This window comes from Glaciecola siphonariae (assembly GCF_042652645.1).
GTDB lineage: Bacteria > Pseudomonadota > Gammaproteobacteria > Enterobacterales > Alteromonadaceae > Glaciecola > Glaciecola siphonariae.
In genome coordinates, this window is record NZ_JBHSGU010000005.1 from 173,015 (window position 1) to 230,071 (window position 57,057).

The following is a 57,057-nucleotide window of genomic DNA, read 5'->3' on the forward strand; positions in this document are numbered from 1 at the left end:
GCGGTCAACTCAATCGCTCTGCTGAAATCGCCGACGCGTTTTTTGAACAGTTCAGCAGCAGTGACGACAACATCGCACGAGCAGCCTTGAGTGCTTGGTTTAATTGGGAAGGGGCCATTTCAAAACTCATCCCCGATAAACAACCCTCAAGCGAAATTGCGTCTAATCAGCAGGTTAAGAGTTTAGCCTTGCTTGAGTGTCATTACTTAAAGCATCACTGTTTTATCAGCGAAAACTACATCCTCAACCACGCCCATATTATTAAACGCATCCCTACTTACATCGTGCACGGCCGTTATGACATGGTGTGCCAAGTATCGGCAGCTTACCACCTGCATAAAGCCCTATCGCATAGCGCACTGCATATTATTGACAATGCAGGTCATAGTGCGTCTGAACCGGCCATCAAGAGTACGCTGAAATCGATTATGGATGAGCTGGCGCTAAACTACAGGGCGCAGGCGTGATTGGTCTGATTCAGCGGGTCGCAGGCGCTAGCGTAACGGTAGGCAACAAAACCGTTGGGCAAATCGATAAAGGCATATTGCTGCTGCTCGGTATAGAAAAAGAAGATGGCAGCAACGAAGTTGAAAAATTAGCGCGTAAAGTCATGAACTACCGTATTTTTGCAGATGAGCAGGGTAAGATGAATTTGAGCCTGCTAGATGTAGGTGCCAAACTCCTAGTTGTATCGCAATTTACGCTTGTAGCGCAAACTGATAAAGGCAATCGACCTGGATTTTCGTTAGGGGCAAGCCCTGAACACGGTGAGCGCATTTACAATCAATTTGTGCAGCATGTGCGCGAGCAGTACGGCCACTGCGAAACGGGTATCTTTGGCGCCGATATGCAAGTTGCCTTAGTTAACGATGGTCCGGTGACTTTTCAATTCAAGGTATAGTGCTGGGCATAACTTTGGTTTATTGTATAAGAGCCAAGCATTTATATGGATGAGCGAAGACCTTGTTTACAATAGAAAAACCTACGAGCGATCAAGATATTAACGCTTATTTTGCCTTTCGCTGGCTATGGCTGCGCGAGCCTTGGGGCTACCCAAAAGGCTCTGAAAAAGACGAGTACGAGGGCGTGAGTGAACATCGCATGGTTAAAAACGCCAAAGGCGAGATTGTTGCTTGCGGTCGTGTACATCTTAATACCACCGAAGAGGCACAAATTCGCCATATTGCAGTGGCAAAAGAATATCGGCGAAAAGGGGTTGGCCAAATAATTTTGTCGGCGCTTGAGCAGGTGGCTCGAGACATAGGCGCAGAAAGAGCAGTCACTAACTCACGCGAGTCCTCCATTGAGTTTTTCCATAGCAATGGCTTTGAGATTATTGACGAAGCGCCCAATGAACTCGGTAAACTCAAGCGCAAACAAATGCGCAAGCAGCTGTTTGATAACAACAAAATGGTGCTTCACCCTCAATGGTGCCGGGAACTGCAGCGCACGTGGCATGACGAAATTCCCATTTCTGAGCACATGGGCATTAAGCTGTATCAATACACTGAACGCACCATAGAAACCCGTGCCTCTCTAAACAAGAATATTAATTTACACGGCAGCATGTTTGCTGGCAGCATTTACTCGCTGGCCACCCTCACAGGCTGGGGCATGATATTTTTACAAATGAAGCAAAAAAAGTTGAAGGGCGAAATAGTGTTGGGCGATGCATCTATTCATTATCACAAGCCCATTACCATGAAACCGCGGGCGCTGTGCAATATTGAATCGCTTAATGCTAAATTTGACATGTTAGAGCGAGGAAAAAAATGCCCGGTCTCTTTGCAAGTCAATATTCTGGATGAACACAAGCAGGTGGCCGAGTTTTCAGGCCAATATTGGGTATTGCCGCCTAAAAGCTAAGCCTAAGACAAGAAAAAACCCCGCTTGTGCGGGGTTTTTTGTGCATATGTGATTTGGATGCTTTTTATTTAAGTTATCGATTTAGATCATCGCTGCCTGAAGTTTCTTCATGGCGTTCTTTTCGATTTGACGAACGCGCTCCGCAGATACTTCATATTCGTCTGCAAGGTCTTGCAGCGTCATCTTTTCATCGGCTAACCAGCGCGTCTCAATAATGTGCTGACTACGCTCATCAAGCGTTTTAATCGCTGCATATAAACGCTTGCTTGCCGCAGCGTCCATATCGTTGTTAATAACGGTGCTCTCTACATCTGCCGACTTGTCTTCTAAATACTGGGCCGGACTAAATGTGGCTGAGTCGTCATCGTCATTGCCTAAGTCAAAGGCTTGGTCTTGGCTGCTCATACGAGCTTCCATCTGCAGCACCTCTTTGGTACTTACGCCCAACTCTTCTGCGACTTTTTGCACCTCTGCATGGGTAAACCAGCCCAAACGCTTTTTAGCTTTGCGAAGGTTAAAAAATAACTTTCGCTGGGCTTTGGTTGTCGCTACTTTAACGATGCGCCAGTTTTTAAGCACAAACTCGTGTATTTCCGCTTTTATCCAGTGAACAGCAAACGACACCAAGCGCACGCCCACATGTGGGTCAAAACGTTTAACCGCTTTCATCAAGCCAATGTTGCCTTCTTGAATCAGGTCTGCCTGCGGCAAGCCGTAGCCAGCGTAAGACTTTGCAATGTGCACAACAAAACGCAAGTGCGACATAACTAGTTTACGTGCAGCTTCTAAATCGCCCTGCTCAAACAAACGCAAGCCCAAAGATTTCTCTTCTTCGGCCGATAGCATGCTAATGCCGGATACCGCTTGAATATAACTTTCAATGCTTCCGCTTTGGGGTACCGCTAGCGCGAGTGATTGCATTTTATCTTTCATCGTTACCTCATTCATTTTGTAACAGCCCTATGACTGTTCAAATGACCGATAGTTCGCCTAAATAATTTCGAGATCAGTCCGATAAATATAAGGATAGATTTCAAAAACTCAAGTGTTTGTTTATATCTTTTATTACTGTATACGCATATATGTAAAAAAGTATGCAAAAAAAGCGCCGATTATCAATCGTTCTGTGTTGTATGCGCTCATATAAAAGAGATAAACAAATCGTTAAAACCTCGCTGAGTCAGCCAGGTTACTGGTTACTTTAAGGACAATTATGTTTGCTTATGTAGCACGCCAAGCCATATACGACACAGAAAAACGCGTTTTCGCTTATGAACTTTTATTTAGAGACGGCGTGAGTAATTGCTTTCCCGATATCTCGCCCGACGAAGCCACCAGCTCAATGCTGGCGGAAAGCCATTTGTCGGTAGGCGTTGAAAATATCAGCTTTAATAAACCATCGTTTATTAATTTTCATCAAGACACTATTTTATACCGCTTTCCATCAACACTCGACCCTTTAAACGTGGTTATTGAAATTGTTGAAACCGTTGATGTTGATTCTGAATTTTTGAAAGCCTGCGAACATATTAAAAATATGGGCTATAAACTAGCATTAGACGATTATGATTTTGCTCCGCACTGGGACGCCATGCTGCCCTTGGTGCGCTATATTAAAATTGAATCTGAACTGCTTGATTTAGAAAATCCTCACATCGCCCGCAAGATACAAGAGCTAAAAGACCTCGACAAAATCTTAATTGCTGAAAAAGTCGAAACCATGGAAGAATTTGAACGCTTTAAGGCCGCTGGCTTTGAATATTTTCAGGGTTACTTTTTGTCAAAACCCGAAGTGGTTAAACACAAGAATGTAGAGGTCTCCACCACCTCGATTATTGAGCTCGTAGGTATTAGCTCGGCGCAAGATTTTGATTTTGAAAAAACCACTGCCGTTTGCGAAAAAGACGTTGGCCTTACCTATAAACTAATGCGCTTTATAAACAATCCGATGTTTAATAAGCGCCAAAGAATCGATTCGCTGCATCATGCTTTGCGTTATTTAGGCGCTGTAGAGCTGAAAAAATTTATCGCCCTGCTCGCGATTGCAAACTTAAAAGGCAATAAGCCTGCCGACCTGATTGTGTCGAGTCTGGCGCGTGCGCATTTTTGTAAGCTGATGTCTCAAGCCATGAAGCTGAAAGAAAATCCGCCAAGCAGCTATATCTTGGGCCTATTTTCGCATATGGACGCACTGCTCGACATGCCCATGATTGATATTATGAAGTCACTGCCATTTTCTGATGAGGTCAAAACCGCGCTTTGCGAGACCCATACCGACAGCAAGCTGGCGCTACAGCTGCGTATTTGTATGGCGTTTGAACGTGCAGACTGGGCGGTTATTTTTGAGCTTAGCCAAAAAGCCGATATCAAAGAGCCTGAACTGTTTGAAATGTACTATAGCGCAGTTAAATGGGCAGACGACATGAAGTCAATTTTGTTGGACGACAAAGGCTAGTGATTGTATTTGCTCGCGAACCGATATTCGACCTGCAGCAACGCTTATTTGCCTATCAACTTGTTTTCAGAGACGGTGAGCAGGGGGCCCTGCCTGAAGACTTCAGTACCGCTCACATCGATACTGAAGGTAACACTGAGCTAATTAGCAACACCGAAAAACGTGAACAAGCACGCGATGCAGATACCCCAAGTGCCGGCAGCATCGGTCTAAACGAGCTGCTAAGCGGCTTTACTTCAGTAGTAAGCGTATCGAAGCACTCCATTGAACAGGGGCTACCTGAAGATTTTACGCCGCAAGACACCATCTTAGAAATAGACAACTTTGACGAGAGCGACCTTGATTTTATTAGCACCCTAAAAAGCTTGCGCTCAGCAGGTTTTAGAATTGCTCTGCATAATCGCCAAAGCTTGTCATTGGTGAGTTTGACTCTTGCCGATTACTTAAAAATAGACACCAATAAAATTTCCCTTAAAGAATTTGAGCGGCTTAGGCTAACTGCCGCCGAGCACAATATACAAACCATTGCCACCAAAATCAGTGATGCTGATCAGTATCGTCGATGCGTTAACGCGGGCTTTCATTATTTTCAAGGCTATTTCTTTCTGCGCCGGGCGCACAATAACAGCGATGACCTCCCCGCAAATAAGCTCAGCTTGCTACAACTGCTTGCTCAAACTGCCGACGACAGCATTGATATGGATGCCATTCGCACCACCTTCGAACACGACGCCACATTGTCGTATTTGTTAATGCGCTTTATAAACAACCCGCTGATAAACAAATCACATAAAATTACCTCGATAAAACATGCGCTGACCTATTTAGGGGAAGTGATGCTGCGCAAGTTTGCCGCCATAATATCCATTGCGCAGCTTAACCAAGATAACGTGAACGAGCTGCTGCAGGTATCGTTAGTACGCGCAAAATATTGTGAAATACTGCAAGGTGACAGTGACAACAAGCAAGACGCTATGTCGGCGTTTATGACCGGTTTGTTCTCGCTAATTGACGTGATTCTTGATAGAGATATGGAAAGCTTACTGACGCAAATTCAAATTTCGTCAGACATTCAACAGGCTCTCGTTGCCCGCGAGGGACGATTTTTTCCGATGATCGGCAGTATACGCGCTTTAGAGTCGAGCTCATGGCTGCAATTTAAGGCTTTTGCTAAAGACTTATCGCTCGAAGAAGAAACGCTGCAAAGCTACTACGTTGAGGCGGTAAAATGGAACAATGCCTTGCAGCAAGGCGACTCAGATATGTTTCCGCGAGCAAAACCAAAGGGGTGAGGCAGGTATCCAATAAATTTAGCTAGGCATAGGCCAATGCAGTGTTTATTCGGGCTCAATCTCACTAACATGGCGCTTAACCGACAGCATTGACCCAAGCAGCCCCAAAACAACTGATAACAACAGCATGATAAACAGCGCTTTTGCGTCGAGTCCGGTAATGTCTAACTGCACTTGATACAGCGTCATAAAAGATTCCAAGCTCCAGCCAATCCACCAGAGTATGATTGATACTGTTATCCACGCCATAATGCCGCCGAGCAGTCCAAACCAAAATCCGGTGTATAAAAACGGGCGCTGAATAAAGGCGTCGGTCGCCCCTACCAGCTTCATCACTAAGATTTCGTCACGCCTGTTTAAAATATTTAATCGAATGGTGTTGCCAATAATCAGCACAACCGCAAAAAACAGCAGCAGGGCCAGCAACAGCGCAAGCTCTTTAGCTATGTCGAGTAAGGCATATAAACGCTCTAGCCATTCAATATCGAGTTTGCCAATTTCTACTTCGCGCTCTTTTCGCAGTTTGTCGAGCAGTATGGCCGCGGCTGTGGGCGTAGCATGTTTAGACGTTGGTACCACCAATACCACGTCGGGCAAGGGGTTTTGGTTTAGGTATTTAATCGCATCGCCCAAGCCCGACACTTCTTGAAATTCTTCTAGCGCGTCATCCGCACTAACATACGAGACACTGTCTATTTCGTCCCACACAGACAGTCTTGTTACGAGCTGCTGCGCGTTGGCTTCGCTCACATTATCATTTAAAAACAGGGAGATTTCGCTCGCCTGCTGCCACTGCTCTGATATTTGCTCGGTATTTTTTACCATGATGTAGAGCGTGCTTGGTAGGGTAAGGCTAAAACCCAGCACGCCAATAGTCATAAGTGACGCAAACGGTGTGCGGTAGAGCTCACCTAGGCTGTTGACTGCCTGACGCGCGTGGTCAATAAAGAACATTAGGATGCGCTGCAGCGGCCCAACTGAGCCGGATGATGCGCCCTGAGGGCGACCTTTAAACAAAATGCTCATCGTAACCGTTCCTCTTCGTCTTGGTCGAGGCCGTCGGTGATCATCTTGCCTTGCTTGAGTGTGAGCGTGCGATATTTCATACGCGCAATCAAGCCGAGGTCGTGCGTGGCAATAAATACAGATACACCCGCTTGATTAAAATCTTCAAATAAGCGAATGATTTCCATTGATAATTTTGGGTCTAGGTTACCGGTGGGCTCGTCGGCCAAAAGCAATGGCGGGCGATTAACCACCGCGCGAGCAATCCCCACTCGCTGCTGCTCCCCGCCCGATAACATAATTGGCAAATGACGAGCTTTATCTTTAAGGCCAACCATCTCAAGCGCGGCATCAACGCGTTTAGCGATCGTTTTGCGAGTATGCCCTTCAATCACCAACGGCAGTGAAACATTGTCGAACACCGACTTGTCCATGAGCAGTTGGTGACTTTGAAAAATCATTCCAATGTCGCGGCGTATGTAGGCAATTTGATTGCGCGTAATTTTTGATAGATTGTGACCGTTTATGAGCACATTACCGACCGTTGGGCGCTCCATAATGCTGATAAGCTTGAGTAAAGTACTTTTTCCGGCGCCAGAGTGGCCGGTTAAAAAGGCCATTTCACCTTGCTCTAAATGAAAACTCACTTTCGATAGTGCGGTTTGACCACCGGGGTAGGTTTTACTGACTTGCTCAAACTTAATCATCGAAACGTCTCATTGATATTTTTATTATTATCGTGCCTTTCTGCTCGATTCACCGCTGCCCGAATCGTCAAACAGTGCATCGACAAACGCGCCTGCGTCGAAGGGGCGAAGGTCGTCAATGCCCTCACCAATGCCAATGTAGCGCACTGGGATATTAAATTCATCTGCTAACGCAAAAATAACGCCACCTTTGGCAGTGCCGTCGAGTTTGGTTAAATTAATACCGGTGATCCCCACAGCCTCATTAAATATCTTTGTTTGGCTAACCGCGTTTTGCCCGGTGCTGGCGTCGAGGGTGAGCATAATTTCGTGGGGCGCTTCGGGAATTTGTTTTTTCATCACCCTAACGACTTTTTTGAGCTCTTCAATTAAGTTGTCTTTATTTTGTAGGCGTCCTGCGGTATCTGCAATTAATACATCAGCGCCTTTTGCTTTTGCTGAGGCAACCGCATCAAAAATTACCGATGCACTGTCTGAGCCCGTGGGCTGAGCGATTACGCCAATATTGTTGCGCTCGCCCCATACTTGCAGTTGTTCAACCGCTGCGGCTCTGAATGTGTCGCCTGCGGCTAACATGACCTTTTTGCCATCGGCCTGAAACTGCTTAGCTAGCTTACCGATAGTAGTCGTTTTACCGACACCATTTACGCCCACCATCAAAATAACAAACGGGGTTTTATTGCCCTCATCAGAGCTTGGAGCCACTAAATCCAGCGGCACACTAACGCTTGATAAAATATCGCGCATTTGTTGCTTAAGCAGTTCACCAAGGGCATCTCCATCTTTTAACTGTGACAGTTTTGCTTTTTCAGTGAGCTCCTTGATAATTTTAGCGGTGGTTTTAATGCCAACGTCTGCCACCAAAAGCTGCGTCTCGAGCTCTTCATACAGGTCGTCATCTATTGACTTACCTTTTAACAATGCAACAAAACCACTGCCGATATTCTCTTTAGTGCGCGACAGGCTTGACTTCAAGCGCGCAAAAAAGCCTTGTTGTGATGACGCTTTCGCTTGTTCTGGGGCTTTTTCTGGGGCTTGCTCAGGCTCAATCGGAAGCTCAGTTTCAAGCAATGGCTCGGATTCAGGTGCTGGCTCATCGCTTTGTTTTTGCTCTGGTACAGGCACCGCTGACGGCTCTGCCGAGGGTTCAATCTCTTGCTCTAAAAGAGCTTCTGCGGGGGCTTGCTCTAAAATTTGAGCGCCCTCGTTGGTTTGCTCTTGCGCGGCATCTTGCAGACTTTCTTCGCGCAGCTCAGAGGCTTTTTGTTCCAGCGCTTGCGCTTCTTCTGACAATGCGGCCTGTTCAGCGTCCATGTCTTCGGCGGCTTCATTGGTACTCGCCTGACGGGGTGCTTGTTCCTTTTGCTTATCTTGACTTGCTTTTTTGTCTTTGTTTTTAAACCAGTTAAACAACGCCGCTACCTCATTTACTTTTACGCCGATTTATTCCAACTATTGCCCCAAAAGGCCAATTGAGTATCAAACTAGCAGGAATTTCAAGTACACTATAACCCTTAATGATAGCACCATGGTGATACATGACGCCAACTCCAAAAGCCAATAGTCCAAAATCCAGTTGGAAGCGCAAAGCCAGCGTCGGAAAAAACGGCAAAGGTGCTAAAGCGCCCGTGCATGCCAACAGAAGCAAACCTGGCAGCATTCGTATTATTTCAGGGCAACATCGCGGTCGAAAACTACCGGTATTGCTGGCCGAGGGCTTACGCCCAACTACCGACCGAGTAAAAGAAACGCTCTTTAATTGGTTGATGCAAGATATTGCCGGGGCAAAGGTGCTCGATATGTTTGCAGGAGCCGGCAGCTTAGGCTTTGAGGCGCTATCGCGTTTAGCATCAACTGTTGTGATGATTGAAAACAGCCCAGCAAGCGCCACACAGCTTCAGCAAAACATCCTCACCCTAAAGGCGCAAGAACAGGCTAAGCTCATTCAGTCTGATGCCTTTAGCGCATTAAAAACGCTTAACGAAACATTTGATATTGTGTTTATCGACCCGCCGTTTCATAGAGGCATGGCACGCAAGGCGATAGATATGCTAATAAGCAACGAGCTGCTTGCGCAAGACGCCTTGGTGTATATCGAAAGCGAGGTGGATGTTGAGGCGCTAAACGATTTAACATGTTTAGGGCTAACTAAACTGAAAGAGCAGTCAACGCAGCAGGTAAACTATAGGCTATACCGTTTTGACGCTGAGGCTGGTTTGCCGGTGCCCTGAATCTGGTGCGTAGGTCAACGCCTAAACCTCTGAGATATGCTTATCAAATTATGGGATTGTTGCGTGACCGAGGAGTTCGTAGCCTGAGCCACGGCTGCGTTATCGATTCTTGTACTCGATGTTTGTCTTACTCGTACTAAATTTTTATCGTTTCTTGTATTAAAAACCGTCGATTAGAAAGTCTATAGCAGCTTTTATCTCGTCGCGATGTTTACTGAGGCCATAGTCAGGTATGAGTTTTAGTCGACGTTTAGATACAGTAGCAATATCAAGCAGGTCCACGTAGTAGTTATTATTGCCAAGAACACATGATATCTGCAGATTTTTAATCAGTTTTTCGTCATGTTTTTGTTTTATCGGTGCAACTAAAATGCTTTCAACATCGTTAAATACGGTGTTAGTTAGTATCACCATGAGAGAGGATGAATAAGTACAGACTGCAAACTGCTCAATCACCAAACTGCCCTATCTGCTCTGAAAACGTACCGTTTTTACTTATTGACTCGTTGTGCTTACGAATTGCTTCTGCATTTTGCTTAAGCCACCGCTCTTTTTGTTTTTGAGCAACAGCCTTACATAGCGCATCTTCAAACACCTCTGAAAGCCTTATGTTTAATAATTTGGCTTCGTTGAGTAAATGACGGCTTACCGTTGTATTACAAGACACTTTTTGGCGCATGACAATCACCTCACAAAAAAAGACACATAAAGTATGCGCTTAAGATGTGCGCATTACAATAGAGCTTGCTAATGCCATCCGATGAAACAATGTGCTGCCTGTTCATTGATGTCTATGAATTTACGAAGCACGAACGCAAAAAGCCATTCATAAAAGCATACTGCTCTCAACTGCCGGGTTAATACTCAATACCCAAACTGCTTACGCCCTGCTCAATCACTGCTTGACGCAGCGCTTTAATATCATCGGCTTTGAGCTTCTTTTGTTCGCATTCGCTCAGCAGCCACTGCAAGGATTCGAGCTCAAATTGCATCAACGGATGCGCCTTTAGGTCTGCGCCAGTTAGGTCTTCATTCTCTAGCACCCCTATATGGCGCTCTACACAGCCTTGGCTGAGCTTTGACACCATCACCGCACCGTGTGGCTCGTCATTGGAAATAAGCTGTAGCATTGCGCTACACGCCATACAAAAATCGAGCGCTGCATACACACCAACATTATCAAAGTCTTCTACATTGGGCGTGATTTCTTCGAGCTTTTCACCTTGCGCCTCTACGTTTAGCTTCATTGCTTTATTGGTAGACACCTCCCACAGGAGGTTAACGATGTTTTTTGCACTGTCGCCATGCTCAAGCGCCATCATGTCACAAAATAATAAATAATTTGGCAGCATGCGCTGAATGAGTGCGCTCGATAGCACAAGTGCGCGTGCCTTATCTAAACCGCGGATTTGTGCAAAGGTGTTGAGTTTGGTCATAGGAATCTTTTTAAGGTATTAGGCTATGATATGTTTGGCGTAAGAGCTTACACCATTGAGCAACATTTGTATGGCAATCATCACCAAAATCATCCCCATTAAGCGCTCAATTGCACGCAGGCCCTTTTCGCCTAACCAGCGATGGACACGATTCGACATCAGTAAAATGAGGGCACTTGCCAACCATGCTGCAAACAAAGCGAGGCTCCACTGCGTCATTTGCTGCGGCTCTTGATTCGCCAGTAAAATCAGTGCCGCCATGGTTGACGGCCCAGCAATCATGGGCACCGCTAGAGGCACAATAAAAGGTTCTTCACCCGGGGGCAGATTCATCACACCGCCAGGCTTAGGAAAAATCATTTTAAGCGCAATAATAAATAAAATAATACCGCCTGCGATACTTACCGTTTCTTGCTCAATTCTTAAAAAATCGAGCAAAGCCTGACCGCTGTGCAAAAACACCATTAGTATCATGAGCGCTATTAGCAGCTCTCTTAGCACCACTTTGGTTTTGCGTTTAGGCTCTATGCCTTTTAAGACCGACATAAAAATGGGTAAATTACCCAGTGGGTCCATAATTAAAAAAAGCATCGTGGCGGCGGCTAAAATATCGGTCATGGTAGCCCTTAGTTATCCTGTCATATTATTTTTTAACGACTTTTTGCTAATCTTTTGGATAAAACTGTCGTTACATTCTATACCAGAGCACACTTTACCCCGGAGATTACGTATGGCCCTTATGACGGTTGCAGAAGTCGCAGAGTTTTTATCTGTGCAAGACGTTCGTGTACAACGACTAGAGCGAGAAAGCTTGTTAATGTCTGCAGACAAAGATGCCGATGGCAATCCTTTATTTGAGCGAACCGACGTTGAAAAATACAAAGAATTAGCAGAGAGACTTGGCGGCATTTAATCGCAGCGCCAAGCCCTTATGCACCATCAAGGCTAATTAAGCCTAATATCAAACACCAATCGTTTATTTCATCAGCATGGCACAGATACTTCTAATGCCAATGCCTGTGCCTCCATTTGGCATAAGCTCGCTGCCATCTCTGTTGTAGGCAGCCGCCAAATCAATATGCAACCATCCTTTAGCATCGTCGCGCACAAAACGAGATAAAAATCCTGCTGCGTTTGACGCGCCTCCGCCCCCACCGCCTTTTTGTGGGCGACTGTTAGCCGTATCGGCAAACGGCGAAGGGCATTTGTAACGATGCATTGGCGCAAGGGGTAAGGCCCAGTGCGGCTCATTAACTTGCTCACTTAATGTTAAAAACTCTGCTCTGAGCGCGTCATCCATACTAAATACTGCGTTATAATCACGGCCAAGTGCCATGACCGCAGCGCCGGTGAGTGTGGCGGCGTCAATAATAATCTTGGCACCTGACTCGGTTGCAGCCATTAAGCCGTCGGCCAATACCAAGCGACCCTCAGCATCGGTATTGACTATTTCTACCGTAGTGCCGTTTTTATAGGTAATAATATCGCCTAGTTTGTAAGCGTGTCCGCTTATCAGGTTTTCTGCGCAGCACAAATAAAGCTTAATACGTTTATTCACGCCGTTCATGATAGCCAAGCCAAGTGCACCTGTTACGGTAGCCGCGCCGCCCATGTCACACTTCATGTCGAGCATACCTTCACTGCTTTTTATGCTATAGCCACCGCTGTCGAAGGTAATGCCTTTACCCACTAAGGCTATATCGGTTTGGGTTTGCGAGCTGGGGTTGTAATCAATCTCTAGCAGTACTGGCGGTCTTTCACTGCCCCGCCCTACTTCGTAAATACCTTGCCAACCAGCATCGGCAAGTTCTTTTCCGGTCCAGCTTTGCACTGAAATATGCTCAGGTGCCAATGAACTTAACCAGTCTTTAGCCTGTTGAGCAAGCGACTGAGGACTGAGTTGTTCAGGCGTCTGGTTCACAATATTGCGCGCAAAACTAAACGCTTGATAGGTGTTTTCAAGTTGAGCGCTGTCGCTGTTGTCGCACCAAATGGCTCGCGCTTTAGATTTGGGACCGCCAAAACTCGACGCAAAAGCCCACTGTTGCTCAAAGCTCCAGTCACCTTGCAAGCTTGCATCTGTGGTGATCATTGCTGTTAGTCGCCGTGCGCAAATCGATATCGTGCGCAGGCCTTGCTCTTCGCTGCTTTGTTCTTCATTGGGAATATGTATGGTTGCGCTTTGCCCTTCAAAAACTATTGGAGTGGCGGCCTGTATATGGGCAGGCAGGGCAGCTTTACTAAGTTTTACTACAAATGTTGACATCTTTCCTCCAGAATATGGCGCTTTGCCAAGATGCGCAGATCATAACACTCGGGCTGACACAAATGTATCGATTTACTTCAACGTTAATACGCGGACGGCTCATAAAACGATATAAGCGTTTTTTAGCCGATATCACACTCGACAGCGGCGAGACTATCACCGCCCACTGTCCAAACACTGGGGCCATGACCGGATGCGCGCAAGCAGGCGCTGTGGTCTATGTCAGCACGAGCGATAATCCAAAGCGTAAATACGCCCACACCTGGGAATACTCATCAGATGCGCAAGGCAATCTTATTGGCATTAATACTGCGAATGCGAATCGGGCGGTGAAAGCGGCCTTATTAGAAAGGCGTATACCCGAATTTCATCACTACGCCAATGTACTAAGTGAACAAACCCACGGCGACAGCCGCCTTGATTTTTTGCTCACCGAAGACGGCGCGCCCGACGCGTACATAGAGGTAAAATCGGCTACCCTCGCCGAAGGCAATTGCGCCTTTTTTCCAGATACGCAAACCCTGCGTGGGCGCAAACACTGTGAACAATTAGCGTCAATTGCCCAACTTGGTCATGCGGCCTTTTTGTTATTTTGCATACAACGCGAAAACATAACGCACTTTAGTGTTGCCCGCGATATTGACCCAAAGTATGCAGAAGCCCTTGAATACGCGAAAGAAAATGGCGTACAAATATTGGCATATACCTGCAACATGACGCCTTTGGGCATTGAAATTGCTGACCCTGTTCAAATTTCTTAACAAAAAAAGATTGCAATTTTCAAAAAAATGACCATATTACCGTCCTCAATTTTTTGTCGGCTTGGGTTTTAAAACACTTTTATAAGCGTTTTAAGCAAACAGCCTTGTGGACAATACATGTAGTAAAATGAGTTTGATAACTCAGGTGCCAAAACGGACGGCATAAGCGGTATACATGTTTTTGCTTAGGAGAATGGCAAATGCCAGAAAAAATTAAATCTATTGGATTGCTCGCACTAGCTGAGCTGTCGCCTTACGAAGAGAAAAAAGGCGAAGAGTACATGAACGATGCCCAGTTAGGGCATTTTAAGAAGATATTATTTGCATGGCGCGACCAACTCAGAAAAGAAGTCGATCGTACCGTTCACCACATGCAAGACGAAGCCGCGAACTTTCCTGATCCGGTTGACCGGGCGGCACAAGAAGAAGAATTTAGTTTAGAGCTGCGCACCCGTGACCGTGAAAGAAAGCTCATTAAAAAGATAGAAAAAACGCTTAAGCGCATTGAAGAAGACGATTTTGGTTTTTGTGATTCGTGCGGCATCGAGATTGGTATTAAGCGACTTGAAGCTCGCCCTACAGCCGACCTTTGTATCGACTGTAAAACCATGGCCGAGATTAAAGAAAAGCAGCTCCAAGGTTAGCCCACCGGCACAACAAATACTTTATGCTGCGTGACGCTGAGCTTACTGAGCAAAAGAACACAAAAAATGACACAAATCGGCCTTATATAGGTCGGTTTGCCCCATCCCCTTCTGGGCCCCTGCATTTTGGCTCTTTAGTATGTGCGCTTGCTAGCTTTCTTCATGCGAGGCAAGCCTCAGGCACATGGCTAATTAGAATAGAAGACATTGATACACCTCGTATCGACAGTGCATTTAGTCCTATCATTATTGAGTCTCTGGCCGCCCATGGCATGCATTGCGATGATGTTTACCCCAATCTTGCTGATGCTGGCGCTTGTGAGCCAGATGAAAACACTAAACATAAAGCGAATGGATGTATTGTTTATCAAAGCGAACGGCATCACTTATATCAAGATACACTCAACACTCTAGCGGCCAGCAACAGCATTTACGGCTGCGCCTGCAGTCGCAAAGATATACGTTCGAGGGCGTCTTATTACGACCAACACTGCAGAGACCTTGGCCTAAGTTTTGAACAACACGCCGTACGCTGGAAAAACCCTTGCATCAATAGCAGCTTTGAAGACTTACACTTTGGTCATTTAACGGTTGACCCGCGAATGGCAAACGAAGACCCGGTGCTGAAACGTGCCGACGGCATTTATGCCTATCATTTGGCAGTAGTGGCAGACGATATTGCTCAGGGTGTTACGCATATTGTAAGAGGCGCAGACCTTATTGACACAACCGTATTACATATTGAAATGTTCAAAGCCTTAGGCGCACAGCCGCCCACCTACCTGCATATTCCGGTTGCCGTAAGTGAAGCTGGGCAAAAGCTCTCTAAACAGCATCATGCTCCTGCTATTGACGCAAGCCGGGCAAGCGATAATTTAAAAAGCGCACTGATGTTTTTAGGGATGAGCACAGAGCAGCTTTCTCCCATTTCAAACACAAGCGATGTGAGTAAAATAGTGAGCTGGGCAATTGATAACTGGCGGCCAAATATGTTGCCTAAACAAACAGAAATTCTAACTTTTCAAGCAAATAACGTATACTGCGTAAATAATCCGCCGCAGAGCGTTCAATAAGGTAATTTCATAAACATGGCTAGTAGCGATTCTGAGCAAGCACTTAGGCTAGAGGCAAGCGTGATACAACGCGATGACCACACCATGCGCTTAAGTGATTTAAGTCCCAATACGCAAAAAGTCCTGCGCACACTTACCGCTCACAACTACGATGCATACGCCGTTGGCGGATGCGTGAGAGACCGACTTTTAGGGCTAGACCCAAAAGACTTTGATGTGGTCACCAACGCCACCCCTGAGCAAATTAAAGCCTGCTTTCGTAACTGCCGCCTAATAGGACGCAGATTTCGTTTAGCTCATATCACCTTTGGTCGTGAGATTATTGAAGTGGCTACGTTCAGAGGTCATCACGTAGAAGATGCAAAAGACAGCTTAGCCAAACAAAATAGTGACGGTCAGCTCGTGCGCGACAACATTTTTGGCAGCATTGAAGAAGACGCCGCTAGACGAGACTTCACCTTTAACGCCATGTACTTTGACGCCAGCACCGAAAATATTCTAGATTTTGCTGACGGTATAGAGGCCATAAATACTCGCCACATTAAGATGATTGGCGACACAGAAGTCCGCTTCAAAGAAGACCCTGTGAGAATGATCAGAGCCGCGCGCTTCAGCGTTAAGCTGTCAATGGCTATCCCAGACGATATGCAGCAAAGCATCCGAAGCCATGCGCATTTGCTGGCCAATATCCCACCGGCGCGTTTATTTGAAGAAGTCAGCAAACTTTTGCTGTCGGGCAAGGGTGAAGATACCTTTTTGCTGATGCAAAAATTAGGGCTATTCCATATTCTGTTTCCTGCACTGAATGGCATGCTCAACGACCCGAAGGGCAAAGAGTATCAACTCATTACCAAGATGCTGAAAAACACCGACGAACGACTGGCCAGCGGACAGCGCATTACGCCAGCCTTTTTATATGCCACGGTGCTTTGGTATCCCATGGAAGAGCGCACGCAGCAGCTCATGTTTGATACGCAAATGTCGCATCACGACGCAACCAACATTGCCAGCGCCGAAGTAATACACCGACAAGTGCAGCGTATTATGGTGCCCAAGCGTTTTAGCATCCCGGTGCGGGAAATTTGGGTTTTGCAAAGCCGTCTGCAAAAAAGATTTGGTAAGCGCCCCTTTCAGTTACTGACCCACCCTCGCTTTAGAGCCGCATACGACTTTTTGCTCCTTAGAGGTCAGATAGAGGGCGGTGATTTACTTGAACTTGCACAGTGGTGGACAGATTTTCAAGAGGCAAGTCCCGAACAGCGTACTACCATGGTTAAAGCCTTAGGTGCAAACCATAATGGCGCGCCGCGACGCAGAAAACGTAAGAAGCCAAAAGCATGATGTCAGATAGCGCATACATAGGGCTTGGTAGCAACCTCGCCTCTCCGAGTGAACAAATCAAACAAGCACTGGTTGAACTGCATGCGCATCACCAAATTTGTGTGCAGCGCTGTTCTCATTTGTATCAGAGCGCCCCTATGGGCCCGAAAGATCAGCCCGACTATGTTAATGCAGTTTGCCGCTTAACCACTTCACTGGCACCACTAGAGCTACTGGATATTTTGCAAGACATTGAGCAAAACCATGGCCGTGAGCGCATAGGAGAAAAATGGGGTCCGCGTACGCTCGACTTAGACATGTTGATGTTTAATGAACTAAGGCTGCAAAGCGAACGTTTAATATTGCCGCACTACGGCATGTCGCAGCGCGAGTTTGTTTTGGTGCCATTATTTGAAATTGCGCCTGATTTGATTATGCAAGACGGACAAAAACTTGCCACATGGGTAAGTAAATGCAATTTAGTTGGCCTTAAGCGCCTCCCCGGTGCTGTCGACTTTGCCAGCATCGCGGCCTAGTATAAATGCGTATCGATAAGTAAAAGGGCTGAACATGAAAAAAGTGACGGTGTCGAGCTTGCTGAAAATGAAAGCCGACAATGAAAAAATTGCAGCGCTGACCGCCTATGACGCCAGTTTCGCAAAGCTATTCGATGAGCAAAACGTTGACGTGCTATTAATTGGCGATTCACTGGGCATGGTCTTAAAGGGCGAGGACAGCACCTTAGGCGTGAGTATTGACGAAATCGCCTATCATACCAAATGCGTCGCTAACGGCGTATCGCGTGCCTTTGTGGTCGCCGACATGCCCTTTATGAGCTACGCCTCTGCCCAACAGGCTTACTCTCAAGCCGCTGTGCTGATGCGTGCAGGCGCCAGCATGGTCAAATTAGAGGGCGGTGATTGGCTGCTTGATACCATAAGCGGTCTTGTGCAGCGCTCGGTGCCGGTATGCGGACACCTCGGCTTGACTCCGCAATCGGTCAATGTGCTTGGCGGATTTAAAGTACAAGGGCGCAGCGATGAACAGGCAAATAGGTTGTTAGCAGATGCTAAAGCCCTCGAACAAGCCGGCGTTCAAATGTTGGTGCTTGAATGTGTCCCCTCGTCGCTGGCAAAACGCATCAGCGAGACGTTGAGCATTCCGGTAATTGGCATAGGCGCTGGCGTAGATACAGACGGCCAAATCCTTGTAATGCATGACATGCTGGGCATTAGCGCAAACTACATGCCCAAATTCAGCAAAAATTACTTAAGCGAAACCGGTGATATCCGAGGCGCAGTTGCCAGCTATATCGCCGAAGTAAAAGCTGGCCTATTCCCTAGTAGTGAACACGGATTTAATTAGTATGCAGGTTGTTAGCAGCATTAGCGATTTACGCGAAACCCGCCGCTCGTGGCAAAATGCAAAAGAAGTCATCGCTTTTGTGCCTACCATGGGAAACTTACATCAAGGGCATTTGAAACTGGTGAGTGAAGCCAAAAAATCGGCGACCAAAATTGTTGTATCGATATTTGTCAACCCGCTGCAGTTTGGACCTGACGAAGACCTCGACGCTTACCCGCGCACCTTTGAACAAGATAAAGCGGCGCTCGAAGCGCTCGGCGTAGATATTTTATTTACCCCCCGAGCCGAGGATATTTACTCTCGCGGTTTGGAGCAGCAGACCTTTGTAGAGGTACCTGGCTTGTCGTATATGATTTGTGGTGCCAGTCGCCCTGGGCATTTTCGCGGCGTAGCCACAATCGTGTGCAAATTATTTAATATGGTACAGCCTAATCAGGCTTATTTTGGTGAAAAGGACTTTCAGCAATTGCAGGTGATCAAGGCCATGGTCACCGACTTATCGATGAATTTAAGCATTCACGGCGTACCTACCATGCGCGAACCCGACGGCCTTGCAATGAGTTCTCGCAACCATTATTTAAGCGAGCAACAGCGTAAGTTAGCGCCTACTCTGTACGCTACGATTAGCGATATGGCGTCGCAAATTAAACAGGGCAGACGCGACTTTTCAGTGCTGATTAGTGAGGCTAAAGACGAACTTACACAAGCAGGTCTAAAACCCGACTATATTGAAGTGAGGGCAAGCGATAGCTTGCTTCAACCAGGACACGAAGACCAAAATATTGTGATATTAGCCGCCGCGTTCTTAGGCAAAACGCGGCTGATAGACAATATTCAAATTGCGCTTTAACTGCTTTTTTGATGCAGCAGCTCTGCCGCTTGCTTGGCAAAGTAGGTTAAAATTCCGTCGGCCCCGGCGCGTTTGAAGGCTAATAGCGATTCTAAAATAACCGATTCTCGATTGAGGTAACCCTTTTCAAATGCAGCCTGATGCATGGCATACTCGCCGCTTACCTGATACGCAAAGGTCGGCGCTTTAAGCTCTGATTTGCAACGCTGCACAATATCTAAATACGGCATGCCGGGCTTAACCATCACCATGTCGGCACCCTCCTCTAGGTCAAGGCTAATTTCCATAAGCGCCTCATTGCTATTAGCTGGGTCCATCTGATAGGTTTTTTTATCGCCACCTTTAATGTTGGCCGCCGAGCCCACTGCGTCTCTAAATGGGCCGTAATAATTAGATGCATATTTGGCGGCGTAGGCCATGATGCATGTACTTTCAAACCCTTCGTTTTCGAGTGCAAAGCGTATAGCACCAATGCGCCCATCCATCATATCTGAGGGTGCCACTACATCTGCGCCAGCTTCTGCATGCGAAAGTGCCTGTCGAATCAGTACTTCTGTGGTTTGGTCATTCATCACATAGCCAGCGTCATCGATAATGCCGTCTTGACCATGCACAGTAAAAGGGTCAAGAGCGACATCGGTAATGACCACTACCGTGTCACCAAATTTTTCTTTTAATGCGCGGGTCGCCTGCTGCGCAATACCATTAGGATTGAATGCTTCTTTCGCGCTTAAGCACTTTTGCTCTTGAGGAGTTACCGGAAATATAGCAAAGCTGCTAATGCCAAGTGCTAAACACTGAGCAACTTCTTCAAGCAATAAGTCTATGCTCATTCGATAAATGCCCGGCATAGAATCAATAGCCTGACGCTGACCTTCACCGGGTAACACAAACATAGGAAAGATTAAGTCGCTGCACTTCAGATGATTTTCTGATACCAGAGCACGAAGCGCAGAGGTACGTCGCAAGCGACGAAGACGGGTATGTGGAAACATGGGCATCCTTTAAATAGACTTTATGCCTCGCCTTCACCTACCACCAGATTTCGGCCCTGTTGCTTGGCTCGATACAGCAAGTTGTCGGCGTGGGCGAGCATAGTTTTGTGGTCATCAAGCTGCTCGGGGACTTTGGCTACAAGCCCTATACTTACCGTGCACGCAATTTGCTGACCTTGAAATTCAATTATGTTTTGCTCTAAGGCTAGTCTAACACCTTCCATAATAGCGGTCATGTCATCTAAGCTTTTGTTATTGCCTACCGCAATAAACTCTTCACCGCCAAAGCGGCAAACAAATAAGTCATGCTGCTGCGCAAGGCTGCCAAGCATCTGTGCAAAAGCTTTGAGCACATGATCGCCACCCAAATGGCCATAAGCATCGTTGATGTGTTTAAAATGGTCTAAATCGAGCGCAGCAATGCCTAGCACCGATTGCGATTGAATACACTGCGCTGTAACCTCGCTCAAATGCTCATCAAAAAGATAACGATTCGGCAAGCCAGTTAAGCCGTCAACGTTGCGCATTTGTTTCAACTCGGCACTGGTTTTAGACAGCTCGCCAAGGGCGCTTTCAAGCTGTGCAGTTTGTGCCTGTACTTGTTTCTCAAGGCGCGCTTGTGCATCGCGCTGTGTCTGAATTAGTTCGTCTTTGGCCATCAGCATATCGCGCTCTTTGGCAAGCGCTAGCTCTTTGTCTTTGCGCGCATGGTATTTGTTTCGACGATACATATTGATGAGCGCCGTTCCAATGAGCAGCGTCTCTAGCGCGAAGGCGATAATTAAAATAAAAATGGGCTCTACGCGCACGGGTAAAAGACCAAAGCGCGCTAAGGCCGATAAAAAAACCGACATGCTCAGCACGCCCCATACCAGCGCAAAAAAATTTGCTCTGGCTTTGCCATGCGAACGGCTCATTAAACAAATCACTATCGACGTGCTGCTAAAAAGCGCTAATGACAGCACACTTACCTTCACCAATGCAGCGCTAGGGAAAAATATGCCTAAACCAACAAAGACCGCATATAGCCATATTTGCCATTTAAGCAGACGGGCGGCAAGGATATTGCTGTGCTTAAGGTGAAGTACTTTTTGCGTAAACAAAAATAAGCACAACGTCACAACGTTAATCGACAGTGTGCTTATTGTTTGCTGCAGATAAACTGAAGACGGCCATAAATAATGAAAGCCATGCCCGGTCACTGCGGCGAGGTGCAAACCAAACGCCAGCAAATAACCCGCATAATATACATATTCAGTGTTATTTGAGGTAGCAAACATAAGCAATGAGTAGCAGATTAACGCAAAAATATAGCCAAAAATAAGACCATGGAATAGCGTGAGATTGCTCATATGTTCTAGGTATAGAGCGCTGTCCCAAATATCAAAATTGAGGTTAAGCGCGATTGAGGTTTGCGCCCGCGCTATAACGGTGAGTTCACCGTCTGCCGAAGGTATCTCTAATAAAAAGGAAGCAGATGCAATGGGACGATAATAAAAAGGCTGAGTGTCACCAAATTGTGCATATTCAAGGATATTTTGTTGCTCGTCTACTATCCAAAGCTCCACTTCGTCTAGCAAAATATCGTCCATCAATAGCAGCCTGCGATTTACCCCATCGTTGTTTTTAAGTCGTGCTTTTATCCAATGCGCATCGGTAGTATTGCCAAAATTAAGTTTGTCGGCTGACCGCCAAGCAGATGGCGAGAGCGCAAGTACCTGCTCAATCGTCATCTTACCGCCACTGCTTGCTACGTTTGATTCAACTAAAAACGAGCGCGCACCAATATCTCGAGTCGCAGTCTGAGCAATACCCAACTGCACGCAAACGTAAATTAATAAGGTAAGCGACAAAGCAAGAAATGCTGTAATGAGCGGCTGCTGGCGCACTGAGGCTAGAATACTGTAGGGCGCCTCACTTTGCAGATGAGCGTTATCTTGAGTGCTACCATGCTCGCTTTGCTGGGCAAGCTTTTGAGTGCTTCGCGTACCCACTATCATGCTGAGTAAGCTTGCGCGATCACTTGATTACGTCCCGACTCTTTTGCCTGATAAAGCAATTTATCGGCAAAGGCTAGCAGCGCGGCTTGCTCGTCATCGTTCGACATGACTTTTGAGCTTAAGCCAATGCTCACCGTCATCGAGATGCGCTTACCCTCAAAGTTTACCGATGTTTGTTCAAGTGCGGACCTGACTCTTTCCATCAGTTTATGCGCACCCTCTAAATCGGTAGCAGGCAGAATAACCACAAATTCTTCGCCACCGTAACGACAGATTATATCTGAGGGGCGCTTTATGTTTTCTTGTAAGGTGCTAGCAAATACTTTAAGGCACTCATCGCCGGCCAAGTGGCCATGCTCATCATTAATTTTTTTGAAAAAATCGATGTCTAGCATGGCTAAGCTCAAGATGCGCTGCTCGCGGCGACTGCGGCGCGTTTCGGCCAATAAACGTTTGTCGAAATAACGTCGATTCATTAATCCGGTGAGCGGGTCAATGGCGCTTAAGCGTTCAAGCTCTTGATTAACCTCCGAGAGTTCTCGCATCGCAATTTCAAGTTCAAGCGTGCGCTCCTCAACACTGTATTCTAAGGCCTGCTGACTTTCTTGCTGCACTTGCAGTAGCTCGTCTTTGGCCGCCATCGCTTGGCGCTCGTTTTCAACGGCAAGGGCTCTTGCCTCTTCGGCTTCTTTATATTGAGTGCTGAAACTGATGGCCAAGGCAAGTGCAAGCAATAGCGTTTCGGTAATAGCGCCAACCATGAGCAAATAGCTCGAGTCCATGGGCAGTTCGTAAAGGCCAAAATTTTCGAAGGCCAGCGCAATACCCGACATCAGCAAAGCGGCCCACGCACCTGAAAAATAGCGCGCAATCAAATTGCCCTTTATCGCCAATGATAAACTTGAAACTAAAATGACCGGTGTGGTGCAGGCAATCATGACCAATACGCTCGTTAAGAGCAGTGAATACGGCATCACAAAGCTAGCTACAAATAGTGCATAAAACACATATCGCACTAATTTGAGCAATTTAAACGCGCGTATGCTGTTGTTTTTTAAATCCAAGACCTGAATCGAAAAAGTGATAATGAGAATGAGCGTCGAACACGCAAAAAATGCAATAGCGCGCTCCTGAAACCAAATGTTATCAGGCCAAAGATAGCGGAACCCCATACCGTGCAGCGTCACAGCCACCATGCCGATGCTCAGCACATAGGCGGTATAAACGGCAAAAATGGGGTTGCGCGTTGTCGCGTAAATAAATAAGTTGCTCAAGGCCATGGCAATCATGTAGCCAAAAAACAAGCCCATAAACAGTTTGTGCGAGCCGCTGTATTCAATAAAATCTGATTTTTCCCACAGCCTCAAGGGCGCTTTTATTGGCCCTTCGCCATAAAGCTTCAGTAATAATGTAACGTGAGTGGTTTCAGCATAAACTGGGAACAAAAACTGCTCGTGCTGAATAGGACGAAAATAAAAAGACTGTGTATCACCAACTGAATAGGTCGCGATTTGTTCATACCGAGCGCTGCCATCCTCACTCATGTGATGAGCGTAAACCCAAACGTCTGCGTTATCTAACAGGCCGTAGTTAAGTTCAAATAAGTACTGTTCGTCGACTAATAAGGTTTCGGTTTGCAGTTTTATCCAGTGAACACGCTCAGAGAGGCCTAAATTTTCTTTTTCAAAGCTTTGCCAGAGATTGTCATCTAGCGCTAACACCGACTGCTCATTGAGTGATTCGAGTCCTGCAGCGGGTTGCTCAACAAAATACCGCGCATCAAAGGGCAGACTTTTTTCTTCTATTTTTGAAGTCAACGAGACAGTAAGTGCTAATAGCCCAAGCACGAACAACGACACAATCGCCGCTATCCAATAGCTCCTATCTCTTGGCATCACTTGATTTGACTGCATTAACTTCCTTTAGTAAAAGTCTTTATAGGCGCTTTGATGCGCCCCACGTGAAAATAAAGCCTTGGCATTGCTGTAAGCCGCTGCCGCCACCTCTTCTACGTCTATCTGTTTTATCTCGGCCACTTTCTCGGCAATGGCACTTATATATTTAGGTGCGTTTTGTTTCGCACGCGGGCGAAGCGTTTTAGGAAACAAATACGGTGCGTCGGTTTCAAGCAGCAGTCGATTAAGTGGCAGCGACCTCACCGCTTGTTGTAAATCGGCGCCTCGGGCGTTATCACAAATCCACCCTGTGACGCCCACATAACAGCCAAAATCTAAATATTGCAGCATCTGCTGCTCATTTCCCGTAAAACAATGCGCCACCAAAAACGGTAAATCTTGGTAAACCTTGCGCAGCATCTTGCACTGTTGTTCAAATGCATCGCGCTCGTGCAGGTATACACCTAATTGAAATTCACGCGCTAACTGCAGTTGAGTATCAAAGGCCGCAATCTGATTGCTTTGGCTTGAGAAATTCCGATTAAAGTCTAATCCACACTCGCCCACTGCACTTATTTGATTATCGGCCAAAATAGCCCGAAGTTTAGCCCATGAATAAGCATCTGCTGAATCTGCATAATGAGGATGGACACCGGCAGTGGCGTGCAGTTGAGGAAGCTTAGAAAATGGGTTAGCGGCTGTTGAATTATTCGGCGGCCGATGTTGAGTCAATAAGGCGAGGGCCTTTTCAGACTCATCGATATCGCTCGAAATAACTAAGATATCGTGAACCTCAGCATCGGCCGCCTCTTGCAGAACCTGCGCTAAGTCAAAACGCGGGTCTAGCAAATTGACGCCAACGTCAAACCAAGGCATCTACTGAACTCTTTTTACTCGCACACGGCGATTGCTGCTCTCTTTTCCTAAGAAGTAAGCCGACAGCGCGCCCTTTTCAACATAAATTGCCATGCCTTTTTTCAAACGCAAACGGCTGCTTTCCGTTTCTCGCCATTTATGCCCATTGGCCAAGGTGAAGGTGCGAATGCCTCGATTATTCTCACTGATATCGTCAATTACGCTGTCGATTCGGTCTAATCGCGCTTGCTGCGGTGCTTCACGCTGCAGGTCCTCTGCGCCAAATTGGTCGATTAAATCGGCCTTGCTGCTGGGCGCTTGAGCAACTTGCTTGCTGACATCAGGCGCGGCAAGTGGTGTATTTGATGTTGCAGGTATTTGAGGCGTGCTTGTTTGCGAGGGCGCAGTTGTTTGCAATGGCAGCGAGACCGGCGAGGGCGCGCTTGCTTGAGCAGTCTCGTTAAAGGTTGGCGGCGCTACCGTCATTTCAGGTGTCTGATTCGCAGGTGCTAAACCTGATGCTGCTTTTGTTTTAGCGCTGCTAAGCGAATCGCTGTGGAAAAAATTATCAAAACACGCTAGCCGGACACTGTCATTTTCAATCGTGGTGCATTTTCTGGCGTCTTCAATCGACTGCGCTTGGAGATTCAAAGGCAGCAAGCCCCCAACAACTAACAATACTTGTACGCATGTTTTTTTCATTGTTCTGACTCCGCTTGCTGTTCTTGTTCTGCGCGCTTTTTAGTATAGAGGCTACCTATTATCACGCCAATCTCAAAGAGTAACCACATCGGCAAGGCTAATAAGGTTTGCGAAATAACATCGGGAGGCGTTAGCAACATGCCGACTACAAAAACGCCCACCACCACATAGGGTCGCTTTTTGCGCAAATTATCGGGTGTAGTAACACCGGTCCAGCACATTAAAATAATTGCTACTGGAATTTCAAAGGCCACGCCAAAGGCAAAAAATAACTTTAAAACAAAATTGAGATAGCTCGATATATCGGTGCTTATGAGCACGCCGTCGGGTGCGACGCTGTTGAAAAACATAAACGCCAGCGGAAACACCACATAATAAGCGAAGGCCATGCCTGAGTAGAATAAAAGCGTGCTGCTAACCAGAAGCGGTGCAACCATTTTCTTTTCATTTTTATAAAGGCCAGGCGCTACAAATCCCCACACTTGATACAAGACCACCGGAATTGCGATAAAAAATGACAGCACTAGGGTTAATTTAAAAGGGGCTAAAAATGGTGAGGCAACGTCTGTTGCAATCATGCTCGCGCCTACAGGCATACTGGCAACCAAAGGCTGTGCTAAATAGGCGTAGAGGTCTTGTGCAAAATAAAACAAACATAAAAACACAAATAACACCGCCATTAAAGCACGCAAAATTCGTGTGCGAAGCTCTATTAAATGGGAAATAAAACTGCTCTGTTCGGCCATACTATTTGTCTTTATCTGAGGAAGGAGTGCTTGTATCGCTCAACACCGATGACTGTTTTTTACCGTCATCGGTACCGCTTTGCATACTAAGGTCGGTGTCCTGCTCTTCAGGTGCCTGAGCTGTCGATGCTGGTGCTTCAGATGCTGGTGTTTCAGATGCTGATGTTCCAGATGATGGAGCCTTGGATGTCGATGAAATGGTGTTCGACGGTGTTTTATAAGGTTGCTGCACAGACTCCGCCGCTGCCCTTAACTCGTCTACACTCTTTTTGATATCGCCACCAATATTTTCCATCCCCATTTGCTCTGCTTTTTTTAGGTTTTCATGAAGCTCATGGGTTTTCAACTGCTGTGACACCTCTTCTTTAAAACCGTTAGCCACGCTTTTTATAGACTTAATGGTATCGGCGGTTGACCGAATAAATGACGGCAAGCGCTCAGGGCCAATCACTAACAAAGCGATTATCCCTATGAGCAAAATTTCCCAAAACCCGATATCAAACATAAGCGTTAGTCTTTTGAAGCAACCTTATCGTTGTCTTTGACTGAAGACTGCACATTTGAAGCAACAGCAGCATCATCTTTCTTGTTTTCAACGGCTTGAAAGTCGGCATCTTTTGCATCGGCGTCTTTCTTGTCGGCGTCATCATTCATGGCATTTTTGAAACCTTTTAGCGCTGAGCCTAAATCACCGCCTACGTTTCGTAGCTTTTTGGTTCCAAAAAGCAACACCACTATCAACAAAATAATTCCAATTTGCCAAATACTAATTCCCATGAGATTTCCTTTTGCGCATATTCATCTGACTTATCTACCTGATATAGATGTCAATAAATTGTAAATGTTCGATTTATATGGTCGTATTGTATACTGATGTCTGAGTATATCATTGGATAAGCTCATGCATCATAAAAATTTGCGGTGTGTTTTGTAACAGAAGGCTTGAGAGTTGAGCGTAATGTTTAAGCGAAAGTATTAGCGAAAGTATAAGCGCCAATTAACATCTGTTAGCCATTAGCATTAGAAGCGCTTTTACAGAAACAAAAGGGCAGATAAAGAGCGACTGAGATAGAACAACGAATACAGAGCGACAGACACGCAACAACAAACAAGGCGCAGTAGGTATAAACCAATTACAATGAAGACATCCACGTCACGTGATTTCAAGGTTTGCTTCACCATGGCAGTACTTTACAGTGCTGGCATTACAATGCTGTTGCTTGGGCCATACGTAAACGCGGAGCCAGCACAGTCGACTGAACTTGTTTCAACGGATGTACCTGTTTCAACTGATGCACTTGTTTCAAAAGAAAGTGTTACTCAAGTCGCGCAAGACGAACCTCAACCGCCTTGGCTTACCGATGATGAGACCGCGCCGCCTGCGCCAAGAACCAACTCAGCCACTTTTGAGTCTCGCTATCGGTACTGCACTGAAAAAGCATGGTTAGACGATGCATATTGTTATCTTAATTATGGGGTAGATTCTACTGCCAATACTATTAATAGCTGGTTTTTGCATAGCCGCAGCGACCCAAGTGTTGCGACCACCAGCGGGCGCTTGCGCTTTGGTTGGGAGCCGCGCAGTGGCGATTTAAGCGAGTTTGATTTGCGCTTTCGCATTCGCGCAAAACTGCCTGGTTTAAAAGACAGAGTAGAACTTTTACTGTCAGATGAAGAAGACAATATCAATCAGCAAGATATCAAAGCGGCGCAAAACAGTGACCTAAGCGCAAACGATCGTGCGGTGGTGGCTTTGCAGTTTAAGAAAAACAAAGAAGACCATCTTTCATACCGCATAGGTTTTGGTAGGGGCAGTCAGCTATATACGCGCGCTCGCTACAACAATGAAATCAGCATTAGCGATGCCACAAAATTTTATTATTACGCTGAGGCAAACTATTACTCGGGCGATAAATTTGGCTTTGAAGTAGACGGGGTTGTTAGCACGCAAATAAGCCCAAACACCGCTTTTGAACTAACCAATAGCTTTCAGTATCGAGACAATCGAGAGGACTGGTACTGGCGGCATGAAGCCCGGTATTTAGTCTTAGGCAAAAATGACACCAGCTATTTATTTACCGCGATGATTGATGGCCTAAGCCGCCCAGTATACCGAAAAGAAAGCATGTTGGTGAGCGCTCGCTACAAGCGCAGAATCCTACGAGAGTGGTTATACCTTGAAATTGAGCCATTTATCGTATGGCTGCGAGAGGAAGATTTTAGAACCTCCTTTGGTATCGCGCTGCGTGCAGAGGTGCATTTTTCAACCTAGCGAGTTCAACCTAGCGAGGGTCAGTACTTATAACATCTTCATGTCTAGCGTAGCGGTCAACAAATGCACAAAGCTTAGGATAGTTGTCCATCTTGTAAAGCTCGCGATAAATGATCCAGTCAAGCAGCGCAAACAAAGTCATGGTTAAAAAATCCCAGCGCGCAAAGTCCTTTGACTCTATGGCACTTTCCAAACTATCGAACACCGCCGCTATACGCTCTCGCTGCAAGCGAAAATAAAGCGCATCTTGGTCGGTATCTACGTTTGAACGTTTCAACAAAAATAAGTTCACAAACGAGTCGGTCGCCGCTTCAATCGCGCTTAAATGATTTTGTTGTGCAACTGACAGAGCATCAGCCTGCCCTTTGCTGGCTAAATATTGATAAATAACCCCTGAATCGAGCACAATCTGACCGTTGTCATCAAGCATCGGGATTTTAAGCGTAGGATTGTGCTTTACGAGCATCGCTCTGTCGGCGGGTGCGTACACATCTACAACAACAAACTCAAAATCCAACTTTGCCATTAGCATACGAAGTCTGCGGACGTAGGGAGATGGCTTTGAGCCGTATAGTTTCATCATCGATGTACTCGCAATGTTTACTTTATTGACTTAAACAATTAATGATCAAATCAGAATTAAATACTAAATGACGCGCCACACCCGCATGTTGTGGTTGCGTTAGGATTATTCACCAAAAAGCGGGAGCCCTCTAAACCCTCAGTATAATCAACAATTCCGCCTACCAAATACTGCAGGCTCATAGGGTCAACGACTAGTGCTACGCTCTCTTTTTCAATTGTCATATCGCCTTCGTTTACCTTTTCATCGAAGGTAAAACCGTATTGAAAGCCTGAGCAACCGCCACCAGTGACATAGACTCGTAGCTTTAAATTGGGGTTTTCTTCCTCAGCGACTAAAGAGGCGACCTTTTTCGCGGCTGCGTCTGAAAATTCAATCGGCATCGCTGTTTCAACTGACATGCACTTCTCCAAACTCGTTCATTAGGCATGATACATAATGGCGCGATTATCTAGTACCTGAGTAGTTTAATCAAGTATTCACTCATTATAGGCGTCTTGCCATAGAATCGAGGTGCTATAATCGCCCTGCTTCGTTTTATATCTATACACACTGGTTTCAATTTCAAGTGCTTGCGGTAAAAAGTCCTCCGGCAACGTAAAGTTTATGCTTACTACCTCAAAGTATTTAAAACTATAAGAAAGTTTGTCTGCACTCATTGATGCCAAATCCGATAAATTATAACGCACTGCGGTGTCATCTTTTGTGCCACTCAAGCTTATTTGCAAGTTGCCTTTAATCACTCCTTTAAGTTTTTCGCGTTGTAACATGACGAAATTCAAGGTGTATTCACGCACATTGGTGGTATCGAGCACTTCTATGCCCTCAATCATAAAGCCGTCTTGGCTCAATTCGGGCGCCATAATGCGTTGATAAAATCCGAGCTGTTCTTTTAGCGTATTTTCTTGGGCATTGAGCGCTAACAAACGCTTTTGATGTTGTTCATTAGCTAACTTTGCAACATCCAGTTCAATTTCCATCGTGTTCATTCGCGAATGGAGCGTTTGGTTCTCTTGAGTAAGGTTGGCAATGGATTGCTTCATTGCATTAAGTTCGCTCGATTGCGTTTTGTCATACCAAGTTGCGCTCGCAAACCCCAAATAAAAACAAATGCCGAGGGCACCAAGCATGAGGCCATAATCTTTTACAAAATTCAGTCGTCTGCCGGAAGGCGCTGGCTTATTAGGCGTGGCCGACGCACTCTCTGGCGATTTTTGTATTGAAGTAGCCGTAGCAGGCACATTTTTACTTTGTGCTGGCGCTGGTTGCGCCGGTGTGGCAGTTTTTTTATTCGACGCTTTTTTTCTTTCCGGTTTTGCGGGCGATTTAGACGCTTCGGGCTTGGTGACGGGTTTATCTTCGGGTTTATCTGCGGGCTTGGCTTCATTTTTAGCAGCGGGTTTTGCTGGGGGCTTAGTCGACTTGGCCGCGGGCTTGGCTGCGGGCTTCGCTGGTGGCTTGGCTGCGGGCTTAGTAGCGCCTTTGGTCGTGTGGTTTTTTTTCGCGCCCGTACTCTTTCCGCGCGGCTTTGAGGTGCGAGGTTTTTTTGCTTGTGAGCTTTTTGATTTGTCATCCGACATCAAAAATCTCTCCTTTGGTTTTTGCTTATGTTACGATAAATCAACGTTTTATAAGAGATGAGCCATGTCACTACAATCTCTCCGGCTGGCGCTATCACAACCGAGTACGTCCGTGCAGCTTTGCCTTGTGGGGCTGGCGGGTGGGCTAATATCCGCCTTTGTGATTATTCTCTTTCGCTGGCTGTTGTCATTATCGCACGTGTTTATGCTCGACGGAATTGGCAATTATGCAGCCCTTGTACCTGAATACCGTCTAGCGCTTCCTATAGTCGCGGTTTGTTTCATTATTGTCGTAGCAAAACTCACCGGATTTAAACACTACCGGATGGGCATTCCCTTTGTTATTCACAGGGTAAAGCAGTTCTATGGGCACATTCCCATGCGCACCACCATCAACCAGTTTTTTGGCGGTTTATTCGCCCTCGCCAGCGGCTTTGTTGTGGGCAAAGAAGGACCCACCGTTCATTTGGCCGCGTGGGCCAGTCATCTCGTAGGCCATTGGCTCAGTGCCCCCTTTAACAGCCTGCGTATACTCGCCGGATGCGGTATCGCAGCAGGTATATCAGCGGCTTTTAATACGCCTCTGGCCGCCGTAATTTTCGTAATGGAAGTTGTGTTACGCGAATACAAAGTGCATATTTTTATTCCGGTCATGCTTTCGGCCGCGTGTGGGTCGGTATTAACCCGCGCCGTTTTTGGCGATGTAAGTGAACTGAGTTTTTTAAGCTTTACGCCTGTACCGGTACAGCAACTTCCCTTTTTAGTACTTATGGGTATTGTTATTGGCGTCGCGGCATCTCAATTTAACCGTCAGTTAATGTGGCTCATGCGCTTGTTTAGGCCGGTTAACATGATGGGCCGATTATTCATTGCGGCGTTCGTCACCGGCATAGCTGGGTATTCTATGCCTCAAGCCATGGGCGCTGAATTTATAAACGTATACCATTTTATCAATAGCGAATTTACAATGCAGGGGCTGATGCTCTTGCTTTTCGTCAAATTTGCGCTGGCGATAGTTGCCATTGGATTAGGCGTGCCCGGCGGCATTATCGGTGCGGTTATGGTGATTGGTATGTTGCTTGGCTTATTACTTATGCAGCTCATGCAGCCTATTATGCCTTTGATGGAACAAGACATGACGACAACCTACGCCCTGCTGGGCTTAGCCGGTTTTTTAGCCTCAGTGCTGCATGCGCCCATGGCTGCCTTGACCGCCGCAATGGAGCTTGCGGCCAGCCCTCAAGCAGTTTTGCCTTCTATTATTGTGATTGTGAGCGCCTACGTTACCGCCAAACAAATGTGCAATAACAGGTCGGTGTTTATCCAGCAGCTTGAGTACCAAGGATTGCCCTATACCACTTCAGTGATAAGAGATGTACTTCAACAAACTGGCGTAATGGCAATGATGAAAACCGATATAAAGGTGTTTAAGTTTGCCGCCGACAAAGCGCTTTATGACCATCTTCAAGAGCATCCCGAGCAAACGCTAATAAATCAGACCTCTGATCATCTTTCATCTTGTCAAATTGTTGAGCTAAACGTGAGTTTACAAGAGAATGAAAGCGCCTTAAGCATGCAAGACACTCAAGTGCTCAGTCAGCAGCATACCCTTGCCGATGTATACGACGCCTTGCAAACTCGTCGTCAAGGGGCGGTGATTATTAGTGGATTAGACGGCAAAGAAATATGCGGCGTGATCACGTGGAATATGGTGCATAATTACATGCAGCGTCAGCAACATTAATTGACATTTTTTACTGGAGAAAACAGTGAGCATACTCTGGCTTAAGGCCTTTCACGTATTTTTTATGATTGCATGGATGGCGGGCATATTTTACTTGCCTCGTTTATTTGTTTATCACGCCGATACTGAGGTACAAGCCGTAAAAGACCAATTTAAGGTCATGGAGCGCAGACTCTGGCTTTTTATCACGCCGTTTGCCCTGCTAACGTTAATTCTAGGCGCCATTATAATGTATATATACGGGACTGACTGGCTCAAAGCTAGCGGATGGCTGCACGCAAAGCTCAGCATTGTTGCGCTATTTTATGTCTACCATATGTATCTATGGCACCTAGTAAAAGTGTTTGCTCGCGACGCGAATACTCACAGCCCTAAATTTTATCGCTTTCTAAATGAAGCACCAGTACTTGCCTTATTAGCAATAGTTATTCTGGCCGTTCTTAAGCCTTTTTAGCATACAAAAAAGCCCGGTGACTACCGGGCTTTTGATGATATCGAATGACAATTATTTGCGCATTTTTCTTAAACCAAACGCAACTAGCGCTAGGCCGAACAGCGAAAACACACCTGGAGCGCTAACTGCGTCAACCGCCGCTTGGCTTACACCAGTAGTAAAGTTATCCCATCTAGTAATACCGCCTGGATCCGTACCGCCCACACGTAAAGACGAAATAAACGTTGTTGGAGCAAAGATAACGCCAAAGAACTCTGTACGCCCAGAACCGGCAACAGATGTGAAGTTAAATGTTGTCTCTTCTAAGGTAAGTGCGTCGGTTAATGTGAGGCTCATCTCGCCGCCGTCATTGTCTAATACGTCAAATCCAACCGCATTTACGGGTGCAGGAAAAACCACATCAAATTGGATGAGCGGCGCGCCGCCTCTTGACCCACGAATTCGATCTGAGTCGGCTGTAATTGAACTTCCATTGCCAGTATCAGAATAAACGTTGCCGAAAGCTGATGTGATAGGACTGCCGCCACTGATATTATCTAAATCGTCGATATCAAAAGAAAAGAGCTCAGCTTCCCACGCTGCGCGAGCCTCTGCAACTGTAAGAGGAACCTCTGTGGTGTTAAAACTTGAACCTTGAAAAAGTAACGCTGCGTTTGCGCTTGCTGCAAATAAGGCTGATGCAAACAAACCTGCGAGCGTGATTGTGGTACGTTTCATTATATGCTTCTCCGTGCTAATAATAATGAGTGGTGAATTTAAATTTCACGTAAACAAGAACCGTGCCATTAAAAATAATACAATTAATTCAATAGCTTATCTGATATTTTGACCAAGTGAAAACTCATCTGTAAAATTATTCGACAGGGATTATGAAAAAATGAGCTCACTATTTAGACGCTTGTACCGACGCGGCCAATCATTCTTTAAAATCGATGGCCTTACGGAGTGAATGGTGGTGATTAAGCATTGCGCATCGCGCCGACTCGCTTTTAACAAATGTTTAAAAAGGAATTTGCAGCATGCACCGGGCGAAGGTATAACAAGATAAGTTAAAACAAGTTAAGTTAAAACAAAGTATGCTAAAACCAACCAAGCTAGAAAAAACCAAACTTATTTTTTGGGTGAGCCTTTTTGTAAGCATAGCTTGTTTTATTGGCGGCTATGCAGTCTCTCCCGAACAAGTAGCCATTCACTTTGGTGCAGACGGCTCAGTTAACAATACATCCTCTAGCTTTACTCTCTTGCTGATTTGGCTAGCGGTCACCTTATTTGCAGTTTTACCCCTTTATCTTATCGCTATTTCGATAAAAAAATTTCCAGAAGACAGCGTTAACTTACCCAATAAAGCGTTTTGGTTCGCAGAAGAAAACAAGGCAGAAGCGTTTCGAAGATTAGAAGCTTGCTTAATTAACTTTGCCAGCGCCACAACCTTATTCCTTGCAGCTGTGTCTATATTGGTAAGCCTAGCCAATCAAGACTCTGTGCCGCAGTTGAACATGACTTTTTTGAGCTCAGTTGTAGGCGTGTTTTTAGGCTATTTAATAGTGTGGACATTTCAACTGTTCAAAATGTTTAAAGTGCCGGTTTAATGTGTTGCCTCGTAATTAAATTACTACGTAAACCACTACGCTGGCGACTTAGGGTCTTGTCTAAACGTTTCAAACTGATTGGGTAAAAAAGCGGCTAAGCGCCCTGAAATAGAGACATATTGCAGTAATGTACTTTCAAGTGATTGTGCGATTAGCGGCAGCTTTTTTTCGAGCTCTGGCTCTGCACGTGCATGAGCCTGTTCAATGGCGGCTCGAGGGTCGGCAAAGGTTGAAAACACCAATAAGCAGTGTTTAAGGTCTTTTGCAAAAGCGGGGGCTTCAGCTGGTTTTGCTTGCTGCATATGTCGCCATGCGCTTGCCCAAAGCTTTTCTAAGGACTGATGCGCTAACATCACGCCCGCACAATAATCCTGTAAAGGGGCAGAATTGCTTGGCCCGTCATATTGAGCATAGTCAGGCACATGCAGCTGATTTTCTTTCATTTGCGCGAGGGTGTGCTTAAAAAAACCAAACAAATGTTCAAATATCTCATCGATTTGCTTGGCGCTTGCCCCTTGTGACTGCGCGATATCGCCTAGTGTCCATGGCAACCAAGTGTCTGGCAATGGAATATCGGGAGATGCGCATGCACCCGTGATTGCGCCCTCTACAAAATATCGAGAGCGAAGGTATTGAGCATGTTCTGGATGTGCGTATAGGGCTAGTAAATTCATCAATATTTAGGCTGTAAACCAACAAAAGAGCGTGTCATGATAGCGCAATACCGCTTGATCACCAAAGGAGTCTCGCTTTGCGCGCTGCAATCAAAGGCATCATCATCACTGCTGCATTTATCGGCCCCGGCACGCTTACTACCGCCTCATTAGTCGGTGCTCAGCTAGGCTATCAGCTTGTTTGGGCCTTGGTTTTTGCGCTTTTTGCAACCTGCGTTTTGCAAGAAATGGCCTCACGCTTGGGCTCAGTAACCGGCAAAGGCCTGTCAGAATCAATCTTATTGCTTTACAACAAACGTGCTTGGAAATGGTTTGCCAGTGCGTTAATTTGCATTGCCATTGGTGTAGGCAATGCCGCCTATGAGGGTGGTAACCTAACCGGCGCAGGCCTAGGGTTGAGCGCTAGCTTTGGCGGCAGTATAGCCATGTGGTCGCTGGCGCTAGGTGTCATTGCCGCGCTACTGCTAATCAGCAATCAACATAAGCTAATTGAGGGCTTATTAATTGCTCTGGTTGCGTTAATGAGTTTGGTCTTTATTAGTTTGATGTTTATAGCTGGTTTAGATTTATCCGCCTTGTACGAGGGAATTACCCTTGAGCAAGGGCTATTTAGTGACTATGCCCTGCTCCTCGCAATCATTGGTACCACGATTGTGCCATACAACTTATTTCTGCATGCAGGACTTAGCGCTAAAGACAGCAGTGCAAATGGCGCAGGTGATGGGTCAAACCAAGGTAGCGGCAAGACTGGTTTATTTGCCACAATTGGTTTAGGAGGTTTGGTCACTTTTGCCGTGATGTCGTCTGCAGCAACCGCCTTTTTTGCCACGGGTATTGCGATGGACCGCAACAACATCGCTAATCAACTGGCTCCTTTATTGGGCGACAATGCCAGCTTATTTTTCGCCTTAGGCTTATTTGCCGCTGGGCTCAGTAGCGCAATCACTGCACCGCTTGCGGCCAGTTACGCTATTTCGGGCTTATTCGCTTGGCGTGCCGAGCTTAGCGACTGGCGTTTTAAAGGCCTGAGCTTGGCTATTATTGCGGTGGGTGTATTGGTATCGGTATCAGGTGCAAAGCCCTTTGCAGTAATTGTGCTAGCCCAAGCTGCCAATGCCTTATTACTACCCATCTCAGCCATATTGCTTCTGGTGGTGTGCAACAACAGCAACATGATGCAAAGCGCTAAAAACACAGCGCTTAATAATGTGGCTGCTATCGTGGTGATATTAACAGTAGTGCTTTTGGCAGCGTATAAATTGCTTACCTTGCTTTAATCGTGGGTAATGTGCCTGATTAGCAAGCTGTATTGACCGACCAACTCCGTACTCAAGCTCTGCCGAGCTTCACCATGTTTAAAATAGATTTTTAGATTTAGATGTCAATATAACCCGACCCACCAAAGCAAGTATTAAAACAAAGCCTCCGATGACCATTGCATCTGGGTCAGACATTTCGCTCAGGGACAAGCCTCTCTTTGTTAAATACAAAAACATCACTGAACATGGCAGCAATAAAAAAATGTAAAGCGCGTATGCTTTATTTTTATAAACGGCAACGAGGTAGACTATGCAAAGCACTATTATGCCCAATAAGATGGCTGGAGGTGGGTAGTTAGTAGTTTGATTTTGCGGCTCTAGGCCCAAAAAAAGCAGATAGCTCACACCTAAAATACAAGCGATACTGAGTACAACGGTTGAGATTATTACAGAGTATTTCATAAAATTCCTAAAGAGGACGCACAAGGCGTCCTAAATTTGATTAGCTATATATTGCCATGAAACCGCCAGCAATTGCACCTATGCCCGCACCTACACCTAAGGCTGTAGCAGCTCCGCCTGCAGTTATTGTGGTTGGTGCAAACATTGCCATTGCAACCGGCGCTAAAAATAAAAAGCCACCGCTGGTCATTTCTGTTTCGTGAACACTTAATTCAGTCATATTCAAGCCTCCCTATTATTTTAGAGTATTGTAAGTAGCAATGCCGCTAAACGTCGCTGCAAATACAGCTAACTCACCGTAAACTGCAATGGCCAAAAAAAGTGGAACCCGACCGCTTACTTCACTCGTTTGATTGATTTGTAATTCAGTCATAATACTTTCCTTGTAGTTAATGCTTATAGTTAATTAAAAAATATCGAGTTTGAAAACAAATTTGTTTGTATTTTTACAAAGGTTATCTCCTCTCGACGTGTCCTTTTTAATCTGAATGTCCTAGGCGTGTATACCGCACAAAAATATTGATTGTTGATAAAGAGTATTTTTGCCTAAAACTAACTCATAGACCGCTAGAAAACTAAATCATTGAGTTAAAGTCTTTGGCATTCTCTCAAGCAATCTGCCTTTTGGCTCTAATCCTTTAGTTGGCTCAACAAATACTGCGGTGTGATTACTGCGTTTTGATGATTAGCAACAATCCGAAAAAGTCGGCGCCGAGCCACCTAGTTATTTTATCGTCTTTCGTCTAATATGGATGCAACAACAAATAATTTACATTTGTGAGTGAGCACCATGACCCTACCCTCTCTAAAGTCTTTTTATGCGCTTGTAACACTTCAATGCCTCCTAATAATGAGCTTACCGAGCCAAGCGAGCCAATTACTTAGGCAACCTAGTGTCAGTGAAGGCAAGCTTGCCTTTTCGTATGCCAACGATATTTGGGTAAGTTCCGTAGATGGCGGTGAGGCTAAGCGCCTTACCAGTTTTCAAGGCAGCGAGAGCATGCCCGTATTATCGCCTAATGGCAGCCATGTGGCCTTTACCGGGGAATATGCAGGTAATACCGATGTGTATTTGGTGAGTAGCAATGGCGGTGAGGTCAAACGCTTGACCTATCACCCCGGGTCAGACGTCGCGGTAGCGTGGACGCCAGATGGCGAGTCTATTTTATTTCGCTCTACTCGCAGTAATGCGCCGCGCGGTTGGGATAGATTATATGTGGTCTCAATTGAGGGCGGAACACCCTCGCGTCTGCCCATGAACCGCGCGTTTTCTGGCTCCTTCTCGGCCGACGCACAAAGCCTTGTATTTCGCCGCGCCGGTTTTTGGGACAGAGGGTGGCGCAACTACCGCGGCGGTCAAAACCAAGCCTTGCGCATGATTGACCTAAACACCTTAGAAGAAAGTGACTTACCTTTTGATAACGACTTCGACCTTGACCCAGTTTGGGAAGGTGACTTCATCTACTTTTTGTCAAACCGTTCGCAAATTGCGAATGTGTTTCGTTACAACACACAAAGCAAAAACATTGAGCAAGTTACGCAGTCAACCGAGTTTGACGTGATGAGCTTTGCCGTTGATGGCGACACGCTTATCTATGAGTATATGGGTGATTTTTATAAGCAAAGTGTAAATGGTGGGCAGGCGCAAAAGATCAATATCAGCATCGACAGCAATTTTTATTGGCTACGTGAGCAATATGTCGATGCCAGCAAAACCCTAGGGGCGTTTGATATCTCGCCAAACGCAAAGCGAGCAGTGTTTGAAGCCAGAGGCGATATTTTTACGGTTCCTGTTGAGCACGGCTCACCGCGCAATATCAGTGACAGCTCAGATTCTCGCCAAGTATCACCTTCATGGTCAAACGATGGAACGCGCATCGCATGGTTCTCAGACGCCTCGGGAGAGTATCGACTTGTGATTGCAGATCAGCGCGGTCAACAACTTAAAGAAATCAGCTTAAAAGAGAGCGGATTTTATCAGGCCTTGCAATGGTCGCCAGATGACTCACGCGTAATATTTACCGACAACAAACAACAACTCTGGATTGTTAATATTGATAATGGCAGTTCAAGACTTATAGACCAAAACACCAACGTACATGTGATGCCAGAAATCATGGCAGGTTGGTCACCCGACAGTAAATGGGTGGCCTACACCACCCAAAACGCCAATATGTTTCGGGAACTTTCAATCTATTCGGTAGACGGGCGCAGCACCACGAAAGTCAGCGACGGTATGGCAGAGATTCGCTATCCGGTTTGGGACGCTGCGGGCGATAAGCTGTATTTTATCGCCAGCACCGATTATGGTCCTCATGCTGCATGGCTCGATATGTCGACGATTTCTTTCAACCCGACTTATCATCTTTACTACATGTTGTTAAATGATGATGCCACTTCACCCATTGCGCTTCAAAGCGACGAAGAGAGCGCAAACGAAGGTGTTGACGAACAGGGTCAAGAGGAAGAAAAAAGTGATGATGCGGTAAAAGTTTCTATTAAGTTTGACGGTTTAGCTAAACGAGTCATGCCTTTAATGGCCCACAGTGGACACTTTAGTCATGTAAAAGCCGGTAAAGCGGGCGACGTATTTTATGTAACGCATTATCAAGACGCAAACGGTGAGCAACAAAGCGATTTAATGAAATACAGCAGCGAGCAGCGTCAATCAAGCAAGCTCGCTAGCAAGGTGCAGCAATACGACCTATCTTTTAATAAAGAGTCTGTATTGGTTAATACTCAGCAAGGCTGGCATGTGTTTGCAAGTGACGCCGGCTCCTCTGCTGACGATAAGCACCTTAACATGGACTTGAAAAAGCGAGTGAATTACGCGCAAGAGTGGCAGCAAGTATTTCGAGAAGCGTGGCGCTTTCAGCGTGATTACTTATATGTAGATAATTTTCATGGTGCTGATTGGGATGCGGTATATGAAGCTTATCAGCCCTTGGTGGCATCTGTTAGCCATCCTGCTGATTTAACGTATTTATTAGATACCATGGGAGCGGAAGTCTCCGTTGGCCACAGCTACACAAGCGAGGGCGAACAGCCAGAAATTGACGCAAACCAAATTGGTTTGCTTGGCGTTGATTTTGTTCAAGACGATGAGGGCGTGAAATTAGTAAAAATCTATACTGGAGAGAGCTATTTCCCTGCGCAAAATATGGCAGCTCCGCTTGCAAAAGTCGCTCATAAAATTGCTCCTAACAGCTACTTATTGGCCGTGAATGGACAAAGCGTGAATCCAAATAAGAACGTGTATGAGTATTTTGAAGGAACCTTAGGTAAAGTCACCCAGATTAGCATTGGCAAAAGTGCTGATGACGACAATCCACAGCATTTTGACGTTAAGCCAATTGCAAACGACATTGCCTTGCGCCGTAACGATTGGGTAGAAACAAATCGCGCCTATGTTGATAAAGCAAGTAACGGCAAACTTGCATATGTATGGATACCTAATACTGCAGAAGATGGCTACACCAGCTTTAATCGTTACTTTTTTGCACAATCCGACAAACCTGGCGTTATTTTAGATGAGCGCTTTAATCATGGGGGCTTTATCGCTGACTATATCATTAGCGTATTACGCAGAGAGTTAAACGGCTTCTTCAACAATCCTTTCAAGCCCACCCAACCCATGACCAGCCCTGGCGCAGGCGTGTGGGGAACACAGGTGATGTTAATAAACGAAGTGTCTGGCTCTGGTGGCGACATGCTGCCTTACATGTTCCGCTTTTATGATATGGGTAAGCTTATCGGTAAGCGCACGTGGGGTGGACTCGTCGGTATTTGGGGCGTACCGCCACTAGTAGACGGCGGTTACATTACGGCGCCTCGTTCCGGCTTTTACGATATAGATGGGCAGTGGAAAGTGGAGAATGAAGGCGTAGCACCTGATATTGAAGTAGAGCAGCTCACTATTCATACAAGTCAGGGTAAAGACCCACAGCTTGATAGGGCAATTCAAGAGGCGCTTAAAGAGCTTGAGGGCTATCAAGACCCCATTAAAGCGCAGCCCAAAGCACCCGTAAGAGTGCCACAGCTTTAGCTAACGGATGACCGCGACTTAGCCCCTGCCGCGCTGCTGGCGGGGGGAACAGTCACATTCTGCATCCAAATCGTTGGGTAAAACAACGCTCACTGTCAGCCCGCCATATTTATTATTGGTGGCTTCAATGTGGCCTTTCATGGCATCAATCGCTTTTTGTGCAATTGCCAAGCCTAGTCCTGCGCCGCCACTGATGCGATCTCTGGCCTTTGATACTCTAACAAAAGGTTTAAATATGTTGTTAAGGTCCGCCTCTGCCACTCCACATCCGTCGTCTTCAATGGTAATTTTAAGTGTATTCTCCTGTTGACGTAACGAGACCAGCACGAATGATTTTGCATATTTAAGGCCGTTGCGAAGAATATTTTCTAAGCCGCTAGATAAAAGTTGCCGGTTTGCATTAAACAAGCATATCTGCCGTTCATGATTATCAAATGATACGGTAATCGATGCATTTTCATAAGCGGCATCATCGACTAAGTCTTGTAACATTGCATCAATTTGAAAGACGTCTCGCTGCCTTGTTTGCCCCAACTCTTGTCTAGACAAGGTCAACAAGCTACTGATCATTTCGTTAATTAGCTTGTTTTCTTTTTCAATACGTTGCAGGTGCTCATTATCGACCGTGTAATTTGTGGAACCTTTGTGCGTAGCTTGCTTATTTTGTTGGTGAATCAAATCTAGCGCTATTGATTGTCTTGCTAGGGGCGTCTTTAGTTCGTGAGATATATCAGCTAACAGGCGCTTCTGAACCAATATCTGCTGCTCTATGCGCGCAGCCATCGTGTTAAATTGGCGTCCTAATTCACCTAGTTCATCTTTGCTAAGCTTTCCTTCCGGTATCCTATAGTTCAACTGCCCATTTGCCATCTGTGAAGTGGCCTCTTGCAAATCTTTAACTGGTTTCACCAAGGTTCTCACTAGCGCAAAGCAGAACAGCCCACTGAGAAGGACCGACAGTACAGCTAATAATTTTGGACTATATTGATTCGCACTAACAAACCAAGCAAGCGGTTTGGGCACTGCGCGAAAAACCAAAAAGCGTTCGTCGCCAATCGTTAGATTCAGGGGGCCGTAGTATGCCGCCGAACTCGTATCAAAACGTTTAAGTTCTTGCTGATTTCTGAAGATTTGAAGTTGAATGTTTGAAGGGATAACGGGCGGAGGAAGTGCAATCAAATCTAAATCATCTGAAGTATTTAACTCACTTGACCGCTCTAGTCCAAAATTTTCTGACGATGCAGGAAGTTGCTCGTGTACGGGCAATGCAATCAAGAATATCTTATTGTCAACAGAATACTCGTACAGAGCCTGCGCCTTTTGTTCGGTGCTAAGGGGGCCGGCGTTTAAAGATACAAAATACTTATTGATATCTTGTTCAATCATACTTAGTTCGACAAGTTGCGGAGGGTCTATGTCATGAATTTCAAGTTCGAAAAACACCTGCCTCGCCAAGTACGCCGTGGTTGCAATTAATATCACAGTGGCAAACCAGAACCAGATAAATACTCGCGCAAAGATGCTCGCTGTAGGGTTAAATCGAAGAAAAATTCGACGCAATGGATTAGAGTTCGTCAACGCCATTCTTGCACCAGCATATAGCCATTTCCACGAATTGTACGTATCAGATTATTGGCTTTGCATAGTGCGAACTTTTTCCTAAGATTACAAAAATGCATGTCAATGCTGCGGTCAAATTCACTCAGTGGGCGGCGAAAGACATGTAAGCTGATGTCCTCTCTAGAAACTACTTTACCTTTATACAAAGCAAGCATTTCAACGAGTGCAAACTCAGTATCTGTAAGTGCCAAAAGCATACCGTCATAGAAGACTTCCCGTAGATTGCTATTTACAACCAACTTTCCAATATTCAAAATGGACTTCACACTACGATTAGCAGCATAATTTTCACGGCGAATGTGCGCTCGGATTCGGGCGAGTAATTCTCTAGAACTAAAAGGTTTTGGCACATAATCATCGGCACCGAGTTCCAAGCCATAGACTCGCTCAAACTCTTCGTCTTTTGCAGTTAGCAACACCACTGGCACCAACTGGCGTAAACGAATTTCTTTTAATACTTCAAAACCATCCATTTTGGGCAACATGATATCTAGCAGTATTAAGTCGAAGTTATACCTGCTCAAGATTGCCGCCACGGCCTCCCCATCGTGTGCAACTGTGACTTGATATCCCTCAACCGATAAATACTCACTTAATAAGCCGGTTAACTCAACATCATCGTCAATAAGAAGGATATTAGATTGTTGCATGGGTATTGGACTCTCCAATCATATTCACTTTAAAAAAGGTGAAAGAAGACATCGCAAACAGCTAAACGAGTGCAACCTGCAAAGGGCTCTTTCAACGTGATTAAGTCCATGCAAATGTAGATTAGTTCAGCATCTTTACATTGATTTACAAATGAGCTTGTTTTGAAATAGAAGCGAGAGAAAGCACTCGTAAGAGTGCCACAGCTTTAGCTAACGGATGACCGCGACTTAGCCCCTGCCAAACCATTGGCTCGGGTTAAGCGCTTTTCCTTTGTGACGAATTTCAAAATACAATCCGGGCTGGGCTTGCCCACCGCTATTTCCCACTAAACTGATAGTATCGCCAGCAATTACGCTGTCACCTACATTTTTTAATAGCGCTTGGTTTCGGCCATAAACACTCATATAACCTTCACCATGGTCAACAATGGTCACTAGGCCGAAGCCTTTTAACCAGTCAGCGTAGAGCACTTTACCATCGGCAACTGAATTCACCGGTGTGCCGGTGGGTGAATTTATCACAATGCCTTTCCACCTAACTTGCCCTTGCCGGCGCTTACCAAACAAGCGGTCAATTTTGCCCGACGTAGGCACTAAAAGCTTTCCTTTTAATGCGGTCAGACCCGTCATTGCAACGGCCGCTTGTGTATTTCTAGAAGCTGCCCTGCGTGCGTTAATTTCGGCCTGCTCAATCGCCTGCATTAAACTTTGCTCTTGCTGAGACAGTTGAGCCACACGTGCTTGGTCGGTTTTTATCTGTGCGTCTAAGTTTTTCAAGGTCACTAAGCGCGCCTGCTGACGACTGCGCAAATCGTCTGCTTGGGTGCGCTGCTGAGCGATTAATACAATTTGTTCGTTTTCTTTGTCGTTGAGCTGTTTTTGAAGATTTTCAAAGGTGCGGATAAGGGAGCGAAACTCAGTTATTTGGTCGAGCCGAGCGTTATTAAGGTATTGATAATAGGTGAGTATCCGCTCGAACTTTCCGGCTTCGTCTTGATTAAACACCATTTTGGCAAAGTCGTAGTTGCCCGCCATAAAAGCACTACGAATTTGATTTGATAAATAACTTTGCTGTTCGTTTATTTTATCTTCTGTTGTGGCGCGCTCTTTTTCTAAATTAGCGATTTCGCTGCGGGTTTCAGACAAAGCGCGGTCGGTTTGATTAAGCACAGTCGCCGCTTGAGCTATTTGCAGCTCGGCAAGTTTAAGCTCCTGTTGGAGTCTCTCAGAATCTTCTAGCTTTTCTTCAAGCTGCTCTTTAGTTTGTTCAATCAGCGACTGTATGTTTTGTAAATCTGCCTGCTGATCTTGCGCGGCGGCATAAAAACTCGGCATAACTAAACCAATGCTCACGCAGCTTAACATCAGCAAGCGCAAAAATACGCGCTTGCTGGTGGCGGTTAAACCAAGCAGATGATTTTGCATGTCAGCGAGTAAGCCGCCTTGCAAACAGCGCCAATTAGGCTTTGAGCGTAACAATCGGCTTACCCGTCATTTCACTGGGTTGCTCCATACCCATTAGGTGAAGCATGGTGGGCGCAACGTCACTCAATGTGCCATTTTCGCGAGCTAGTGCCTTGCGGCCATAATAAATAAAAGGCACCGGCTCACTGGTATGCGCGGTATGAGCAACGCCGGTATCAGGGTCTATCATTTGCTCTGCATTACCGTGGTCGGCGGTAATTAAACATTCGCCCCCTACCTTCTCGAGCGCCTCAATTATGCGTCCTATGCAGTTATCAACTGCTTCACAGGCTTTTACCGCAGCGTTAAAATTACCGGTATGCCCTACCATGTCGCCATTTGGGAAGTTACAAATAATCGCATCAAACTCCCTAGACAAGATGGCCTCAACTAACTTATCAGTAAGCTCGGTAGAATTCATTTCTGGTTGAAGATCGTAAGTGGCTACATCAGGCGACTTTATGAGGATGCGGCTTTCACCTGGGTATTCGGTTTCTTTACCACCGCTATAAAAGAACGTTACGTGCGCAAATTTTTCGGTCTCAGATATGCGAAGCTGGGTTTTATTGTTTTTAGCAAGCCACTCGCCCATCACGTTTTCAAGCTTCTCTTGGGCAAAAGCGCACGGCACTTTTAAGGTAGTTTCATATTCAGTCAGCATCACAAAGTGAGTCTTCGCAAAACGGTTTCTTTGAAAACCCGAAAATTCCTCATCTACAAGGGCGTGCGACATAGCACGGGCTCGGTCTGCTCTGAAATTCATAAATATAATGCTGTCGCCGTCAGCTACGCCCGGATAGTTTGCGATTTTGGTCGCTTTTACAAACTCGTCGTTCTCGTCGCGAGCATAAGCATCTTCCAACGCGCTGTTTGCATCGCTGGCTGAAAAGTCGGACGTGCCGTCAACAATCACATTATAGGCTTGTTCAACACGGTCCCAGCGATTGTCTCTGTCCATAGCGTAATATCGCCCCACTACAGAGGCTATTTCTACACCCTCTAAACTGTCGCAAAGCTGCTGAGCGCTGGCTAGATATCCTTGAGCGCTGCGAGGCGGTGTGTCGCGACCATCCAAAAATGCATGCAAATAAACATGCTTCACGCCCATTTGCGCTGCGAGGCTCATTGCAGCAAATATATGATCTTGATGAGAATGCACACCGCCGTCAGACAGCAGCCCTAAGATATGCACAGCCTTATCGCCCGCTACGGCTTTATCAATCGCCTCGGTAATGGCCTGATTGTGGGCAAACTCACCGTCTTTAATCGACTTGGTGATTTTGGTGAAATCTTGATAAACCACTCTGCCTGCGCCTAAGTTCACATGGCCAACTTCAGAATTCCCCATTTGCCCCTCTGGCAAACCTACGTCCATGCCTGAACCGGAGATGAGCGTGCTAGTGTATTGCTCGCTTAGTCGGTCTAAATTGGGCGTATTAGCCGCCGCGATCGCATTGTTTTTTGTTTCTTTTCGATGGCCCCAACCGTCGAGAATAATCAGTGCTAAAGGCGTTTTTTGAGAAGTCATTGAGTTCCTTATTTGGCTAAATGCAGAAGGTTGAATTAGGGCAATGCAGCGCTACCAAGCACTGCAAGCATTCTGTTCATGTATGCTAATTTACCAGTATTTATACCGCGCATAAACAATAAAACGTGATATGTAATAGCACTATGAAAAAACGCACTGCTAAGCTTGGGCAGTTAGCGCGTGTTTTTTAGCACCGCTTTCTATATAATTCGCGTTCTTAAATTGCAGTCTACCTCAGTAGGAATATATCAACATGGACCAACTCATTGAATTTGCCAGAGATAATCTAATTTTATCCGCAATCTGGGTAGCCTTAGTCGTGATTTTGGCGTATTCGTTTATCAGCCCCCTGCTGTCAAAAACAAAACGCGTCGACAACCATGGCGCTACTTTGCTGATCAATAAAAAAGACGCCGTTTTATTGGATATACGCCCACAGAAAGACTTTAAAGCCGGTCATATCGTTGGCGCCCGACAAATTAAACCCGAAGAGGTGCGCGAAGGAAACTTTACAAAGCTTGAAAAGTTCAAAAACACACCCATTATTGTTGTCTGCGCTATGGGTAATCTGGCGTCAGGCACCGCCAACAAAATGGCTAAACAGGGCTTTACAGACGTTAACGTGCTAAGTGGCGGCATGAATGCTTGGCAATCGGCAGGTTTACCGGTCGAAAAATAGCCCCGCTTTTTATCAACTTTTAAGGTAACACCCATGCAAAATGTAGTGATTTACACCAAAGATTATTGCCCCTACTGCAAGCGCGCTAAAATGCTGCTCGAGCAGAAAGGCGTTGACTATACAGAGCACGATTTAATGCAAACACCCGACCTTAAAACCGAAATGGTAGAAAAGGCAAATGGACGCACTACCGTGCCACAAATTTTTGTTGGGCAGACTCACGTAGGCGGATGCGACGACCTTTTTGCTCTAGAATCGGCCAATAAACTCGACGCTTTATTGCAAGGATAAACGGTGTTTTGAAATGGGTTTCTGAAATTGCGTGTAGTCATTTTATACTGAAGCAATCAGACTCCTAAAGGCACATAAAACATAAGTAGTTCGCCGCATAGCTGCGGTGATTTTTAATTCACACTCTCAATAACAGGTAACACTCATGGCTGACGAAGCAAATAACAACCCAGCAGAAACAAAACAACAAGAAGTACAATTTAACTTACAGCGTATTTATACCAAAGACATGAGCTTTGAAACGCCTAATTCACCTGCTATTTTTCAAAAAGAATGGAAGCCTGAAGTAAAGTTAGACCTTGATACTCGCACCACTGAACTCGACAAAAACCTATATGAAGTCATCTTATCGGTTACCGTTACCGCGACGGTTGAAGGTACTGTAGGCTTTTTATGTGAAGTACAGCAAGCCGGTATTTTTGCCATTGGCGATATGCCAGACGCCAACAAAGCTCACATGCTTGGTGCATTTTGCCCCAACATGCTGTTCCCATATGCACGTGAGACAGTATCTAACTTGGTTAATCGCGGCACCTTCCCGGCGCTTAATCTTCAGCCGGTGAACTTTGATGCAATTTATGCACAATACCTTCAGCAGCGCCGTGAGCAGCAAGATGCCCAAGGCGACGCACCTAAGTTAGATGCATAGGCTGCGCACTTGAAATCTCCTGAGATAAAAGCAAGCGTAAGCGTTTTTGGCGCTGGCTCCTATGGCAGCGCCCTTGCTTTTTGTCTCAGTCGCAACCTTCACCCAACGCATTTGTGGGGAAGAAACAGCACTGATATTGCTTTGATGCAGCGTGAACGTTGCAACAGCAAATATCTCGACGGATTCACCTTTCCTGAGCATTTAGCACCCACGGGCAATTTAGCCGAGGCGATGGCGGCAAGTGAGTATTTACTTGTAGTGGTGCCCAGTCATGCTTTTGCAGATATGCTCAGTGCTATGAAGCCTTATATCAAAGCACATCATAAGCTCATTTGGGCATCTAAAGGCCTAGAGCCTAACACAGGGCGCCTTTTGCAAGATGTCGTGCATGATATTTTAGGTGATGAGATACCAAGAGCAGTGCTATCGGGTCCTACCTTTGCTAAAGAAATGGCAGCGGGTTTACCCACCGCAATCACGCTGTCGAGCACATCAAGTGAGCTTGCCAGCGAGTTTAGCCAAATGTTGCACAACCCCAAGAGTTTCAGAGTGTATTTAAACGACGACTTGATTGGAGTGCAGCTTGGCGGCGCGGTTAAAAATGTAATTGCCATCGGTGCAGGTTTAGCAGATGGTTTAGGGTTTGGCGCTAACGCTCGAACCGCCTTGATTACCCGAGGCCTAGCTGAAATGACGCGTCTTGGGGTATCTTTAGGCGCCACGAGTGAATCGTTTATGGGCATGGCAGGCCTTGGCGACTTGGTACTCACCTGTACCGATAATCAGTCACGGAATCGCCGTTTTGGTCTAGCCTTGGGTCAAGGGCTAGAAGTTGAAGCGGCTATTGCCAGTATCGGCCAAGTGGTTGAAGGTTATCGAAACACCGACGAAGTGCATATTCTAGCAAAGCAGCAAGGTGTTGAAATGCCAATTTGCGAGCAAATATATCAAGTGCTCTACCACGGCAAACCAGCTAAAGAGGCAGCCCTTGCTCTGCTCAGCCGCGAACAAACTAATGAGTAGCAAGGGCTTATTGCAACAAGCTCAGGCTATCTAGCGTTGGGATAACCTAACTGGCGCCAGCTTTCATACACAAACACCGCAACCGCATTAGATAAGTTCATACTTCTGCTGTCGGGCGCCATTGGAATGCGCACTCGGCAATGCGGGGGCAAATCAAAAATAATCTCTTCTGGCAGTCCACGCGTCTCTGGTCCGAATAACAAGGCATCGCCCGCTTGGTAGTGAACGTCAGAATGGAAGGTTTGACCTTTTGTTGTGCAGGCAAACACACGCTTGGGCTGATGTATATCTAAATAGGTTTGCAAGTCTTTATGACGCGATACTTGAGCAAATTCATGATAATCGAGTCCTGCGCGCCGCACTTTTTTCTCTTCCCAATCAAAACCCAAAGGCTCAATTAAGTGTAAATTGAATCCCGTGTTGGCACAAAGTCGAATAATGTTACCGGTATTCGGGGGGATTTCGGGTTGGTAAAGCACCACATCTAGCATTACGTATATCTCAAGTAATAGAGTTCAATGAAAGGCGAGTAGTCTATCAGAGCTTTATCTAGTGCGCCTCAGCTTCGTCGGCTTTGTCCAAAAGAAATGCAAGGATAGCCTCTACCGCGGGGCGTCGATAGCGGTCTCGTTCAAACAAAATTTCATGCTGAGCACCGTCAATATTTAACAAGCTTGCCTGCGGCAGTTTAACAAACACCGAATCAATGGCTTTGTTATCTACAATTTGGTCAGATCCAGCTTTCAGCATTAATAAAGGGGTTTTTAATGCGCTGGCTTGCTGCTCAATGGTGTCTATTGCCTGCAAGGCCGCCGCTAACCATTGAAAGGTCACCCCACCTAAGCGCGCATCGACGTTATCATTATAATACTGTTTAAACCAGCGGTAGCGCACTTCGCTGCTGGTAAGCTTATTGTTTTTAAAAGGCACATCTTTGTAATCGCCTTGCCCTAAAAAGTAGCCCGATTGAATGCCCAACAGCCTGTGTATATAAGCACCAACACTCACTAATATCTTTGCTAAACCCGCTGGAATAGGTGTCGCAATACCGTACATTGGGGAGCATAACACGGCTTTGGAAAACAGTGCGGGGTGGCGCATTAACAGTAAAGTCGAAATGGCACCTCCCATCGAATGCCCTAATAAGTAATTAGGCAAACTTGCTTGACCATGGGTTTCCTGTAAAGGGTGCAATACTTGCTTAATAAGTGCAGCGGCATCTTCAACATATTCGTCAAAGTTAGACACAAAGCCATGCAGTGGATTATCGGTTAATCTGCTTGATTGACCTTGCCCAATGTGGTCAAAAGCAAAAACACTAAATCCATTGCGATACAGCTCATCGATAAACTCTGCGTATTTTACCACCGACTCAGAGCGCCCCTGCACGAGCACTATCCATGCTTTTGCGTCGGGATTAATCACGTAACGATAGTGCAGAAGTGCAGCATCGGGGCGTTGCCAAAAACCCGCAACAAGCGACTCGCTGATAAACTGCGGCAGTGACTCTTGATAATAAGACGCCAATGCAGTTTCGTCGTTGATGAACACCGGTGTGCTAACTCCTAACAAGCTTTTGGCGCAATGATAGGCACATCAATAGTAAAGCGCAAACCGCCTAAGTCTGATGTTGCTGCGCTGATACTACCGTTATGAAGCTCAATGGCCGCTTTTGCAATACTCAAACCTAGGCCAACGCCCCCATCTGCTGTATCAAACTCAGTATCTTCAGATAAACTCGTGCTCGATGGCGCCTGAAAAAAGGGTTCAAAAAGCTTATCGATATCACCAGGTGCAAGCCCTGCTCCGTCATCTTCAATGCTAATGCGCAGGGTTTCAGCATCCAATACAAAACCGAGACTTATACGACTTCGGGCATATCGGATGGCGTTGCGGGTTATATTTTCAAGAGCACTGACAAATGCCTCTTGATTTGCCATTAACTTAACTTGAGGCAAGGCCGAGCATGCTAGATTTTTTGACAAAGCTTGCGCCTCAAATTCAAGGTCGGCTATACACCTTAGTACCAGCTCATCTAGCGAGAGGTTTTTAAAGCCTTGCTCGTGCTCCGGCGCCATGCCACGTTTGGCGTTTTGCATGCGCGTTAGTTTTAAAATTTGACCAATGAGTTTGTCCATCGTAGTAATTTCATGCTCGATGCGGTCAAGGTACGCATCGCCATGATATTTATCTTGCAGCATGGCTCCGGCTAACTGCAGTCGGGTAAGTGGCGTTCTAAGCTCATGAGAAACGTTCGCGAGCAGCATATTTTGTTGTTGCAAACTTGTGTTGAGTTTGTCGGCCATGTCATTAAAGTCATTCGCCAACTGGCCAATTTCATCACGGCGCGAAAGGCTGCCATTGCTACTCCCTACCCTCGAGCGTAAATCGCCTGCTGCAAATGCACGGCTGGCTTGGCTAAGCTCACGTAAAGGTTTGGTCAAACGCCACGCTAGTAGTAAACATAGCAGCGAACCCACTGCGATTATCACCAATAGGGCAACACCCCACGACTCAGGTCTTCGTTCTTCCCGTTTTAATAAGCGCCCTACGAACAATTTATATGTGGCGTCTGGCGCTTTTACTTCAAAAGGCCCTACAAATTCCATGTTTGGGGCACTTATATGCACACGCTGGGTACTTTGAGCGAGTTCAAGTATGGGTCTTTTGTTTGGTAAAATTGGCGGCGGAAAGCCTAAAACTAACTCTTCGGTGGCAACATTCACGAGCATCAGCTGCCATTTTCCTCGATTCGCGACTCGTCGAAGCGCTCTGTTTGGCTCGATACCTCGCTCGAGGGCCATCTGCACAAATCCAGAAACTCGCTCACCCTGCTTAATTTGCTCCTGCGTGGCAGAAGATACATCTAAACCCGGGCGAATGATGCGTGCGAGAACAAACGCACAGACTAACAGCGTAGTAACCGATAGCCAAAACCAGATAAAAATTTTGCCAAATAGACTATTAGCCGGATTTAGACTTGTAAAGGCGCGCAATATCTTGGTCATTCTCGCTCGGCCACCATCATGTATCCGCTACCGCGAATGGTTTTAATGACATCGTTTATGCCTTGCTCGGCCAATTTTTTGCGCACATTGCTCATGTGCATATCCAGGCTTCTGTCAAAAGGCGCTAGTTTTCTTCCTAGCACAAGGCTACTAAGCTGCTCTTTGCTGAGTAATTGCCCTGCTTGCTTGAGCAGATGCACCAGCATAGAGAACTCGGTGCCTGTGAGCACTAGTTCGTGCCCATCGACGCTTGCACTATGGCTGGCTTCATCAATCTCAATGCCGTGCAGGCGCAGCAGTTTGTTTTTAACAAAGCTGCTTTGGCTTTGCGTACGTCGTAATAAAGCTTTGATGCGCGCAAGTAGTTCCCGGTGATTAAACGGTTTGGGTAGATAGTCGTCAGCGCCCAACTCCAGACCCAAAATCTTATCGTAATCATCGCCTTTTGCGGTAAGCATGATCACAGGAATACTGCTAAATTGACGCAGCTGACGCAAGGCTTCAAAACCGTCAATACTGGGCATCATTACATCGAGTAACAAAGCATCGTAGTCGTTTTTCTTAAGCATCTGCAAACCAAGTTCAGGCGTGTTTGCCACCTCAACTTGGTAATTTTGCTGACATAAGTATTCAGACAGTAAATGAGTTAATCCAATATCATCGTCTATTAATAAAATGGTGTGCATCTATCACCTTAAAACCGTGTGCTATGAATGCATAATAAAATATTGATACTACACACGCAGATTCTTTACACAAGCTTTACAATGGCTATGCGTTTCTTTGCATTGCACAGGCTATGATTTGTTCACTGAGGGTTTACAGCTTTGTGAGCCTTTATTTTCAGCCAAAATACATTAGCCAAAAGAGGAATTACTATGAAACGCACTATATTATTGACTGCATTAGCTATTAGCCTAGCCAGTGCAAACGCTTCATTAGCCACCGCAGCGCCAGGACATAACGGCCATAAAGGTCAGATTAGTAAGGCGCGCATATTTGCTGGATTAGACCTAAGCGACATTCAAAAGCAAGATATTCGTGAAATCATGCGGCAAGTCAAACAAGACAATGCAGTCTATGCAGCAGACATTGAGGCACTTAAAGCGCAGATGGAGGCCTTGTTTAATTTAGAAACTTTCGATGCTGCGCTTGCTCAAGACTTAGTAAGGCTTCGGACTGAGCAAGCCATAAACATTGAATTAAACATTGCAACGGCCAAACATCAAGCTTGGTCCTTGCTGAATGACGAACAAAAAGCTGAATTTGCAGCCAAGCAAGAAAAGCGCGCTGAAAAGGAAAGGCAACGCAAGGCTCTGGACTTCGAACGCTTACAAAAACGCCTGAATTTGACTGACGAACAAAGCCAAGCGATAAGCGATATTCAAGAGCAACATCGTGATGCTACCGCTGAACTGGCGCAAACGTTAAAGGCGTCAAAGGATGCTGAGAAAGCGCTGGTTTACAGTAACCAATTTAGCGAAGAAGCTTGGCTGACCATTGCTCAAGCATCGCAGAGCGCTGCAATTGAATTTGGTGTGGCTAAAACGCAGTCGCGCTTTGACATGCTGCAGGTACTCGATGATGAGCAGCGCGCTAAATTTAAGAAGATTGTAGACAGGGAGCAGTCTCGTAAAAAGCACGGTAAGAAGCGCAATAAACCGGCCAAGTAAACACAGTCACCAAGACCTAGGCTTGCAATGGTTTGTTCGAGTGTGAATCGTAAAAATGAGGGGGCATACGCTAATCTAAAAGCATGCGCGCACATGGATGTGCGCGCCTGAGCGGCCAGGATGGCGCAAAGCGACTTTTAGATTAGCGTATGCCCCCTCACTAGATTCAGGCTCGAACAAACCTAAACCCCAAGCGGCTATGTGTTGCGCTCTGCCGTGCTAACTCGTTAGGCCCTGATTGCAGTAACAGCCTCTCGCCTCTGCTCTGATCACAGCGCTATTTTTACCTATGCTTTCACTACGCGCAGTCCTCTGTTCCATTAATTCCTTGCGAATAACGGCATCAACTTCCCCCGCGCTGCTAAAGCAGCCACTGCCTTGCGCATACGGCCCATAGTAAACTAATTGCTCTTGCTCATTTATAACGGCAATGGCGGGGGTGGATGGAACTAGCGCTGTAAGAGAAGGGTGCTGCGACAAATCAATGTAATAGACATTGGTAATACTCGCATCATTTACGGCTGGATTGCTCTGAGTATTTTGCTTTGCTACCAGCGCATCGAGCTTGTTGGCATGAGAAGCAACCAATGACTCGCAAAAACACGGCTCGCTTGAACGAATATGAACAATGCGCTTTCCACGCATTGTTTGTGCCTTTGCCAAGCGCTCTACTAAGCGTTGCTCAAAATCTAGAGACATAAGCTGCATGGCCAAACGATTGTCATGATCAAAGTCGGTAAGCGTGAACCGATTCATTGCCATAACAAGAGATGAAGCCAGTCCAAACCAAAGCAGCACAAGCCCCCATTTGAGGCTTGTACTTATTTTTGATTTGACGCTTTCAGGCATGCTTAATTAATCTCAGCTCTGGATAAGCAACAGCACTGAAGTTAAATATTAAACTTGCGAAGTTGCTCTCCTAGCTCCTCGGTAAGTTTGTTGAGGTCTTGGACTTCTTGCTTCAATGATTCTACCTGCGTTTTTTCTTCATGGAACAAACCGTTTAGGTGCTCTGCAGATTGACTAATTGAAGCCGAGGTAGACGCCTGTGTTGAGGCAGACCCAGCCACATTTGTGACGTTGGTGTTAACTACGGCAATGGTGTCGAGCACCTGTTGCATGTTGTTAGTAGCGAGTTCAGACGATTCTACCGCCACGTTGACCATTTCAACGCAGTTTTCCATATTGTCTACCGAATGGTTTGCGCTTTCTGTTAATAAACTCGTAATTTTTTCAATCTCTTCGGCGCTCTCTTTTGATTTTATCGCTAGGTTTCGAACCTCATCGGCAACGACTGCAAAGCCCCTGCCGTGCTCCCCTGCTCGGGCAGATTCTATCGCCGCGTTAAGTGCAAGTAGGTTCGTTTGCTCGGCAACCGACTTTATCGACTGCATCACTTCAGAGATATTCTGACACTTGTGGCTCAAATCGCTTATCGCGGTAGATGTTGTCTGCAACGTTGATTTAAGCTGGCTTATATTATTTCTACTGTCGACTATCGCGGTGCGGGTTTCTTCGGTTTTAACCGTCGCACTGCTCGTATATTCGTTTGCATCTTGCGATAAGTTTGCGACGTCTTGAATACTATTGGTCATGTCGCGCATTGCGGCAGAAATGCTGCTTACTTGTTCGTATTGTGCATCAACGGTTTCGTCAAGCGCGTTTGATGAGCGTTGCACTTTTTCTGCGAATGACAGCAGTTGTGATCCTAAATGCGACACCTCCGACACTAGCGCTTTTACCGCCGTAAGCATCGCATTGAAATGCGCTAACTGCTTTGTATCTACAATGTGTTCGTCGATTAAGTTAATTTGACCATCGTCGCCAACAATGCGCTCAACTGAACTTTTGAGCAATGTGGAGGCGTCGGCTTCTTGCCGAGAACCGTGCGCGATAAAAGCAAGTACTGCGCATTCAGCAATAGCAAATGCAGCATGAATAATCAGGATTAAAAAGCTTGGGCTTGCATCCTCAAATACCACCAACGAGCCACCAGCATGCTGAATAATAAATCCGCCAATGTGATGTATAGCCACCACTAATGTGCCAGTAATGATCACCTTCCAGTCTCGGAAAAATGACAAAAACGCTAATAGCACAAACACCTGAAAGTGCATCTCGGTCATGCCCATTGTTTGTTGGATATGTAACGCCGCCATGAGCTGTGTTGCCATGGCAACCACGTGGCGAGACATCGCGCTTGCAGGGCTAGTTAGGCCAACGAAAATAGCGGGCAATGCAATGAGCAAACCTACGCCCAGTCCGAGCCATAAAGTGTCGGTGGCATATCCGATGCCCACACTCAGTAAAACCTGTACTAACAGTACATAACGAAATACCAGTTGAGTACGCGTGTATTCGGCAAGCAAAATCGTATTGGTCACAATAGACTCCAAGCAAAATGAGAAATTTTATGTAAGTCTGTATCGGCCAAAACGCCTTATTTTTTAGACTATTGCATGAAAAATAAAAAAGAAATTAAAATCAAATATTCATTCAAAAATAGGGCGAATTTAACCCAATTAATCTTATTTTATGAATATTTATATATTTATATTGCATATATATATTGCCATGTTAAGATTAAAGAAGATTAAATTTAACGTAGCTTTGCAATGTCGTGTTTACGACTTGTGGTTTGCGCAAAAGTCGGGCCATAAACTGCATAACTAATGAGTAGCATATTAGGAATATTGAATGTCACCAGTCTCTCCCAAGACGCGTTATGAGGATACTTGCCGGCGGTAGGTCACTAAGTACTGATTAACTCCTGTATGGTTTGATAACAGAGGACTAAACATAGTAGTCTGTTATCAAGCCCTTTTTTATTTCTGACAAAGAACATTTATGATGAAAACCTGTGTAATGGGCGCCAGCGGATATACTGGGGCTGAACTAATAAAAATATTGGTCACCCATCCAACATTTGACTTAAGCGCTTGCTTTGTATCGCACAACAGCGCCGATGCCCACAAAGGTGTAGGCGAGGTGCACCCGCAATTAGCCCACATTCAAGCAAACGATGCTCACAAAAATGCACTACTCATGCAGCCGTTAGCTGACGAGCAGGTCGAGCAAATAGGTCACGAACACGACATCATTTTCATGGCGCTCCCTCACGAGGTTAGCCACCATTGGGCACACTTGCTGCGCAATACTAGTGCTAAAATTTTTGACTTGTCGGGCGCATTTCGACTCAGCGATACCAACACTTTTGAGCGTTTTTACGGATTTAAGCATGCATATCCAGAATTAATGCAGCAGCGCGTATATGGCCTAGCTGAGTGGCATTACCAACAGATACAAAATGCAAAACAGTTGATTGCCGTACCCGGATGTTACCCTA

At 45.9% G+C, this 57,057-nt stretch carries 59 protein-coding genes and 1 pseudogene (2 of these 60 only partly in view); 26 read left to right on the plus strand and 34 right to left on the minus strand.

Translation table 11 applies throughout. The features are described 5' to 3' along the window. The 3 genes from pip to ACFO4O_RS11950 form a co-directional block, all read left to right on the plus strand. Window positions 1-467: the end of a prolyl aminopeptidase gene (gene pip / locus ACFO4O_RS11940; protein WP_382408808.1), read on the plus strand. The gene continues 481 nt to the left of window position 1, outside the view; the window shows 467 of its 948 coding nt (coding positions 482-948); its start codon lies beyond the left edge, outside the window; the stop codon is at window positions 465-467. Next, window positions 464-901, plus strand: coding sequence for a D-aminoacyl-tRNA deacylase (gene dtd, locus ACFO4O_RS11945; RefSeq protein ID WP_382408810.1), 438 nt, complete (start codon window positions 464-466; stop codon window positions 899-901). The genes pip and dtd overlap by 4 nt, the downstream gene beginning before the upstream one ends. A gap of 62 nt (window positions 902-963) precedes the next feature. After that, window positions 964-1,866, plus strand: a complete 903-nt coding sequence (locus ACFO4O_RS11950) for a bifunctional GNAT family N-acetyltransferase/hotdog fold thioesterase (protein ID WP_382408812.1) — start codon at window positions 964-966, stop codon at window positions 1,864-1,866. An 81-nt stretch (window positions 1,867-1,947) separates the two neighbouring features. Here the strand turns inward: ACFO4O_RS11950 and rpoH are convergent, their stop codons facing one another. Continuing rightward, window positions 1,948-2,799 carry an RNA polymerase sigma factor RpoH gene (rpoH, locus tag ACFO4O_RS11955; RefSeq protein WP_382408814.1) on the minus strand — a complete coding sequence of 284 codons (852 nt, stop codon included), beginning with the start codon at window positions 2,797-2,799 and terminating at the stop codon, window positions 1,948-1,950. 280 nt (window positions 2,800-3,079) lie between these two features. Here rpoH and ACFO4O_RS11960 point away from each other — a divergent pair, with 280 nt between their 5' ends. Then, the gene (locus ACFO4O_RS11960; protein ID WP_382408816.1) at window positions 3,080-4,321 is read left to right on the plus strand and encodes an EAL and HDOD domain-containing protein; all 1,242 of its coding nucleotides are present in this window, start codon (window positions 3,080-3,082) and stop codon (window positions 4,319-4,321) included. Beyond that, the gene (locus tag ACFO4O_RS11965; RefSeq protein ID WP_382408818.1) at window positions 4,276-5,613 is read left to right on the plus strand and encodes an EAL and HDOD domain-containing protein; all 1,338 of its coding nucleotides are present in this window, start codon (window positions 4,276-4,278) and stop codon (window positions 5,611-5,613) included. Before ACFO4O_RS11960 ends, ACFO4O_RS11965 begins: the two co-directional genes overlap by 46 nt. A 45-nt stretch (window positions 5,614-5,658) precedes the next feature. On the opposite strand, the gene ftsX is transcribed toward ACFO4O_RS11965, so the two are convergent. From ftsX to ftsY, 3 genes are read right to left on the minus strand one after another with little or no spacing between them, the layout of a single operon-like run. Beyond that, a complete protein-coding gene (ftsX, locus tag ACFO4O_RS11970) occupies window positions 5,659-6,639 on the minus strand; it encodes a permease-like cell division protein FtsX (protein WP_382408820.1) in 981 nt (326 codons plus the stop codon). Next, entirely contained in the window at window positions 6,636-7,325 is a 690-nt protein-coding gene (gene ftsE, locus ACFO4O_RS11975; RefSeq protein ID WP_382408822.1) for a cell division ATP-binding protein FtsE, read from the minus strand. Before ftsE ends, ftsX begins: the two co-directional genes overlap by 4 nt. A gap of 27 nt (window positions 7,326-7,352) precedes the next feature. After that, window positions 7,353-8,738, minus strand: a complete 1,386-nt coding sequence (gene ftsY / locus ACFO4O_RS11980; protein WP_382408824.1) for a signal recognition particle-docking protein FtsY — start codon at window positions 8,736-8,738, stop codon at window positions 7,353-7,355. Window positions 8,739-8,863: 125 nt separating this feature from the next. Between ftsY and rsmD the strand changes: the two genes are divergently transcribed. After that, a complete protein-coding gene (gene rsmD, locus ACFO4O_RS11985; protein WP_382408826.1) occupies window positions 8,864-9,556 on the plus strand; it encodes a 16S rRNA (guanine(966)-N(2))-methyltransferase RsmD in 693 nt (230 codons plus the stop codon). A gap of 159 nt (window positions 9,557-9,715) precedes the next feature. Here the strand turns inward: rsmD and ACFO4O_RS11990 are convergent, their stop codons facing one another. From ACFO4O_RS11990 to ACFO4O_RS12005, 4 genes are all read right to left on the minus strand, one after another. Continuing rightward, complete coding sequence (locus tag ACFO4O_RS11990; RefSeq protein WP_382408828.1) at window positions 9,716-10,012, minus strand: CcdB family protein; 297 nt, start codon at window positions 10,010-10,012, stop codon at window positions 9,716-9,718. Next, a complete protein-coding gene (locus ACFO4O_RS11995; RefSeq protein WP_382408830.1) occupies window positions 10,005-10,235 on the minus strand; it encodes a type II toxin-antitoxin system CcdA family antitoxin in 231 nt (76 codons plus the stop codon). Before ACFO4O_RS11995 ends, ACFO4O_RS11990 begins: the two co-directional genes overlap by 8 nt. Window positions 10,236-10,413: 178 nt before the next feature. Next, window positions 10,414-10,992 (minus strand): YjaG family protein, encoded by a 579-nt coding sequence (locus ACFO4O_RS12000; RefSeq protein WP_382408832.1) that lies wholly within the window; start codon window positions 10,990-10,992, stop codon window positions 10,414-10,416. Window positions 10,993-11,010: 18 nt separating this feature from the next. Continuing rightward, window positions 11,011-11,610, minus strand: coding sequence for a YhgN family NAAT transporter (locus tag ACFO4O_RS12005; protein WP_382408834.1), 600 nt, complete (start codon window positions 11,608-11,610; stop codon window positions 11,011-11,013). Window positions 11,611-11,722: 112 nt separating this feature from the next. Here ACFO4O_RS12005 and ACFO4O_RS12010 point away from each other — a divergent pair, with 112 nt between their 5' ends. Then, complete coding sequence (locus ACFO4O_RS12010) at window positions 11,723-11,905, plus strand: helix-turn-helix domain-containing protein (protein WP_382408836.1); 183 nt, start codon at window positions 11,723-11,725, stop codon at window positions 11,903-11,905. Window positions 11,906-11,968: 63 nt separating this feature from the next. Here the strand turns inward: ACFO4O_RS12010 and pepB are convergent, their stop codons facing one another. Further along, entirely contained in the window at window positions 11,969-13,258 is a 1,290-nt protein-coding gene (pepB, locus tag ACFO4O_RS12015; protein WP_382408838.1) for an aminopeptidase PepB, read from the minus strand. On the opposite strand from pepB, the gene sfsA reads away from it, so the two are divergent. The 7 genes from sfsA (at window position 13,249) to panC (ending at window position 19,271) form a co-directional block, all read left to right on the plus strand. After that, window positions 13,249-14,019, plus strand: a complete 771-nt coding sequence (gene sfsA / locus ACFO4O_RS12020) for a DNA/RNA nuclease SfsA (protein WP_382408840.1) — start codon at window positions 13,249-13,251, stop codon at window positions 14,017-14,019. The genes pepB and sfsA overlap by 10 nt on opposite strands. Window positions 14,020-14,219: 200 nt before the next feature. Further along, complete coding sequence (gene dksA, locus ACFO4O_RS12025; protein WP_382408842.1) at window positions 14,220-14,663, plus strand: RNA polymerase-binding protein DksA; 444 nt, start codon at window positions 14,220-14,222, stop codon at window positions 14,661-14,663. A 23-nt stretch (window positions 14,664-14,686) separates the two neighbouring features. Further along, window positions 14,687-15,736: a tRNA glutamyl-Q(34) synthetase GluQRS gene (gene gluQRS / locus ACFO4O_RS12030; protein ID WP_382408844.1), complete on the plus strand. Its 1,050-nt coding sequence runs from the start codon at window positions 14,687-14,689 to the stop codon at window positions 15,734-15,736. Window positions 15,737-15,751: 15 nt separating this feature from the next. Next, window positions 15,752-17,077, plus strand: coding sequence for a polynucleotide adenylyltransferase PcnB (gene pcnB / locus ACFO4O_RS12035; protein WP_382408846.1), 1,326 nt, complete (start codon window positions 15,752-15,754; stop codon window positions 17,075-17,077). Next, window positions 17,074-17,592, plus strand: a complete 519-nt coding sequence (gene folK, locus ACFO4O_RS12040) for a 2-amino-4-hydroxy-6-hydroxymethyldihydropteridine diphosphokinase (protein WP_382408848.1) — start codon at window positions 17,074-17,076, stop codon at window positions 17,590-17,592. The genes pcnB and folK overlap by 4 nt, the downstream gene beginning before the upstream one ends. Window positions 17,593-17,626: 34 nt before the next feature. After that, on the plus strand, window positions 17,627-18,421 hold the full coding sequence (gene panB, locus ACFO4O_RS12045) for a 3-methyl-2-oxobutanoate hydroxymethyltransferase (RefSeq protein ID WP_382408850.1): 795 nt from the start codon (window positions 17,627-17,629) through the stop codon (window positions 18,419-18,421). Window position 18,422: 1 nt separating this feature from the next. Beyond that, on the plus strand, window positions 18,423-19,271 hold the full coding sequence (panC, locus tag ACFO4O_RS12050) for a pantoate--beta-alanine ligase (protein WP_382408852.1): 849 nt from the start codon (window positions 18,423-18,425) through the stop codon (window positions 19,269-19,271). On the opposite strand, the gene hemB is transcribed toward panC, so the two are convergent. The 8 genes and pseudogenes from hemB to tatA form a co-directional block, all read right to left on the minus strand. Further along, complete coding sequence (gene hemB, locus ACFO4O_RS12055; protein ID WP_382408854.1) at window positions 19,268-20,272, minus strand: porphobilinogen synthase; 1,005 nt, start codon at window positions 20,270-20,272, stop codon at window positions 19,268-19,270. The two genes, panC and hemB, sit on opposite strands and share 4 nt — an antisense overlap. Window positions 20,273-20,286: 14 nt before the next feature. After that, window positions 20,287-22,266: a diguanylate cyclase gene (locus ACFO4O_RS12060; protein ID WP_382408856.1), complete on the minus strand. Its 1,980-nt coding sequence runs from the start codon at window positions 22,264-22,266 to the stop codon at window positions 20,287-20,289. Then, window positions 22,263-24,179 (minus strand): sensor domain-containing diguanylate cyclase, encoded by a 1,917-nt coding sequence (locus tag ACFO4O_RS12065; protein WP_382408858.1) that lies wholly within the window; start codon window positions 24,177-24,179, stop codon window positions 22,263-22,265. Before ACFO4O_RS12065 ends, ACFO4O_RS12060 begins: the two co-directional genes overlap by 4 nt. A 9-nt stretch (window positions 24,180-24,188) precedes the next feature. After that, window positions 24,189-25,037 carry a TatD family hydrolase gene (locus ACFO4O_RS12070; protein ID WP_382408860.1) on the minus strand — a complete coding sequence of 283 codons (849 nt, stop codon included), beginning with the start codon at window positions 25,035-25,037 and terminating at the stop codon, window positions 24,189-24,191. After that, complete coding sequence (locus tag ACFO4O_RS12075; protein WP_382408862.1) at window positions 25,038-25,718, minus strand: hypothetical protein; 681 nt, start codon at window positions 25,716-25,718, stop codon at window positions 25,038-25,040. Continuing rightward, on the minus strand, window positions 25,715-26,464 hold the full coding sequence (gene tatC, locus ACFO4O_RS12080) for a twin-arginine translocase subunit TatC (protein ID WP_382408864.1): 750 nt from the start codon (window positions 26,462-26,464) through the stop codon (window positions 25,715-25,717). Before tatC ends, ACFO4O_RS12075 begins: the two co-directional genes overlap by 4 nt. A gap of 214 nt (window positions 26,465-26,678) precedes the next feature. Next, window positions 26,679-26,969, minus strand: a pseudogene (tatB, locus tag ACFO4O_RS12085) (Sec-independent protein translocase protein TatB); the annotation flags it as partial. A gap of 5 nt (window positions 26,970-26,974) precedes the next feature. Continuing rightward, window positions 26,975-27,241: a twin-arginine translocase TatA/TatE family subunit gene (gene tatA, locus ACFO4O_RS12090; protein ID WP_382408866.1), complete on the minus strand. Its 267-nt coding sequence runs from the start codon at window positions 27,239-27,241 to the stop codon at window positions 26,975-26,977. Between the two features lie 403 nt (window positions 27,242-27,644). On the opposite strand from tatA, the gene ACFO4O_RS12095 reads away from it, so the two are divergent. Beyond that, window positions 27,645-28,736, plus strand: coding sequence for a hypothetical protein (locus tag ACFO4O_RS12095; protein WP_382408868.1), 1,092 nt, complete (start codon window positions 27,645-27,647; stop codon window positions 28,734-28,736). A gap of 10 nt (window positions 28,737-28,746) precedes the next feature. Here ACFO4O_RS12095 and ACFO4O_RS12100 read toward each other — a convergent pair whose 3' ends face one another. The 3 genes from ACFO4O_RS12100 to ACFO4O_RS12110 form a co-directional block, all read right to left on the minus strand. Beyond that, window positions 28,747-29,319: a glutathione S-transferase family protein gene (locus tag ACFO4O_RS12100; protein ID WP_382408870.1), complete on the minus strand. Its 573-nt coding sequence runs from the start codon at window positions 29,317-29,319 to the stop codon at window positions 28,747-28,749. 56 nt (window positions 29,320-29,375) lie between these two features. Further along, window positions 29,376-29,720 carry an iron-sulfur cluster insertion protein ErpA gene (gene erpA / locus ACFO4O_RS12105; protein ID WP_382408872.1) on the minus strand — a complete coding sequence of 115 codons (345 nt, stop codon included), beginning with the start codon at window positions 29,718-29,720 and terminating at the stop codon, window positions 29,376-29,378. Between the two features lie 78 nt (window positions 29,721-29,798). After that, on the minus strand, window positions 29,799-30,899 hold the full coding sequence (locus tag ACFO4O_RS12110) for a DUF6776 family protein (protein WP_382408874.1): 1,101 nt from the start codon (window positions 30,897-30,899) through the stop codon (window positions 29,799-29,801). Window positions 30,900-30,963: 64 nt separating this feature from the next. Here ACFO4O_RS12110 and ACFO4O_RS12115 point away from each other — a divergent pair, with 64 nt between their 5' ends. After that, the gene (locus ACFO4O_RS12115) at window positions 30,964-32,643 is read left to right on the plus strand and encodes a chloride channel protein (protein WP_382408876.1); all 1,680 of its coding nucleotides are present in this window, start codon (window positions 30,964-30,966) and stop codon (window positions 32,641-32,643) included. A 25-nt stretch (window positions 32,644-32,668) separates the two neighbouring features. Continuing rightward, window positions 32,669-33,097 carry a CopD family protein gene (locus tag ACFO4O_RS12120; protein ID WP_382408878.1) on the plus strand — a complete coding sequence of 143 codons (429 nt, stop codon included), beginning with the start codon at window positions 32,669-32,671 and terminating at the stop codon, window positions 33,095-33,097. A 51-nt stretch (window positions 33,098-33,148) separates the two neighbouring features. On the opposite strand, the gene ACFO4O_RS12125 is transcribed toward ACFO4O_RS12120, so the two are convergent. Next, window positions 33,149-33,814, minus strand: a complete 666-nt coding sequence (locus ACFO4O_RS12125) for a hypothetical protein (protein WP_382408880.1) — start codon at window positions 33,812-33,814, stop codon at window positions 33,149-33,151. Between the two features lie 359 nt (window positions 33,815-34,173). Between ACFO4O_RS12125 and ACFO4O_RS12130 the strand changes: the two genes are divergently transcribed. Continuing rightward, window positions 34,174-34,686 carry an SdpI family protein gene (locus tag ACFO4O_RS12130; RefSeq protein WP_382408882.1) on the plus strand — a complete coding sequence of 171 codons (513 nt, stop codon included), beginning with the start codon at window positions 34,174-34,176 and terminating at the stop codon, window positions 34,684-34,686. Between the two features lie 35 nt (window positions 34,687-34,721). Here the strand turns inward: ACFO4O_RS12130 and ACFO4O_RS12135 are convergent, their stop codons facing one another. Continuing rightward, entirely contained in the window at window positions 34,722-35,360 is a 639-nt protein-coding gene (locus tag ACFO4O_RS12135) for a UPF0149 family protein (protein ID WP_382408884.1), read from the minus strand. Window positions 35,361-35,437: 77 nt separating this feature from the next. Here ACFO4O_RS12135 and ACFO4O_RS12140 point away from each other — a divergent pair, with 77 nt between their 5' ends. Then, window positions 35,438-36,637 (plus strand): Nramp family divalent metal transporter, encoded by a 1,200-nt coding sequence (locus tag ACFO4O_RS12140; RefSeq protein ID WP_382408886.1) that lies wholly within the window; start codon window positions 35,438-35,440, stop codon window positions 36,635-36,637. A 484-nt stretch (window positions 36,638-37,121) separates the two neighbouring features. On the opposite strand, the gene ACFO4O_RS12145 is transcribed toward ACFO4O_RS12140, so the two are convergent. Further along, on the minus strand, window positions 37,122-37,301 hold the full coding sequence (locus ACFO4O_RS12145) for a hypothetical protein (RefSeq protein ID WP_382408888.1): 180 nt from the start codon (window positions 37,299-37,301) through the stop codon (window positions 37,122-37,124). 15 nt (window positions 37,302-37,316) lie between these two features. Continuing rightward, on the minus strand, window positions 37,317-37,454 hold the full coding sequence (locus ACFO4O_RS12150; RefSeq protein ID WP_382408890.1) for a class IIb bacteriocin, lactobin A/cerein 7B family: 138 nt from the start codon (window positions 37,452-37,454) through the stop codon (window positions 37,317-37,319). A gap of 477 nt (window positions 37,455-37,931) precedes the next feature. On the opposite strand from ACFO4O_RS12150, the gene ACFO4O_RS12155 reads away from it, so the two are divergent. Next, window positions 37,932-41,126: a S41 family peptidase gene (locus ACFO4O_RS12155; RefSeq protein WP_382408892.1), complete on the plus strand. Its 3,195-nt coding sequence runs from the start codon at window positions 37,932-37,934 to the stop codon at window positions 41,124-41,126. A gap of 18 nt (window positions 41,127-41,144) precedes the next feature. On the opposite strand, the gene ACFO4O_RS12160 is transcribed toward ACFO4O_RS12155, so the two are convergent. From ACFO4O_RS12160 to gpmI, 4 genes are all read right to left on the minus strand, one after another. Then, window positions 41,145-42,710, minus strand: coding sequence for an ATP-binding protein (locus tag ACFO4O_RS12160; protein ID WP_382408894.1), 1,566 nt, complete (start codon window positions 42,708-42,710; stop codon window positions 41,145-41,147). Further along, complete coding sequence (locus ACFO4O_RS12165; RefSeq protein ID WP_382408896.1) at window positions 42,701-43,396, minus strand: response regulator; 696 nt, start codon at window positions 43,394-43,396, stop codon at window positions 42,701-42,703. Before ACFO4O_RS12165 ends, ACFO4O_RS12160 begins: the two co-directional genes overlap by 10 nt. Window positions 43,397-43,624: 228 nt before the next feature. Then, window positions 43,625-44,875 (minus strand): murein hydrolase activator EnvC family protein, encoded by a 1,251-nt coding sequence (locus ACFO4O_RS12170; protein ID WP_382408898.1) that lies wholly within the window; start codon window positions 44,873-44,875, stop codon window positions 43,625-43,627. After that, window positions 44,856-46,388: a 2,3-bisphosphoglycerate-independent phosphoglycerate mutase gene (gpmI, locus tag ACFO4O_RS12175; protein ID WP_382408900.1), complete on the minus strand. Its 1,533-nt coding sequence runs from the start codon at window positions 46,386-46,388 to the stop codon at window positions 44,856-44,858. The genes ACFO4O_RS12170 and gpmI overlap by 20 nt, the downstream gene beginning before the upstream one ends. Window positions 46,389-46,641: 253 nt before the next feature. Between gpmI and ACFO4O_RS12180 the strand changes: the two genes are divergently transcribed. The 4 genes from ACFO4O_RS12180 to gpsA all read left to right on the plus strand — a co-directional run bounded on the left by ACFO4O_RS12180 (window position 46,642) and on the right by gpsA (window position 49,030). Then, a complete protein-coding gene (locus ACFO4O_RS12180; protein WP_382408901.1) occupies window positions 46,642-47,067 on the plus strand; it encodes a rhodanese-like domain-containing protein in 426 nt (141 codons plus the stop codon). A 33-nt stretch (window positions 47,068-47,100) separates the two neighbouring features. Continuing rightward, on the plus strand, window positions 47,101-47,358 hold the full coding sequence (gene grxC, locus ACFO4O_RS12185; RefSeq protein ID WP_382408903.1) for a glutaredoxin 3: 258 nt from the start codon (window positions 47,101-47,103) through the stop codon (window positions 47,356-47,358). Window positions 47,359-47,503: 145 nt separating this feature from the next. Then, window positions 47,504-48,007 (plus strand): protein-export chaperone SecB, encoded by a 504-nt coding sequence (gene secB / locus ACFO4O_RS12190; protein WP_382408905.1) that lies wholly within the window; start codon window positions 47,504-47,506, stop codon window positions 48,005-48,007. A 24-nt stretch (window positions 48,008-48,031) separates the two neighbouring features. Then, window positions 48,032-49,030: an NAD(P)H-dependent glycerol-3-phosphate dehydrogenase gene (gpsA, locus tag ACFO4O_RS12195; RefSeq protein ID WP_382409586.1), complete on the plus strand. Its 999-nt coding sequence runs from the start codon at window positions 48,032-48,034 to the stop codon at window positions 49,028-49,030. Between the two features lie 26 nt (window positions 49,031-49,056). Here gpsA and trmL read toward each other — a convergent pair whose 3' ends face one another. The 4 genes from trmL to ACFO4O_RS12215 are packed head-to-tail and all read right to left on the minus strand — an operon-like array spanning window position 49,057 to window position 52,724. Next, on the minus strand, window positions 49,057-49,521 hold the full coding sequence (gene trmL, locus ACFO4O_RS12200; RefSeq protein WP_382408907.1) for a tRNA (uridine(34)/cytosine(34)/5-carboxymethylaminomethyluridine(34)-2'-O)-methyltransferase TrmL: 465 nt from the start codon (window positions 49,519-49,521) through the stop codon (window positions 49,057-49,059). 58 nt (window positions 49,522-49,579) lie between these two features. Further along, the gene (locus tag ACFO4O_RS12205; protein WP_382408909.1) at window positions 49,580-50,581 is read right to left on the minus strand and encodes an alpha/beta fold hydrolase; all 1,002 of its coding nucleotides are present in this window, start codon (window positions 50,579-50,581) and stop codon (window positions 49,580-49,582) included. Window positions 50,582-50,595: 14 nt separating this feature from the next. Beyond that, window positions 50,596-52,038 carry an ATP-binding protein gene (locus ACFO4O_RS12210; protein ID WP_382408911.1) on the minus strand — a complete coding sequence of 481 codons (1,443 nt, stop codon included), beginning with the start codon at window positions 52,036-52,038 and terminating at the stop codon, window positions 50,596-50,598. Beyond that, window positions 52,035-52,724, minus strand: coding sequence for a response regulator (locus ACFO4O_RS12215; RefSeq protein WP_382408913.1), 690 nt, complete (start codon window positions 52,722-52,724; stop codon window positions 52,035-52,037). Before ACFO4O_RS12215 ends, ACFO4O_RS12210 begins: the two co-directional genes overlap by 4 nt. Before the next feature lie 192 nt (window positions 52,725-52,916). Between ACFO4O_RS12215 and ACFO4O_RS12220 the strand changes: the two genes are divergently transcribed. After that, on the plus strand, window positions 52,917-53,711 hold the full coding sequence (locus ACFO4O_RS12220; RefSeq protein WP_382408915.1) for a Spy/CpxP family protein refolding chaperone: 795 nt from the start codon (window positions 52,917-52,919) through the stop codon (window positions 53,709-53,711). A gap of 219 nt (window positions 53,712-53,930) precedes the next feature. On the opposite strand, the gene ACFO4O_RS12225 is transcribed toward ACFO4O_RS12220, so the two are convergent. After that, complete coding sequence (locus ACFO4O_RS12225; protein ID WP_382408917.1) at window positions 53,931-54,560, minus strand: DUF6436 domain-containing protein; 630 nt, start codon at window positions 54,558-54,560, stop codon at window positions 53,931-53,933. Between the two features lie 41 nt (window positions 54,561-54,601). Continuing rightward, a complete protein-coding gene (locus ACFO4O_RS12230; RefSeq protein WP_382408919.1) occupies window positions 54,602-56,095 on the minus strand; it encodes a methyl-accepting chemotaxis protein in 1,494 nt (497 codons plus the stop codon). Window positions 56,096-56,558: 463 nt separating this feature from the next. On the opposite strand from ACFO4O_RS12230, the gene argC reads away from it, so the two are divergent. Further along, window positions 56,559-57,057 carry the 5' portion of an N-acetyl-gamma-glutamyl-phosphate reductase gene (argC, locus tag ACFO4O_RS12235; protein ID WP_382408921.1) on the plus strand. 545 nt of this gene lie beyond the right edge of the window, so only the first 499 of its 1,044 coding nucleotides appear in the window; the start codon lies at window positions 56,559-56,561; its stop codon lies off the right edge, out of view.

Coding starts and splice junctions, on each gene's coding strand:
- hemB (WP_382408854.1), bottom strand. CDS start 20,272: ATGCCCATGTTTCCACATACCCGTCTTCGTCGCTTGCGACGTACCTCT.
- ACFO4O_RS11995 (WP_382408830.1), bottom strand. CDS start 10,235: ATGCGCCAAAAAGTGTCTTGTAATACAACGGTAAGCCGTCATTTACTC.
- pcnB (WP_382408846.1), top strand. CDS start 15,752: ATGGCTAGTAGCGATTCTGAGCAAGCACTTAGGCTAGAGGCAAGCGTG.
- ACFO4O_RS12115 (WP_382408876.1), top strand. CDS start 30,964: ATGTCACTACAATCTCTCCGGCTGGCGCTATCACAACCGAGTACGTCC.
- ACFO4O_RS12070 (WP_382408860.1), bottom strand. CDS start 25,037: ATGCCTTGGTTTGACGTTGGCGTCAATTTGCTAGACCCGCGTTTTGAC.
- rsmD (WP_382408826.1), top strand. CDS start 8,864: ATGACGCCAACTCCAAAAGCCAATAGTCCAAAATCCAGTTGGAAGCGC.
- erpA (WP_382408872.1), bottom strand. CDS start 29,720: ATGTCAGTTGAAACAGCGATGCCGATTGAATTTTCAGACGCAGCCGCG.
- ACFO4O_RS12225 (WP_382408917.1), bottom strand. CDS start 54,560: ATGCCTGAAAGCGTCAAATCAAAAATAAGTACAAGCCTCAAATGGGGG.
- gpmI (WP_382408900.1), bottom strand. CDS start 46,388: ATGACTTCTCAAAAAACGCCTTTAGCACTGATTATTCTCGACGGTTGG.
- ACFO4O_RS12065 (WP_382408858.1), bottom strand. CDS start 24,179: ATGCAGTCAAATCAAGTGATGCCAAGAGATAGGAGCTATTGGATAGCG.
- secB (WP_382408905.1), top strand. CDS start 47,504: ATGGCTGACGAAGCAAATAACAACCCAGCAGAAACAAAACAACAAGAA.
- grxC (WP_382408903.1), top strand. CDS start 47,101: ATGCAAAATGTAGTGATTTACACCAAAGATTATTGCCCCTACTGCAAG.
- ACFO4O_RS12215 (WP_382408913.1), bottom strand. CDS start 52,724: ATGCACACCATTTTATTAATAGACGATGATATTGGATTAACTCATTTA.
- ACFO4O_RS12075 (WP_382408862.1), bottom strand. CDS start 25,718: ATGAAAAAAACATGCGTACAAGTATTGTTAGTTGTTGGGGGCTTGCTG.
- ACFO4O_RS12125 (WP_382408880.1), bottom strand. CDS start 33,814: ATGAAACGTACCACAATCACGCTCGCAGGTTTGTTTGCATCAGCCTTA.
- gluQRS (WP_382408844.1), top strand. CDS start 14,687: ATGCTGCGTGACGCTGAGCTTACTGAGCAAAAGAACACAAAAAATGAC.
- ACFO4O_RS12010 (WP_382408836.1), top strand. CDS start 11,723: ATGGCCCTTATGACGGTTGCAGAAGTCGCAGAGTTTTTATCTGTGCAA.
- folK (WP_382408848.1), top strand. CDS start 17,074: ATGATGTCAGATAGCGCATACATAGGGCTTGGTAGCAACCTCGCCTCT.
- ACFO4O_RS12060 (WP_382408856.1), bottom strand. CDS start 22,266: ATGATAGTGGGTACGCGAAGCACTCAAAAGCTTGCCCAGCAAAGCGAG.
- tatC (WP_382408864.1), bottom strand. CDS start 26,464: ATGGCCGAACAGAGCAGTTTTATTTCCCATTTAATAGAGCTTCGCACA.
- ACFO4O_RS12000 (WP_382408832.1), bottom strand. CDS start 10,992: ATGACCAAACTCAACACCTTTGCACAAATCCGCGGTTTAGATAAGGCA.
- pepB (WP_382408838.1), bottom strand. CDS start 13,258: ATGTCAACATTTGTAGTAAAACTTAGTAAAGCTGCCCTGCCTGCCCAT.
- ACFO4O_RS11960 (WP_382408816.1), top strand. CDS start 3,080: ATGTTTGCTTATGTAGCACGCCAAGCCATATACGACACAGAAAAACGC.
- ACFO4O_RS12210 (WP_382408911.1), bottom strand. CDS start 52,038: ATGACCAAGATATTGCGCGCCTTTACAAGTCTAAATCCGGCTAATAGT.
- tatA (WP_382408866.1), bottom strand. CDS start 27,241: ATGGGAATTAGTATTTGGCAAATTGGAATTATTTTGTTGATAGTGGTG.
- ACFO4O_RS12180 (WP_382408901.1), top strand. CDS start 46,642: ATGGACCAACTCATTGAATTTGCCAGAGATAATCTAATTTTATCCGCA.
- ACFO4O_RS12005 (WP_382408834.1), bottom strand. CDS start 11,610: ATGACCGATATTTTAGCCGCCGCCACGATGCTTTTTTTAATTATGGAC.
- ACFO4O_RS11965 (WP_382408818.1), top strand. CDS start 4,276: ATGGGCAGACGACATGAAGTCAATTTTGTTGGACGACAAAGGCTAGTG.
- rpoH (WP_382408814.1), bottom strand. CDS start 2,799: ATGAAAGATAAAATGCAATCACTCGCGCTAGCGGTACCCCAAAGCGGA.
- ACFO4O_RS12100 (WP_382408870.1), bottom strand. CDS start 29,319: ATGATGAAACTATACGGCTCAAAGCCATCTCCCTACGTCCGCAGACTT.
- dksA (WP_382408842.1), top strand. CDS start 14,220: ATGCCAGAAAAAATTAAATCTATTGGATTGCTCGCACTAGCTGAGCTG.
- trmL (WP_382408907.1), bottom strand. CDS start 49,521: ATGCTAGATGTGGTGCTTTACCAACCCGAAATCCCCCCGAATACCGGT.
- ACFO4O_RS12110 (WP_382408874.1), bottom strand. CDS start 30,899: ATGTCGGATGACAAATCAAAAAGCTCACAAGCAAAAAAACCTCGCACC.
- ftsX (WP_382408820.1), bottom strand. CDS start 6,639: ATGAGCATTTTGTTTAAAGGTCGCCCTCAGGGCGCATCATCCGGCTCA.
- ACFO4O_RS12165 (WP_382408896.1), bottom strand. CDS start 43,396: ATGCAACAATCTAATATCCTTCTTATTGACGATGATGTTGAGTTAACC.
- ACFO4O_RS12150 (WP_382408890.1), bottom strand. CDS start 37,454: ATGACTGAATTACAAATCAATCAAACGAGTGAAGTAAGCGGTCGGGTT.
- ACFO4O_RS12130 (WP_382408882.1), top strand. CDS start 34,174: ATGCTAAAACCAACCAAGCTAGAAAAAACCAAACTTATTTTTTGGGTG.
- ACFO4O_RS12095 (WP_382408868.1), top strand. CDS start 27,645: ATGGCAGTACTTTACAGTGCTGGCATTACAATGCTGTTGCTTGGGCCA.
- sfsA (WP_382408840.1), top strand. CDS start 13,249: ATGTTGACATCTTTCCTCCAGAATATGGCGCTTTGCCAAGATGCGCAG.
- ACFO4O_RS12135 (WP_382408884.1), bottom strand. CDS start 35,360: ATGAATTTACTAGCCCTATACGCACATCCAGAACATGCTCAATACCTT.
- ACFO4O_RS12145 (WP_382408888.1), bottom strand. CDS start 37,301: ATGACTGAATTAAGTGTTCACGAAACAGAAATGACCAGCGGTGGCTTT.
- ftsE (WP_382408822.1), bottom strand. CDS start 7,325: ATGATTAAGTTTGAGCAAGTCAGTAAAACCTACCCCGGTGGTCAAACC.
- panB (WP_382408850.1), top strand. CDS start 17,627: ATGAAAAAAGTGACGGTGTCGAGCTTGCTGAAAATGAAAGCCGACAAT.
- ACFO4O_RS12160 (WP_382408894.1), bottom strand. CDS start 42,710: ATGGCGTTGACGAACTCTAATCCATTGCGTCGAATTTTTCTTCGATTT.
- panC (WP_382408852.1), top strand. CDS start 18,423: ATGCAGGTTGTTAGCAGCATTAGCGATTTACGCGAAACCCGCCGCTCG.
- ACFO4O_RS12155 (WP_382408892.1), top strand. CDS start 37,932: ATGAGCTTACCGAGCCAAGCGAGCCAATTACTTAGGCAACCTAGTGTC.
- ACFO4O_RS12220 (WP_382408915.1), top strand. CDS start 52,917: ATGAAACGCACTATATTATTGACTGCATTAGCTATTAGCCTAGCCAGT.